53 protein-coding genes (2 of these 53 running past the window's edge) are annotated in these 56585 nt (G+C 61.9%); 35 read left to right on the top strand and 18 right to left on the bottom strand.

The genetic code is table 11. From position 1 onward, the window contains the following. Positions 1-784, bottom strand: partial view of a Gfo/Idh/MocA family protein gene (locus AB8A27_RS02165; RefSeq protein WP_441240479.1) — the 5' portion only. Its footprint begins 227 nt before the window's first position; only the first 784 of its 1011 coding nucleotides appear in the window; the start codon lies at positions 782-784; the stop codon falls past the left edge of the window. A gap of 247 nt (positions 785-1031) precedes the next feature. On the opposite strand from AB8A27_RS02165, the gene AB8A27_RS02160 reads away from it, so the two are divergent. From AB8A27_RS02160 to AB8A27_RS02145, 4 genes are all read left to right on the top strand, one after another. Then, complete coding sequence (locus tag AB8A27_RS02160) at positions 1032-2195, top strand: ABC transporter substrate-binding protein (protein WP_441240478.1); 1164 nt, start codon at positions 1032-1034, stop codon at positions 2193-2195. 78 nt (positions 2196-2273) lie between these two features. Then, complete coding sequence (locus tag AB8A27_RS02155; protein WP_441240477.1) at positions 2274-3350, top strand: ABC transporter ATP-binding protein; 1077 nt, start codon at positions 2274-2276, stop codon at positions 3348-3350. A gap of 8 nt (positions 3351-3358) precedes the next feature. Beyond that, positions 3359-4246, top strand: coding sequence for an ABC transporter permease (locus AB8A27_RS02150; protein WP_441240476.1), 888 nt, complete (start codon positions 3359-3361; stop codon positions 4244-4246). An 8-nt stretch (positions 4247-4254) separates the two neighbouring features. After that, on the top strand, positions 4255-5067 hold the full coding sequence (locus tag AB8A27_RS02145) for an ABC transporter permease (RefSeq protein WP_441240475.1): 813 nt from the start codon (positions 4255-4257) through the stop codon (positions 5065-5067). 93 nt (positions 5068-5160) lie between these two features. Here AB8A27_RS02145 and AB8A27_RS02140 read toward each other — a convergent pair whose 3' ends face one another. Beyond that, positions 5161-5982, bottom strand: coding sequence for an AraC family transcriptional regulator (locus AB8A27_RS02140; RefSeq protein WP_441240474.1), 822 nt, complete (start codon positions 5980-5982; stop codon positions 5161-5163). A 138-nt stretch (positions 5983-6120) separates the two neighbouring features. Between AB8A27_RS02140 and AB8A27_RS02135 the strand changes: the two genes are divergently transcribed. Continuing rightward, the gene (locus AB8A27_RS02135) at positions 6121-6816 is read left to right on the top strand and encodes an O-methyltransferase (RefSeq protein ID WP_441240473.1); all 696 of its coding nucleotides are present in this window, start codon (positions 6121-6123) and stop codon (positions 6814-6816) included. A gap of 641 nt (positions 6817-7457) precedes the next feature. Here AB8A27_RS02135 and AB8A27_RS02130 read toward each other — a convergent pair. Continuing rightward, entirely contained in the window at positions 7458-8234 is a 777-nt protein-coding gene (locus AB8A27_RS02130) for a DNA-binding transcriptional regulator (RefSeq protein WP_441240472.1), read from the bottom strand. Positions 8235-8590: 356 nt separating this feature from the next. Between AB8A27_RS02130 and AB8A27_RS02125 the strand changes: the two genes are divergently transcribed. The 6 genes from AB8A27_RS02125 to AB8A27_RS02100 all read left to right on the top strand — a co-directional run bounded on the left by AB8A27_RS02125 (position 8591) and on the right by AB8A27_RS02100 (position 15107). After that, positions 8591-9553, top strand: coding sequence for a DUF6282 family protein (locus AB8A27_RS02125; protein WP_441240471.1), 963 nt, complete (start codon positions 8591-8593; stop codon positions 9551-9553). Between the two features lie 58 nt (positions 9554-9611). Continuing rightward, positions 9612-10952, top strand: a complete 1341-nt coding sequence (locus AB8A27_RS02120) for an MFS transporter (RefSeq protein WP_441240470.1) — start codon at positions 9612-9614, stop codon at positions 10950-10952. Then, positions 10949-11989: an NAD(P)H-quinone oxidoreductase gene (locus AB8A27_RS02115; protein ID WP_441240469.1), complete on the top strand. Its 1041-nt coding sequence runs from the start codon at positions 10949-10951 to the stop codon at positions 11987-11989. The genes AB8A27_RS02120 and AB8A27_RS02115 overlap by 4 nt, the downstream gene beginning before the upstream one ends. Before the next feature lie 18 nt (positions 11990-12007). Beyond that, on the top strand, positions 12008-13054 hold the full coding sequence (locus AB8A27_RS02110) for an Ldh family oxidoreductase (RefSeq protein ID WP_441240468.1): 1047 nt from the start codon (positions 12008-12010) through the stop codon (positions 13052-13054). Between the two features lie 90 nt (positions 13055-13144). Further along, complete coding sequence (locus tag AB8A27_RS02105; RefSeq protein ID WP_441240467.1) at positions 13145-14047, top strand: 3-keto-5-aminohexanoate cleavage protein; 903 nt, start codon at positions 13145-13147, stop codon at positions 14045-14047. 13 nt (positions 14048-14060) lie between these two features. After that, a complete protein-coding gene (locus AB8A27_RS02100) occupies positions 14061-15107 on the top strand; it encodes a tRNA-dihydrouridine synthase (RefSeq protein WP_441240466.1) in 1047 nt (348 codons plus the stop codon). On the opposite strand, the gene AB8A27_RS02095 is transcribed toward AB8A27_RS02100, so the two are convergent. Beyond that, entirely contained in the window at positions 15104-15925 is an 822-nt protein-coding gene (locus tag AB8A27_RS02095) for an IclR family transcriptional regulator (protein ID WP_441240465.1), read from the bottom strand. The genes AB8A27_RS02100 and AB8A27_RS02095 overlap by 4 nt on opposite strands. Before the next feature lie 217 nt (positions 15926-16142). Here AB8A27_RS02095 and AB8A27_RS02090 point away from each other — a divergent pair, with 217 nt between their 5' ends. The 15 genes from AB8A27_RS02090 (at position 16143) to AB8A27_RS02020 (ending at position 31722) form a co-directional block, all read left to right on the top strand. Beyond that, the gene (locus AB8A27_RS02090; protein WP_441240464.1) at positions 16143-17084 is read left to right on the top strand and encodes a DUF6282 family protein; all 942 of its coding nucleotides are present in this window, start codon (positions 16143-16145) and stop codon (positions 17082-17084) included. Between the two features lie 79 nt (positions 17085-17163). Continuing rightward, on the top strand, positions 17164-18063 hold the full coding sequence (locus AB8A27_RS02085) for a hypothetical protein (RefSeq protein ID WP_441240463.1): 900 nt from the start codon (positions 17164-17166) through the stop codon (positions 18061-18063). A 39-nt stretch (positions 18064-18102) separates the two neighbouring features. Next, positions 18103-18867, top strand: a complete 765-nt coding sequence (locus tag AB8A27_RS02080) for an HpcH/HpaI aldolase family protein (protein ID WP_441240462.1) — start codon at positions 18103-18105, stop codon at positions 18865-18867. A gap of 68 nt (positions 18868-18935) precedes the next feature. Next, positions 18936-20087 (top strand): ABC transporter substrate-binding protein, encoded by a 1152-nt coding sequence (locus AB8A27_RS02075; protein ID WP_441240461.1) that lies wholly within the window; start codon positions 18936-18938, stop codon positions 20085-20087. Next, positions 20084-20809 carry an ABC transporter ATP-binding protein gene (locus tag AB8A27_RS02070; protein WP_441240460.1) on the top strand — a complete coding sequence of 242 codons (726 nt, stop codon included), beginning with the start codon at positions 20084-20086 and terminating at the stop codon, positions 20807-20809. The genes AB8A27_RS02075 and AB8A27_RS02070 overlap by 4 nt, the downstream gene beginning before the upstream one ends. After that, on the top strand, positions 20781-21764 hold the full coding sequence (locus AB8A27_RS02065) for a branched-chain amino acid ABC transporter permease (protein ID WP_441240459.1): 984 nt from the start codon (positions 20781-20783) through the stop codon (positions 21762-21764). Before AB8A27_RS02070 ends, AB8A27_RS02065 begins: the two co-directional genes overlap by 29 nt. A gap of 2 nt (positions 21765-21766) precedes the next feature. Further along, entirely contained in the window at positions 21767-22540 is a 774-nt protein-coding gene (locus AB8A27_RS02060; RefSeq protein WP_441240458.1) for an ABC transporter ATP-binding protein, read from the top strand. Continuing rightward, a complete protein-coding gene (locus AB8A27_RS02055) occupies positions 22533-23420 on the top strand; it encodes a branched-chain amino acid ABC transporter permease (RefSeq protein WP_092139405.1) in 888 nt (295 codons plus the stop codon). Before AB8A27_RS02060 ends, AB8A27_RS02055 begins: the two co-directional genes overlap by 8 nt. Positions 23421-23450: 30 nt before the next feature. Next, a complete protein-coding gene (locus AB8A27_RS02050; protein ID WP_441240457.1) occupies positions 23451-24149 on the top strand; it encodes an NAD(P)H-dependent oxidoreductase in 699 nt (232 codons plus the stop codon). After that, positions 24146-24916: an SDR family NAD(P)-dependent oxidoreductase gene (locus AB8A27_RS02045; protein ID WP_441240456.1), complete on the top strand. Its 771-nt coding sequence runs from the start codon at positions 24146-24148 to the stop codon at positions 24914-24916. The genes AB8A27_RS02050 and AB8A27_RS02045 overlap by 4 nt, the downstream gene beginning before the upstream one ends. 499 nt (positions 24917-25415) lie before the next feature. After that, a complete protein-coding gene (locus tag AB8A27_RS02040) occupies positions 25416-26942 on the top strand; it encodes a porin (RefSeq protein WP_441240455.1) in 1527 nt (508 codons plus the stop codon). 221 nt (positions 26943-27163) lie between these two features. Further along, the gene (locus AB8A27_RS02035; RefSeq protein WP_441240454.1) at positions 27164-28132 is read left to right on the top strand and encodes a Bug family tripartite tricarboxylate transporter substrate binding protein; all 969 of its coding nucleotides are present in this window, start codon (positions 27164-27166) and stop codon (positions 28130-28132) included. Between the two features lie 90 nt (positions 28133-28222). Beyond that, on the top strand, positions 28223-28984 hold the full coding sequence (locus AB8A27_RS02030) for an SDR family NAD(P)-dependent oxidoreductase (protein WP_441240453.1): 762 nt from the start codon (positions 28223-28225) through the stop codon (positions 28982-28984). 96 nt (positions 28985-29080) lie between these two features. Next, on the top strand, positions 29081-30496 hold the full coding sequence (locus tag AB8A27_RS02025) for an aldehyde dehydrogenase family protein (protein ID WP_441240452.1): 1416 nt from the start codon (positions 29081-29083) through the stop codon (positions 30494-30496). 398 nt (positions 30497-30894) lie between these two features. Then, positions 30895-31722, top strand: coding sequence for an NAD-dependent protein deacetylase (locus AB8A27_RS02020; protein WP_441240451.1), 828 nt, complete (start codon positions 30895-30897; stop codon positions 31720-31722). A gap of 16 nt (positions 31723-31738) precedes the next feature. Here the strand turns inward: AB8A27_RS02020 and AB8A27_RS02015 are convergent, their stop codons facing one another. After that, positions 31739-31960: a hypothetical protein gene (locus AB8A27_RS02015; RefSeq protein ID WP_441240450.1), complete on the bottom strand. Its 222-nt coding sequence runs from the start codon at positions 31958-31960 to the stop codon at positions 31739-31741. A gap of 320 nt (positions 31961-32280) precedes the next feature. On the opposite strand from AB8A27_RS02015, the gene AB8A27_RS02010 reads away from it, so the two are divergent. Beyond that, entirely contained in the window at positions 32281-33159 is an 879-nt protein-coding gene (locus AB8A27_RS02010) for a lysylphosphatidylglycerol synthase transmembrane domain-containing protein (RefSeq protein WP_441240449.1), read from the top strand. 1 nt (position 33160) lies between these two features. Here AB8A27_RS02010 and AB8A27_RS02005 read toward each other — a convergent pair whose 3' ends face one another. Continuing rightward, positions 33161-33853, bottom strand: coding sequence for a class I SAM-dependent methyltransferase (locus AB8A27_RS02005; protein WP_441240448.1), 693 nt, complete (start codon positions 33851-33853; stop codon positions 33161-33163). Between the two features lie 169 nt (positions 33854-34022). On the opposite strand from AB8A27_RS02005, the gene AB8A27_RS02000 reads away from it, so the two are divergent. Beyond that, positions 34023-35231: a DUF3419 family protein gene (locus AB8A27_RS02000; protein ID WP_092139387.1), complete on the top strand. Its 1209-nt coding sequence runs from the start codon at positions 34023-34025 to the stop codon at positions 35229-35231. A gap of 157 nt (positions 35232-35388) precedes the next feature. Here AB8A27_RS02000 and AB8A27_RS01995 read toward each other — a convergent pair whose 3' ends face one another. From AB8A27_RS01995 to AB8A27_RS01970, 6 genes are all read right to left on the bottom strand, one after another. Beyond that, positions 35389-36096 carry an ABC transporter ATP-binding protein gene (locus AB8A27_RS01995; RefSeq protein ID WP_441240447.1) on the bottom strand — a complete coding sequence of 236 codons (708 nt, stop codon included), beginning with the start codon at positions 36094-36096 and terminating at the stop codon, positions 35389-35391. Continuing rightward, entirely contained in the window at positions 36083-36826 is a 744-nt protein-coding gene (locus AB8A27_RS01990) for an ABC transporter ATP-binding protein (RefSeq protein WP_068733334.1), read from the bottom strand. The genes AB8A27_RS01995 and AB8A27_RS01990 overlap by 14 nt, the downstream gene beginning before the upstream one ends. Continuing rightward, the gene (locus tag AB8A27_RS01985) at positions 36823-37752 is read right to left on the bottom strand and encodes a branched-chain amino acid ABC transporter permease (RefSeq protein ID WP_441240446.1); all 930 of its coding nucleotides are present in this window, start codon (positions 37750-37752) and stop codon (positions 36823-36825) included. The genes AB8A27_RS01990 and AB8A27_RS01985 overlap by 4 nt, the downstream gene beginning before the upstream one ends. A gap of 1 nt (position 37753) precedes the next feature. Then, entirely contained in the window at positions 37754-38608 is an 855-nt protein-coding gene (locus tag AB8A27_RS01980; RefSeq protein ID WP_092139381.1) for a branched-chain amino acid ABC transporter permease, read from the bottom strand. A 128-nt stretch (positions 38609-38736) separates the two neighbouring features. Next, a complete protein-coding gene (locus AB8A27_RS01975; protein ID WP_092139379.1) occupies positions 38737-39960 on the bottom strand; it encodes an ABC transporter substrate-binding protein in 1224 nt (407 codons plus the stop codon). Between the two features lie 499 nt (positions 39961-40459). Next, positions 40460-40867, bottom strand: a complete 408-nt coding sequence (locus tag AB8A27_RS01970; protein ID WP_441240445.1) for a hypothetical protein — start codon at positions 40865-40867, stop codon at positions 40460-40462. Between the two features lie 228 nt (positions 40868-41095). On the opposite strand from AB8A27_RS01970, the gene AB8A27_RS01965 reads away from it, so the two are divergent. Continuing rightward, the gene (locus AB8A27_RS01965; RefSeq protein ID WP_441240444.1) at positions 41096-41485 is read left to right on the top strand and encodes a hypothetical protein; all 390 of its coding nucleotides are present in this window, start codon (positions 41096-41098) and stop codon (positions 41483-41485) included. 56 nt (positions 41486-41541) lie between these two features. Here AB8A27_RS01965 and AB8A27_RS01960 read toward each other — a convergent pair whose 3' ends face one another. From AB8A27_RS01960 to AB8A27_RS01945, 4 genes are all read right to left on the bottom strand, one after another. Next, entirely contained in the window at positions 41542-42831 is a 1290-nt protein-coding gene (locus tag AB8A27_RS01960; RefSeq protein ID WP_441240443.1) for an ArgE/DapE family deacylase, read from the bottom strand. Between the two features lie 27 nt (positions 42832-42858). Then, entirely contained in the window at positions 42859-44136 is a 1278-nt protein-coding gene (gene gabT / locus AB8A27_RS01955; RefSeq protein WP_441240442.1) for a 4-aminobutyrate--2-oxoglutarate transaminase, read from the bottom strand. A gap of 279 nt (positions 44137-44415) precedes the next feature. Beyond that, the gene (locus AB8A27_RS01950; protein WP_441240441.1) at positions 44416-45441 is read right to left on the bottom strand and encodes a histone deacetylase family protein; all 1026 of its coding nucleotides are present in this window, start codon (positions 45439-45441) and stop codon (positions 44416-44418) included. Next, complete coding sequence (locus AB8A27_RS01945) at positions 45438-46136, bottom strand: GntR family transcriptional regulator (RefSeq protein WP_320446849.1); 699 nt, start codon at positions 46134-46136, stop codon at positions 45438-45440. The genes AB8A27_RS01950 and AB8A27_RS01945 overlap by 4 nt, the downstream gene beginning before the upstream one ends. 138 nt (positions 46137-46274) lie before the next feature. Here AB8A27_RS01945 and AB8A27_RS01940 point away from each other — a divergent pair, with 138 nt between their 5' ends. The 6 genes from AB8A27_RS01940 to AB8A27_RS01915 all read left to right on the top strand — a co-directional run bounded on the left by AB8A27_RS01940 (position 46275) and on the right by AB8A27_RS01915 (position 53143). Beyond that, complete coding sequence (locus tag AB8A27_RS01940) at positions 46275-47048, top strand: class II aldolase/adducin family protein (RefSeq protein ID WP_441244802.1); 774 nt, start codon at positions 46275-46277, stop codon at positions 47046-47048. A 66-nt stretch (positions 47049-47114) separates the two neighbouring features. Further along, complete coding sequence (locus tag AB8A27_RS01935; protein ID WP_441240440.1) at positions 47115-48662, top strand: ABC transporter substrate-binding protein; 1548 nt, start codon at positions 47115-47117, stop codon at positions 48660-48662. An 84-nt stretch (positions 48663-48746) separates the two neighbouring features. Continuing rightward, positions 48747-49718, top strand: coding sequence for an ABC transporter permease (locus tag AB8A27_RS01930; RefSeq protein WP_441240439.1), 972 nt, complete (start codon positions 48747-48749; stop codon positions 49716-49718). After that, a complete protein-coding gene (locus tag AB8A27_RS01925) occupies positions 49715-50554 on the top strand; it encodes an ABC transporter permease (protein WP_441240438.1) in 840 nt (279 codons plus the stop codon). Before AB8A27_RS01930 ends, AB8A27_RS01925 begins: the two co-directional genes overlap by 4 nt. Then, positions 50554-52185, top strand: coding sequence for an ABC transporter ATP-binding protein (locus tag AB8A27_RS01920; protein WP_441240437.1), 1632 nt, complete (start codon positions 50554-50556; stop codon positions 52183-52185). The genes AB8A27_RS01925 and AB8A27_RS01920 overlap by 1 nt, the downstream gene beginning before the upstream one ends. Before the next feature lie 19 nt (positions 52186-52204). Beyond that, entirely contained in the window at positions 52205-53143 is a 939-nt protein-coding gene (locus tag AB8A27_RS01915; protein WP_441240436.1) for a 2-hydroxyacid dehydrogenase, read from the top strand. Between the two features lie 173 nt (positions 53144-53316). Here the strand turns inward: AB8A27_RS01915 and AB8A27_RS01910 are convergent, their stop codons facing one another. Both AB8A27_RS01910 and AB8A27_RS01905 read right to left on the bottom strand, forming a co-directional pair. After that, positions 53317-53895, bottom strand: a complete 579-nt coding sequence (locus AB8A27_RS01910; protein WP_441240435.1) for a sarcosine oxidase subunit gamma — start codon at positions 53893-53895, stop codon at positions 53317-53319. After that, positions 53888-56585 carry the 3' portion of a sarcosine oxidase subunit alpha family protein gene (locus AB8A27_RS01905; RefSeq protein ID WP_441240434.1) on the bottom strand. It continues 269 nt past the right edge of the window, so 2698 of the gene's 2967 nt are visible here — the last part of the coding sequence; its start codon lies beyond the right edge, outside the window — the gene reads right to left on this strand; the stop codon is at positions 53888-53890. Before AB8A27_RS01905 ends, AB8A27_RS01910 begins: the two co-directional genes overlap by 8 nt.

The raw sequence follows: 56585 nt of genomic DNA, 5'->3' as shown, positions 1-56585 counted from the left end.
GTTGAAACGTCTCGAGATAGGCCGAGCCGCGCGTGCCGGCGATTTCGATACGCTCCGGATAGCCAGGCCGCGCAACACTGGTGGCGTCGAGCACGCCGATAGCGCCGCTTTGGAAGCGGACCGCTGCCGCGGTCACGTCTTCGGTATCGATCGCCCGGAGCGGCGAGGTCGATGCAAAACCGGCGACATCCTTGTGCGGCCCCACGAAATGCAGAAGCAGATCGAGCGTATGGATGGCCTGGGTGAGCAACACGCCTCCGCCGTCGCGGGCCTTCATGCCGCGGCCCGGTTGACGAAAATAAGCATCGTCGCGCCACCATCGGATCGATGCACTCGCCGACAGGATATCGCCCAGATCTCCCTGATTCAGGATCGCCTTGAGGCGTAGCGATGCGGGACGAAAGCGATGCTGCAGGCACACGCCGCACCGCACGCCAGCAGCCTCCGCGACGGCCGCAAGTTCCTCACCCCTGGCAACCGATATCTCGACGGGCTTCTCGACCAGAATGTGCTTTCCTGCTGCGGCTGCAGCCTTTGCGGTCGCCAGATGCGTTCCGGGGGGCGTCAGTATCAGGACGAGATCGAGATCGGAGCGCGACAGCAAGTCCTCCTGGCTATCGAAAACCGGAACGCCCCACTGCTGTGAAAACGCTGACCGCCGGTCCGCTGACGGCGCAAATCCGCCGACGATTGTGATCCGTCCCTGCGCCTGCAGTTCAAGCAACGAAAGAATATGCGGCTTCACCGCCATTCCCAGCCCAATCAGGCCGACTCCAATTGGCATGCGTCTCTCCCGATGGCCGACCTTCTCAAGGCGCCAACTTGTCGGCTCTTGGGGGCGGTTATGAAGTCACAGATTGATAAGCGAACGAGCAAGGTGCGACATCGCGACATCGGCAAGTCCTGCTCATGATCGGCCGATTGCGATTTCCCAATGCTTGACAGATGTCTCCTAACTCGTCGATGCTGTGTTTACAAATAAATGACAACCGCGCGCGACGCGGGTGCATGTGCTCAGGGAGGAATCGGAAATGCGGATCTGTCCGAATGCATTACTGCGCCCGTTTGCGGGCGCCGCGGCTGTCCTCGCCGTGACGGCTTTCGCTGGTGAACCTCTGCGGGCCGCCGAGCCGATCGTTCTCTCGATCATCGATACCGGTGGAGATCTCGCATCTACCCAGGTCATCATCGAGAACTACAAAAAGGCCAATCCCGACAAGATCAAGGAGATCAAGATTCAGCGCGCGCCGGCGCCGGAATTGCCCGCCAAGATCAAGGCTCAACAGGATGCCGGACGGCTGGACATCAACCTTGTGCTGACCGGGCAGGACGGTGGTGCATTTCTCGCGGCCAACAACCAGTTGATCAAGATTCCCGATTTCGAGAAGCTGTTTCCTCGCGATGAGATGACGCCTGCCGGTAAGGCGCTCTACGACGAAGGCCGCGATTACATGGTGCCGTCGGTGGGCAACGCCGGCGGGCCCGTGTTCGTCTACAATCCCAGCAAGGTCCCCAACCCGCCGAAAACCGCCGAAGAATTGCTCGCCTGGGCGAAGGCAAATCCGGGTCGGCTGATGTATGCGCGGCCGGCGAATAGTGGACCGGGTCGGTCGATCGTGCTCGGCATGGCGCACATTCTAAATGACTCAAAGCCGCTTGATCCCGACAAAGGCTGGGACAAGACCTGGGCCTATCTGAAGGAGCTTGGGCAATACGTCGAATACTATCCGACGGGCACCGCGATCACATTGAAGGAATTCGCCCAAGGACAACGCTGGATCATCGCCGGCATCATGGAATGGGACATGAAGCCCCGTGCCCAGAGTGTCATTCCGCCGGACTCCAAGATCACCATCCTTCAGAACACGACCTTCGTGGTCGACGGACATTACTGGTGCATCCCCACGGGCGTGCCCAAAGAGCAGGTCGACGTCATTCTCGATCTCATGAAGTTCATGCGCCGGCCCGAGCAGCAGGTCCTTTCCTGGCCGGGCTTCATTGGGCCGACGATCACCGCGGCCACGATGGAAAAGGCACCCAAGGAGATCCAGGAACTGGTGAAGGAATTTTGGCGGCCCGAATACGACGAAGTCGGAACCAAGTGGAAAGTATCCCCGCCGCTCGGCGTGAAGGAATTGAGCTACGCGATGGATCGTTGGGACCGGGAAGTGGGTGCAAACCAGGTCAAGAAGTAACCAATTCGATGAGCGTGCGGGTCCGCATCTACGGACCCGCCGGTGGCTTTGTTGCTTCTTACTCAGAAACGGGACGACATGAACGGGCCGGGAGATACGTTGGACTCGCTGAAGCTTGGAATCACCAAGCGCTATGGCAACAAGACCGTGCTGGATAACCTCGAACTCGATATCCGAAAGGGTGAGTTCGTTACCTTCCTTGGACCGAGCGGATGCGGAAAATCGACGGCGTTGTCGATTGTCGCTGGTCTGATTGCAGCGACCGAGGGCGAGATCAGGCTCAACGGGGCGCGGGTCGATCATCTGCCGCCCGAAAAGCGTGCGTTCGGAATGGTGTTTCAGAACTACGCATTGTTTCCTCACATGACGGTCTTCGACAACGTCTCGTTCGGACTCACCTTGAAGCCGTTGTCCAAGGATGAGATCAAGAAGCGCACCGATGCGATGCTCAAACTGGTGCAGCTGACGGGCTATGAGGACCGCTATCCCGGCCAGCTCTCCGGTGGTCAGCAGCAACGCGTTGCGATTGCGCGGGCCCTCGTGTTGCATCCGCGCCTGATGCTGTTCGACGAACCGCTTTCAAACCTCGACGCTAAACTGAGAGTCGAGATGCGGGCGGAGATCAAGCAGATCCACGCCGCACTGGGATTGACATCGATCTACGTGACCCACGACCAGGCTGAAGCATTGTCGCTGTCGGACAGGATCGTGGTGCTGCGCAACGGCATTTTGATGCAGTCGGGTACACCGCAGGAAATCCACGACCGGCCGAAGAACGTCTTCGTGGCGGACTTCATGGGTTTCCGGAATTTCTTCAAGGTCAGGATTGTGTCAGTGTCCAACGGGATCGCCGAAGGTGTCGACGACGGAATCCGCATTCGGGCGCGGGCAGGGGGCGACGTGCGCGTGGATACCGATATGGTGATGGCGATCCGCCCGGACGATATCCGGGCAGGCGGTGAGTTGGTTGCCGATGCCGAAGATGTTCGTGGCCGTGTCGAAGTGGTCGAATATCTCGGCCGTGAACAGGAAGCCGCCATACGCATCAATGACAATACGCGGGTCTGGCTGCGCACCGCCGAGGCGATACGAAGCGAAGACACGATCGGCCTTCAGTTTCCGATCGACAAGGTTGTCCTGCTTCCCGCGGAATAGTCGAGAAAATGATGCGCGCAGTAGCCAATGATGAGAAGAGCGAGTTCGACGCGCTGGCATTCTTCTGTTTGCTGCCGTCCTTGCTCTACGTGCTCTGCATGTTCGTCTATCCGTTTCTGTATGGTGTCTATCTCAGCCTTCAGCCGCAAAAGCTCGACGGCTTCAGTTTTGCGAACTATCTCTCATTCTTCAACGATCCCTATCAGTACGGAACGATCTGGATCACCTTCAGTCTGGCGATCCCCACCACGATTGTCGTCCTCCTGCTGGCGCTGTGGCTGGCCTACGACATGCGGCGCGGCATTTTCATGGAGCGCACAGTCACCACGATCCTGATCATGCCTATTTCGCTTGGCGTGATCCTGCTGTCGGAAGGTATCTTGGGTTTCTATGGCTCGCAGGGCTGGTTCAATCAGGTCCTTCTCGGATTAGGGGTTATCAAAGAGCCCTTCATTCTGACCCATAACTACGCAGGCGTCATGCTGGCGTTGTTCATGCAGCAGTTCCCGTTCTGCTTTCTGATGCTGCTCGGATACATATCCGGCATCGATCCCAGCCTCGAGCGCTCGGCGCGGATGCTGGGTGCGACACCTTCGGTCGTCTTCCGGCGCGTGATGCTGCCGCTCATCGCGCCCGGTCTCGCCATTGCATTCGCGCTGGTGTTCGTCATGAGCTTTGCGGTCTTTCCGTCCGCCATCATGCTCGGGCAGCCGTCGGGCACCACGCGCACGATCTCCATTGCGGCCTATCAGAAGGCTTTCGAACAATATGACATGTCGGCTGCCTCCGCGATTGCGGTGGTTATGGGCCTGTGCCAGCTGGCGGCGCTGCTCGTCATCATCCTGTTCCGACGCCGGTTGTCGCCGGCAGCGACCATGGGCGTCGGAAAGAGATAGGGCGCACGATGAAAGCTAGGATGTGGAAGCTCTCGCTCTATCTGTTCATCGTGGGTTTCATCCTCAACATGCTTGGGATCGTATCGCATGTCGTGGTGAGCTCATTCGCGAAGCGATGGTTCGGTGGCTTGCTGCCTCCGGCCTATACGACGGACTGGTTCGCTTATGCGTGGAAGAACTTCGATCTGGGACAGGTGCTGGGTATCACGCTGCTGATCGTGGTCGTGGTCGTGGTCCTTGCACTGGCAATCGGATTTCCGGCGGCTTACATCCTGGCCCGGCGAAATTTCCGGTTCAAATCGGTCATCCTGTTGCTGTACTTCCTGCCGTTGGTGATCCCGCAGATGACCTACGGGATTCCGCTGGCAACCACCCTTTACCGATATGGCGTCGGCGGATCTGTCGTCGGCGTGATCCTGGCGGTGTTGGTGCCGATGGTGCCGCTGACCGTCTTCGTGTTGATGCCGTTTTTCGAGCAGATCAGCGTCAATCTTGAATGGAGCGGATCGGTACTTGGCGCAAGCCGGGCTCAGATTTTCAGGCGGATTTTGTTTCCCCTGATGATACCGGGAATACTCACCGCCGGCGTCCTTGTGCTGGTCAATACGATCTCTAATTTCGAACTCGCATTTCTTCTCGGCGGCGGTGGATCGCAGACGCTCGTCGTCGCGTTATTCTACAACATGTTCGCCGGTGGTGTTCGCCCCGTTTATTCCATCGATGCCATGGCCGTGATCTACATGGTGATGGTCATGACGCTGCTTCTGATCGCATTGCGGTTCGTGCGCCCGACACAGATGGTGTTCAAGCTCGACAAGTAAATTCACCTTTGAGGCTATGTGTGCCTGATCATCGCCAGCTAGGCTCATGGCGCAAGGCGGACAGGAACCACCTGCCAAGACATGGAGTCGGTCCTAGGTACTGACATGTCGGCCGGAGTGTCGCTCTGCCATGTATTTGCCTGGGGAAGTACCCAGCGTCTTGCGAAACATCGTCACGAAGCTGGGTACGCTCTCATAGCCGAGGTCAGCAGCGACCCGCTGGATCGAGGCGCCGCCGGCCAGCCATTGGACAGCGAGCACGACGCCAAGCTGCTGGCGCCACCGCGCAAAGCTCATCCCTGTCTCGCGGCTCATCAGTCGCACAAGTGTCCGTTCACTCAGGCCTGATCGCTTGGCCCAGCTTTCCAGCGTATTGCGGTCTGAGGGGGCGGCCATCATGGCGTCGGCCATGACACGCAGCCGTGGATCTGTCGGCATTGGCAGGTGCAGGTCTTCAACGGCGGCGGCCGCGATCTCGTCGAGGAGCACCGTGATCAACCGCGAGTTTGCGGCGCCTTCTTCGTAGAAAATCGGCAGGTTGGCGGCACGGAAGAGCAGTTCGCGCAACAACGGCGTGACCGACACGGTGCAACAGTCCTTGGGAAGGCGCGCGTCGACGTCGGGATCTACGAAGGCGCTATAGCCTTCGAGGGAGCCCGTCGCCTTGATGGCGTGGAGCGCGCCGCCAGGTATCCAGACGGCGCTGCGGGGCGGGACGATCCAGAGGCCGCTCTCCACCTGGCAGCTGAGCGCGCCATGCTGGACGAGCAGAATTTGTCCCTTGGCGTGCCGGTGCATGTCGAGCTCGATCTTGTCGATCTTCTTCGATGCAATGCCATAGGTGACGACCGGGCGCGCGACGTCGTCCGGTTCAATCCAATCGCTCGCAACGGAGGCGTCTGTCAGGATGGGCATCCGCCGATCTTACAGGCTGATTGGCGCAAATGAATAATAATCTGTCCAAGCTTCGTAATGACGCCGAAGGTGCCTCCATCTATCCCTCCACCAACCAAGCGAGGTCGATACGGAATCGACTGTAAGGAAGGGATTTTCATGGCTCTGATCACCAGTGGGCGCGTTTCCGAAACGCTCGACAAGCTTCATCGCGATGCCGACGCGGCGGATGGCGACTTCATGGCCAGCGTCATGGCCCAGTTCGAGGCGTCCGGCGAGACGCTGGAACAAGCGGCCGCGAAGCTGGTGGCCGAGGAGCAGGTGAGCTACCGGACCACATATCGCGGTCACGCCGAACATTTCCTGGCCGTTTCTCCGGCCTATGGTCGCTTCCTCTACGCGATCGCCCGCGCGCGGAGGGCGACCAGGATTGTCGAGTTCGGAACGTCGATGGGAATCTCGACGATCTATCTTGCGGCTGCACTTCGCGATAATCGCGGCGGCCAGTTGATTGGTTCGGAGCTTGAGGCCACCAAAGTGGCGCGGGCGCGCGCCAACCTCGAAGCGGCGGGCCTCGCCGATCTCGTGGAGATCCGCGAAGGCGACGCGCTGGAGACACTCAAGGATGTCGGCGGTGCGGTCGATGTTCTGCTGATCGATGGCGCGTTTTCTCTTTACTTGCAGGTGCTCAAGCTGATCGAGCCACGATTGGCACCCGGAGCTGTGATCCTGGGTGAGAACGCGTTTGCGCGGGACTATCTCGATTACGTCCGCAACCCCGTCAACGGCTACGTGTCTCAACCACTCGCTATCGACGAGGGGCGTGGTAACGAGTTCACCGTCCGGGTGGCCTGATTGCGGCAAGAGGATGTGCGGGGTAACGGTCGTGATGGTAGTTTGGTACAAGTAGCCAAATTGCCGACGATCGCAAATCCATAGATCGATTCTTGTTGCGCTCTTGAACCTGCGGTTTCGAGCACGGATCGATGGAACGCTGAGCAGTCCGATGACGAGCAGCCGGTCGGACTCCCGTTCGCATATTGGGTCATGGGCATCAGCGCGGTCCTGCGGGCACCTGTTTTTCAAATTGAATTCCGAGACGTTGCGGATACGTTGTATTTCACGCCATACCGGCCTGGAACTTCATCCGCTAACCGACGGGGAAACGGTGCAGATCATCTTCGCGCCGATCACTTTGACCGCTGATGCGCCTGGCCAGACTCCGACTGGCGATCGGAAGCTGTTGTCGGTTGTTTCGGCGCTGAGATGGGTTCAGCGCTATGTCGGACCTGAAACCCGCGCGTCTCCTCAATGGATTGACGTGGTCAGCAGGCTAACCGCGGCGAGCGAGGATTCGGTCAGCACTGTTGACGCAAGGAATGCACTTCACGATGCAATGGTCGCCCATGGTTGGGCCAAGCGGAGCATCCATTGATTTCGTTTCGGCAAGGGACCGCGTGTGTCAGCTGCCGACAGATCGCCTCTGTTGCGTTCATTTACCTGAGTGCCGCGGCGCTTCGAGAAATGTTCTCTGCCAGGGTCTGAAGCCTTGGCAAGAAGGTCTTGAGCAATTCACGTCGATCAATGGCAGAGATGAAATAAGTCATCCCAACTGTCGCAAGAACCTTGTCACCACTCATGATCGGGATGGCGATCGTCCCGGATGAGCGAGGGTCGACGGCGCGATCCCGCTCGGCATAACCCTGCTTCCGGATCGATCTCAGCATCGACAATGTCTGGGCGCGATCGCCGATGAGTTGATCTTCATCATCCGTTGATCGCGAAAGAAGGTCGAGCAACATCAGGCGCTCCCCGATGGGGCAGAATGCCAGATAGGCACGACCCAATGCTCGGCGCAGCAGGCTGAGATGCATGTTGATCGTTCCGTGGAACGGCGACACCGGACTGTCCGCAATGGTGCTGAAGCGTACGACCACGGATGTGTGGTCGAGAACGCCGATCGCCAATGGCCACTGATGCTGTGACGTAAAGGACAGCGCCCATGGCCGCGCGGCTTCGACCACCAGCGGATCACCGTGAAAGCCGTTGCTCAAGGATTTAACGCGTGAGGCGACTGCATAGCCACCTTGTCTGCGGTCGTTAGCCACATAGCCCATGGCGCACAGCGATTTCATCAGGCGCACGATGGTCGATTTCGGCAGGCCCGTCGCGAGATGAAGCATCTGGATCGAGGCGACGCGATGCCGGTTCAGCTCCTCCAGCAGGATGAGCGTGCGTGCTGCCGCTTCGACCTTCGGTGAACGTGGGGCCATGCCAAGATTCCACTCTGCGGAACGCTGGCGAATAGGTATGGCAAATGGCCCGGCCGGTTGCAATATCCGCCCAACAGAATGCGCCGGTGTCCGTTCAGGCCGCCGAAGCGCAACCGTGTCGTGGGAGGAAGTGCCGTGTCTTGCGGAGAGGTCAGGGCGCCAATGGCGCCGTCGCGCCGCACCAGTATCGCGTGGCTGTCAGTTCACCTGCCATGTCCGGAAAATGCCGGACGTTATCGCGATCTGTCGCACCCGCGCCGACCCGGGCGCGTCGGGCGATGAGCCGGCTGCGGACCCGCCATTCATCGGCATGTCTCCATTTTTCCAGAACCAGCATCCACTGAAGGGCAGCCATCATGGCCGAGAATTCCGTTTCATATCCTGACACCGTCGCGCTTCCGCCGCTCTCGCGCCCGAAGGAGGTCGAGGAGCTGCTGGTCGATGCGATCGATCTGCACTGCCACAGCGGGCCAGCCGCAATGCCGCGGATACTTGATCACTATGAGGAGATGCGGGACGCTGCCGTCGCAGGGTTTCGCGCGGTGCTGTACAAGGATCACTTCTATCCTGGCATGGCGCACGCCATCATCCTGGAAAAGCTGTTTCCGCAGCTCGGCGTTCACCTGTATTCGGGCGTGGCGCTGAACAATGCGTCTGGCGGCATCAATCCGCACGCGGTCGATCATGCGATCAAGCTCGGCGGCAAGATCGTCTGGATGCCGACGCTTTCGGCGGCGAACCATATCAACGTTCAAGCCAGCGGTCAGGCCAAGAACTTCCCGAAGACATCCCAGAAGATGCTGGATCCGATCCCGCTCACGGCGCTGGACGCCAATGGCAAGCTCACCGATGACACCAAAAAGGTCATCGATCTGATCGCGGAGGCCAACATCATCCTGGCTGGCGGCCACCTCCACGTCTCAGAGCAGCACGTCCTGTTCGAGGAGGCCAAGCGCCGCGGCGTCAGGAAGATGATGGTCAATCACCCGACCTATGTGGTCGGCTTTGCCGATAGCGATATTCGCCAGTTGGTCGCGCTCGGCGTCACGATGGAACATTCCATCTGCATGTTCATCGAAGGAAAGTCCAAGAAGTTCAGCGGGGAAGATCTGGCTCATCTCATCGAGATCGCCGGCGTGGAGCATACCATTCTGTCGTCCGATCTAGGCCTGCTCGGTTCGCAGCGTCCGGTGGATGGCTTCCGCAGCATCACCCAAATGTTGCTCGATCTGCAGATGCCACACGCCTCGATCAAGAAACTGATCAGCGAGAACGCGGCGGCATTTCTCGACCTGCCGGCGAAGCGCGCCGCCCTGTAGAATCCCAACCAACAAGAACGACCAGCGAAGGCCGGCAGATAAGATCGACGAGGAAGCCATGAATGTGAATCGCGAAAGCGAAGAAGCTCTGATGAATCGCGTCATGTGGCGGGTCATGCCGCTTGTGATGGCGATGATGATGCTGGCCGTGATCGATCGGTCGAATGTCGGCTACGCCAAACTGCAGATGGCCAGCAGCCTGGGCATGTCCGAGACCGTATACGGGCTGGCATCCTCGTTGTTCTTTATCGGTTATTCGTTCTTTGAAATCCCGAGCGCGCTGGCCGCGCACAGGTTCGGTGCGCGGCTCTGGTTTGCGCGTATCCTGCTGACATGGGGCATGCTGACGGTGCTGCTGGGTTTCAGCATGACTGGCTCGATGTTTGCGGCGGTGCGCTTCCTGGTCGGCGTGGCCGAGGCGGGGGCGTATCCGGGCATCATCTTCTACCTCACGCTCTGGTTTCCCAAGCGCTACCGCGTGCAGGCCGTGGCGCTTCTGACCATCGGCAGTCCGCTCGGCAATATGTTCGGCTCGCTGTTTGGCGGCATCCTGCTGGATTTCGATGGGATGCTTGGTCTCGCCGGCTGGCAGTGGGTCTTCATCGCCACCGGCGCGCCTGCGGCCCTGCTGTTCGTTCTGGTGATGCGCTATCTCCCCGACAATCCGCAGACGGCCGGTTTCCTGTCGTCCGAGGAGAAGGCGCGGCTGGCAGACGCACTCAGCCGCGATGAAATCGCCACCACCATGCACACCAGCCCGCTCCGCGTCCTGATCGATGCAAGGGTGTGGTGGTTTTCGTTCGTCTACACGCTGATCACGCTGTCGCTCTACGGAATCATCTATTGGTTGCCAACGGTCGTCAAAGGATTCGGCACGACCGGCACGCAGAACGGTGTGTTGAATGCACTGCCATGGGCTGTGGCTGCCGCGGTCCTGGTCTGGCTCCCGCGCCATCTGCGCGAGCACCGCACAGTCCTGATCGGCATGGCGGTGATCGCCCTATGCGGCATGGGGGCGTTCTTCACCTCGACCCTGCTGACCGAGAACTGGATGCGCTATGTGGCGCTCGCAGTCGGCACGCCCTGCGTTTCGCTGATGTTTCCATGCTTCTGGTATCTGCCGTCGCAAATCTTCAAGGGAGCGCATGCGGCGGCGGCGATTGCAGCCATCAGCACGATCGGCAGCCTCGGCGGCTTTGCTGCGCAGAATCTCATGCCGTGGGTCGCGGGCCTGTCGGGCAGTGCGCTGGCTGCGATGTCGGTGCCTGCTCTCAGCCTGGGTCTGCTGGCCGCCTGCGCATTCGCGATGTTGCTGACATGGCGCGTCCTGCCGAAGACGGATGGCGAGAGCGAGGTCACTGTTGCGGCGGCTGCCGCTCGTCGGCAGGCCGTGTCATGACGGTGCTGCCATCGGATATGCGGGCGGTCAGGATCGCCCGCTTTGGCGGTCCCGAGGTGCTGTCGCTTGGCGAAGAGGCGTTGCCGGCTTTGGCGCGCGGCGAAGTGCTGGTGCGTGTGGTGGCGGCCGGCGTGAACCGGCCGGACATCCAGCAGCGCCGCGGACTCTATCCGCCGCCGCCCGGTGCAACGGAGATTCCGGGCCTCGATATTGCCGGTATTGTGGTCGCGGTAGCGCCGGATGTGAACTGGCCGCGGGTCGGCAGCGCGGTCTGCGCCCTGGTCACAGGCGGCGGCTATGCGGAGTATTGCAACGTGCCTGCCGTGCAATGCATGTCGATCCCTCAGGGATACGACTTCGCACAGGCGGCGGTGCTTCCTGAAGTGCTGTTCACCTGCTGGAATAACGTCATTCTGCTCGGCAAGCTTGCGGAGGGTGAGAGCATCCTCGTCCAGGGCGGCACCAGCGGTGTCGGTATGGCCACCATCCAGATCGCAAAGCTGCTGCGATCCGCACGCGTCTTCGCCACTGCCGGGTCGGAAACGAAGCGCCAGATCTGCCGCGACCTCGGCGCGGAGATTGCGCTCGACTATCGCTGCGATTGGGTCAAGCCCTTGGTGGAGGCGACCAAAGGGCAGGGCATCAACGTCATCCTCGACTCCCAGGCCGGTCCTTACACCAATCTGGAGCTGGAACTGCTGGCCCTCGATGGCCGCCTTGTCCTGATCGCAAGCCATCTCGGCGAACGCGCCGACATCAATGTCCGGCAGATCGTACGCCGCCGGCTGACGCTGACGGGGTCGACGATACGGCCGCGTCCGCCGGAATATAAGGGCTGGATTGCCAAGGCACTGATGCGCGAGGTCTGGCCATTGCTCGAGGATCGGCGGATGCGCCTCAACATCTGCGCCGCATTTCCGCTGGAGGACATGGCCAAGGCGCACGCCCTGATGGATGCCAACGAGCAGATCGGCAAGGTCGTGCTGATTGTCGATCCGGCTTTGGCCTATGTGGTGCCGGACGGACAGTCGAACTAGAACGCGAAAGACGACGTGATGAGCGATCTCCGATCAATTCCAGTCGCGGCGGCCGAGCGTTTTCTCGCAAGCCTGTTCGCGCGTGCCGGTCTTTCGACGCCTGCCGCCGAACAGATGGCGAGCGCGCTGATCGATGCCGATGTGGCCGGCCTGCCATCGCATGGCCTGTCGCAGGCCGAGATGTATATTCGCCGGCTTCGCCTCGGCAGTGTGTCCTCCGCCGTGAAGCCGATCGTGGTTGAGAGTCGCGCGGCAATGGCCGTGCTGGATGCGCAGGGTATGTTCGGCCATCTGGCGGGTGACGCGGCCATGCAGATGGCCATTGAGCGTAGTAAGGAGACGGGCGTCGGCGTCGTGGCCGTTCGCAACAGTTTTCATTTTGGCGCGGCAGCCCGGTATACGCGCCAGGCAAGCGCCTGTGATTGCATCGGCATGGCCATGTGCAACACCAAGCCGATGATGCCGGCACCGGGCGGCCTCGAGAAACTGGTCGGCAACAATCCGCTCTCGATCGCGCTTCCCGTATCCGACGGGCCCGAATTCGTGCTGGATATGGCGCTGAGTGAAGCGGCACTCGGCAAGATCCGCGTCTATGAGCGGGAAGGGAAGCCGCTTCCGCCGACATGGGCTGTCGACCGGAACGGCCAGCCCACGACGGATGCCCAGGCCGCGATTGACGGCATGCTGTTGCCGTCAGGCGGCGCGAAGGGCTTCGGCCTGTCGCTGGCGATCAATCTGATGTGCAGCCTGCTGTCGCAGGGGCCAGGTGGTGACGAGGTTGCGCCGCTCTATGGCGATCTCTCGAAGCCGTTTCTGTGCTCGCTGCTGTTTCTGGCAATCGATATCGAGCACTTCCGGCCGGCCGAAGGTTTCCGCGATGAAGCGTCTGCCGAGCTCGCGAAAATTCGCGGGTCGCGCGCACAGGTGCCGCCACGTACGCCGGGTGAACGCAGCTGGACGAAGCGCCAGAACGACGGCGGCCGGATCGATATTCCGCGCGCATTGTCCGCGACGTTGAACGCGCTCGCAGAGGAAATGGGATCGCCGGAGCGTCTGCCGTTCTGACGGTACAGCGCTGCCAAAACGTATCACCGCAAAATAGCAACGAGTTCGGCCGTCATGTCGACGGCCGCAGAACGGACAGGAGCACGGGCGATGCAGGCGCCGCGTCAAAAGGTCTTCATCACTTGCGCCGTCACCGGCAATCTGACCACTCCGGAACAGACACCGCATCTGCCGATTACGCCGGCGGAGATCGCCGAGGCCTGTCTCGGAGCGGCCGAGGCCGGCGCCGCGATCGTACATATCCATGTGCGGGATCCTTCCACCGGGAAGCCCTCGATGGAGCTCGCTTATTATCGCGACGTCGTTGAACGGATCCGCGCGAAAAACACTCAGCTGATCCTCAACATCACCACGGGGCCCGGCGGCCGGTTCGTTCCATCCACGGACCAGCCGCGCGTCGCAGCGGCGGGAACGACGCTGATCGCACCTGAAAAACGTGTCGAGCACATTGCCGCGCTTCGCCCGGATATCTGTACCCTCGATCTCAATACCATGAATTCGGGCAGGGAAGTCGTCATCAATACGCCCGGTAATGTCAGGCGGATGGCGAAGGTGATCCGCGAAGCCGGGGTCAAGCCGGAGATCGAGCTGTTCGATTCCGGCGATATCGCGCTGATGAATGATCTGCTGAAGGACAACACACTCGACGGGCCCGTACTCTGCTCGTTCGTCATGGGTGTTCGCTATGGCTTCCAGCCAAGTCCCGAGACGGTGATTTACGCCCGCAACATGTTGCCGCCGGATGCCCAGTTCACCGCAATCGGCATCGGCAAGACGTCTTTCCACAATGTCGCGCAGTCCTATCTGTGCGGCGGACACGTTCGCGTCGGTCTGGAAGACGCCGTCTATTTGTCGCGTGGACAGCTCGCGCCATCTAATGCGGCCATGGTGGAGAAGGCCCGTCGCATCGTTGAGGAGCTCGGCGGAGCGATCGCATCGCCACACGAGGCGCGCGAGATCATTGGCCTTCCCACCCGCCTTGCGGAACACTGAGAGGACTGACGGGATGACGCGTCTTAACGTGACCGTCGGTCGGACGGCCCTCAAGAATCCGCTGATCGCGGGATCAGCCGAGCATCATATCGACCCTGAAGGTGTCCGCCGCGCGTTGCGCGCCGGCGTCGGCGCGGTGGTGGTCAAGTCCGTCAATGAATCCGAGCGTGGTCGTGATCAGCTGCAGCGAGCGGAATATATGTTGCTCGACAGCGAGTGGCGCGAAATGGCGTGGACGCCGAATGCGCCTGACACGGCATTCATCGCCTGTCGCTCCGGCCTGACGCCGCAGAGCTTCGATGCATGGCTCGATCAAACGGCCCGGCTCGATCGCGAAGCCAGACTGGTGGACGCCTGTGCGGTCGCGAGCCTGATCGTTGCGGATGTCGCGCGGACGATCGAAATGGCCAGACAGGTCGAGCAGGCTGGCGTACGCGTCCTCGAACTGAACATCGGCACACCCTATGCCAGCCAGGCCAAAGGCGTCGTGTCCACCGAGCTCGATCCCGAGCGAGTGTCCATGATCGTCTCGGCGGTACGGCAGGCGATCGGCATTCCGCTATGGGTCAAGATCACCGGACAGAGCGAGCGCGTGCCGGACCTGGCCGATGCCGCATTTCGCGCAGGCGGCGAAACCGTGGTGATGGCCGGGCGGTTGCTCGGCTTCATACCGGATGTCGAGACGATGCAGCCCTTTCTGGGAACGACGCTGGGCGTTGGTGGATACTGGAATCTGCCGCTCACGTGTCACTGGCTGGCGGTGTCGCGGCAACAGCTTGGCGGCGACAAGCCGCTGATCGCGACCAATGGCGCGCGTACGGGTCTTGATGTCGCACGCATGATGCTCGCCGGCGCTAGCGCGGTGGAGATGGCATCGGCCGTGATGCTGCGCGGCGCTGCCGTGCTGTCATCCGCACTGGATGAACTCGACGCTTACCTGCGCGGCAAGCAGATGACCGCTGCCGAACTGGTCGGCAGGGCTGCAGACCAGCGCAAGACATTCGCCGATATGCCCCTGCGCACCGACAACTGGAGAAAATACATTGCCGATCAGCATTAACGCGGGCGCGCAGTCCGCGCGCTGCGCTTGACGGGCGGTGGCTGATGCGCGCCGCGGCCATGGCCGAGCTTGTGCGAGATTTGGCGTGCCGCCTCGATGAGCTGGGCGACATCGGATGGCCGTGTCTTCTCCGGCAGGACCTGGATCGATGCCACGATGGCGATCGAGGCGATGCAGGCATCCTGGGCGTCGAAGATCGGCGCGGCCACCGCATTCATTCCGATCAAGCTTTGCTCGGGGGCCGTGGCAAATCCAAGACGCACGATATCCAGATATTCCTGCTCGAGCTTGCGGACGGACACGACGGTCTTGTCGGTGAAGCGCTGCAGGGGCTGCGCGAGGACGCGCGCCCTCATGGGGCTGGGGGCGAAAGCGAGCAGGACCTTTCCCTGCGCCGACGCATGGAAGGTCAATTCGCTGCCCGGCCGGACGCCAAGTTCAATCGCTGCCGTGCCCGACAGCTTGTGGAGGATCAACGCGCCGCGCGGCGTCATCTCGGAGAGCACGACGAAATGACCAAGCGCATCACGCAACTGCCGCATCGGTCCTTCCGCGAGCTGGATGAGATCCGCATCCGGTGCATGCCGGGCGAGCAGCCGGCCTTTCGGACCGATGCTGTAGCGCGAGGTGCTGGAATTCTGCGTGAGATAGCCGCGGTCGACCAGCGTCTGCAGATGCCGATGCACCGATCCCTTCGTCATGCCCAGACGGTCGGCGATCTGCGTCACGCCCAGCTCATCGTCGGAGAATGCAACGGCCTCCAGCACGTCGATAGCCAACTGCACGGAGTGGACGCCGCTTGATCCTGAATCGCTCATCGTTTCTCAACTTCATGTTCCCGAGTGCTGAACAACGTAGCGGAGTGGATTGCAAGTGCAATGTGATTGATGCGTGGAGGTTCGTGATCGCAATTCCGGAAACTATTGACACGACGTCGCGCCGGCCGGTATCCTAAAATGAAACGATGTTCCGCTCTCGCGAACATCAATGAAATCGACAGTCTTTGCGGACGGTCGGACAAAATGCGGTGAGGGAATGACAGAGAAAGCTGACCCCAAGGTCGAGGCGCGCATCGACGCGCTGCTGAAAGGCGCGATTGATCCGCATGTGCATAGCGGGCCGTCTATCGCGCCGCGTGGCATCGACCACGTCACGTTGCTTCAGCAGGCCTCCCAGGCTGGCTTCGCCGCGGTCGTCACCAAGGATCACGACTACAGCGGCGTCATGACGGCCGAGTTGATCCGGCAGCATTTTCCCGAGCTGAAGACGAAGATCTATTCCAGCATCGTGCTCAATAATGTGGTGGGCGGTCTCAACCCCTATGCGGTCGAGCACACCGCCGCGCTGGGCGGCAGGATCGTCTGGCTTCCCACGCTGGCCGCCGCAAACCATCTGCGATGGCAGGCGTCTGCTCAATGGGTGCACCCGGCCTCCACCGAGCGGATGCGACCGGTCACCGCGATTCCGGTATTGAACGACGACAAGTCGGTGCGCGACGACATGAAGGAAATTATCGACATCGTCGCGCGCAACGACATGGTGCTGGCCAGTGGCCACCTGCATGTCAGCGAGACCTGGGTGATCTTCGAAGAGGCGCAGCGCCGGGGCGTCAAGCGTCTGGTGTTCACCCATCCGGAGGACATCGTCGATGCGTCGTTGAATGACGTCAAAGGCATCGCAGCGATGGGAGCCTTCGTCGAACACTCGCTCTGCATGTTTCTCGACGGTTGCAAGTTCAAGAGCCGCGAGGCCGAGGACCTGCGGGACCAGATCGAGGCCGCGGGCGTGGAGCAGACGATGCTGTGCTCCGACCTCGGCCAGACCGGGACCTTCAGCCCGCTCGATGGCTTTCGCCGCGGCATCAGGCTCTGCATGGATCTGGGCTACGACGACGATCAGATCCGCAAGATGGTCTCCGGCAACACCGCGCGCGCGCTGGGTATCGAAGCGGACGTCGCTACGGCGCGGACCAGTTAGCTTTCCGGACAAGGCACAATCTCAGGCCGGCGCATCGTGAAACGCCGGTTCCCAGAATTGACATCAAGGGAGATTCCACATGTACGACACGACCGATCCGAGGGCCAAGCTTGCGCCCGCAGCTGCAAGCGCAGCGCCTGCGGGCCCTTTCGGCCAGGCGGAATATCTCCGCTTCTATGACGAGCCGCCGCAGGAGGATGGACCGTCAGGCAAGAGCTGGTATGGGCGCGGTCAGAACTTCTTGCTCGTGCATACGGAAGGAAAGGCAGGCGGCGTGCTGGCGCGCGAGGAGCAGCCGGACGAATATGCCGTCCTGTTGTCCGATCCCAAGGTGGTCGTGGAGATCACCACGGCGGACGGCACGCAGCGCGTCAATGGCCGGTCTCTGGCGTTTGTGCCGCCTGGACGGTCCAGCATCAAGATTATCGAAGCCGGCAAGATCGTTCGCATCTTCACCACGCGGTCGGAGGATCTCGCGGCGAAATGCGCCAATGCGGCTTCCTATGCGACGGCCAAGCCTTACGTCGCACCGCTGGAGCCGTGGCCGGCGCCGAAAGACGGCTTTCGTCTGCGCGTCTACAGTCTCGACGTGCCGCCGGAGCCGGGCCGCTTCGGTCGCATCTGGCGTTGCACCACCATCATGGTGAACTATCTCGACGGCTATAACGGCCCTCGCGATCCCAGCAAGCTGTCGCCGCACCATCACGACGACTTCGAGCAGTGCTCGCTCGCGGTGGAGGGTGAGTTCATTCATCATCTGCGCTGGCCCTGGACGATCAACAAGAAGAACTGGCGCAAGGACGATCATGAACTGTGCAAGACGCCGTCCATCGCCGTCATTCCGCCGCCCTCGATTCACACCACCGAGGCCCGTGGAAGTGACTTCAACCAGCTTGTCGACATCTTCTGTCCGCCGCGGCTCGACTTCTCGCAGAAGCCCGGCTGGATCCTGAACGCCGACGAATATCCGATGCCGTAACCGGCAGCCCACCCAGCAACGGCAACAGGATTATCAAAGATGACAACTGCTTCCACATTCCGGCAGCGTATGCTTGGCGGTCAGAAACTCGTCGGCACCTTTCTGAAGACACCGACCGGTCATGGCACCGAAATCCTCGGCGAGATCGGTTACGACTTCGTCGTGATCGATCAGGAACATGGGCCATTCGATCGTACCAGCAGCGACATCGCGTTGATGGCTGCACGGGCAACCGACACGCCGGCGCTGGTTCGGGTGCCGGGACCCGAGGCCATTCTCTCGGTGCTCGATTGCGGCGCGACCGGCGTTCTCGTCCCTCATGTCAAGAGCGCGGCCTATGCGCGCGAGGTGGCCGCGATGTTGCGCTATCGCGGCGGCAGCCGCGGCTTTGCGACCAGCACGCGCGCGGGTCGCTATTCCGGCATACCGATGTGGCGGCACATTGCGGATTCGGATGCCCGGATGGTGTTCGTAGCCCAGATCGAGGATCCGGTGGCGCTGGACGAGATTGACGCCATCGCAGCCGTGGACGGCGTCGACTCGCTGTTCATCGGGCGGGGTGACCTGACCGCGGCCTTTGGCGATGAATCGAAGGATCCGCCCGATGTGTTGCGCGCAGTCGAACGCATCTCGGAGGCCGCACGCAAGGCCAACAAGCCGATCAGCGTCTATGTCGGCAATGCGACCGAGGCCGCCTGGCTGAATTCGCTCGGTGCCAGCGTCTTCGTGCTCTCGTCGGATCAGGGCTTTCTGCGTCAGGCGGCGACCGCCGGCCTGCGCGATGTCCGGGACAAGGTTGGATGAGCGCACATTAGACCAATCAATCTGCAATCAGCGTTCAAGCTGAGAAAAAACAGACAGGGGACGGAAACATGAGACCACGCAAGGCGTCAATTTGCGCCACGCTGTTCGCGCTCACGCTGGCAATGCCGGCGTCTGCGCAGCAAACGATCAAGATCGGATCGTCGCTGGGTTTGACGGGCTACGGGTCGGCGACCGACGGTCACTGGCGCGACGGGATGCAGATCGCCGTTGAGGCGGTCAATGCGCAAGGCGGTGTCCTCGGCAAGAAGCTCGAACTGGTGATCGAGGACAACAAGTCGACGCCGCAGCAGGCGGTGGTCGTCTATCGCAAGATGATGACGGACGACAAGGTCGCAGCCTTCGACAGCGGCTGCATTTCGGCCGGCAACTTTGCCGCCGCGAGCTTCGTCTCCAGAGCCAAGCTGCCGATGTTCCTCTGCTCGATTTTGCCGCGCCAGCCGGACGAGCAGAAGTGGGCCTTCCAGTTCCTGCCGCCGCCCAAATTCGAGGTGGATGCGCGCTATCAGTACCTCAAGGACAAGACCGAGATCCGCAAGGTCGGCATTCTCTCCGATCCGAGCCCGTACAGCCTGTTGATGCGCGGTCTGGCGGAAAAGGGCGCCGAGGAATTCGGGCTCACCGTCGTGGCCAACGAGTCCTACCAGCAGGATGACGCCGACTTCAGCGTTCAGATCGGGCGCATCAATGCGGCTGGCGCCGGCGCGATCATCATGCTTGGGCAGGGCAATGCGGTGGTCACCGTCGCTAACAATATCCGCAGCCTCGGGCTGACCAAGATGCTGATGCTGGGCAGCATCAACGAACTCGATATCTTGCTCTCGGCGGGCAAGGTGCTTGGCGACCAGTATCTAGTTCCGTCGCCCCTCATCCAGGTGGCGGCTGATGATATCAGCGTCATCACGGACCCTGCAGCACGTGCGGCCGCGGAGCCGTTCGTCAAGGCGATGAAAGCCAAGTTCGGTAAGTCCGACAACGCGCAGGCGTCACGCGCCTGGGACTCCATCATGATGATGACCGCCGCCATGAAGAAGGCGAACTCGACCGACGGGATGGCCGTGCGCGATGCCTTCGAGAAACTCGGCCATTACGATGGTGCAGGCGCGTCCTACGACTTCAGCGCCGAGAACCATATTGGCATCACCAGGAATCCCTATGTGATCGCGTCCGTGAAGGACGGCGTTCTGGTTCTCAAGAAATGACGGCGGCGGACATCACCCCGCTGATCGCGGTGCGCGATCTCACGGCGCGCTATGGTCATATCGAAGCGCTGCGGTCGACTGCGCTCCATGTGGCCCCGGGCGAATTCGTCACCATTCTGGGGCCGAACGGGGCGGGCAAGACAACCTTGCTCCGCGCCATCACGCGGCTGATCGCCAGCACCGGCCAGATTGTTTTCAACGGCCGGGACGTTACCCATCTGCGCACCCATGAACTGGCCGGGCTCGGCATCATCATGGTGCAGGAAGGGCGCGGTTTGTTCGGTGACATGAGCGTGCGGGAGAACCTGCAACTGGGCGCCTACAAACTGTCCGGACCGCAGGCCCACACCGAGCGGCAGCTGGAGAAGGTGTTCTCCCTGTTTCCACGGCTGCGCGAACGCATCGACCAGACTGCTTCGTCGATGTCCGGCGGTGAGCAGCAGATGCTGGCCGTCGGCCGCGCATTGATGGCTGATCCGAAGCTGCTCATTCTCGACGAGCCGTCGCTTGGCCTGGCGCCGCGCGTCGCCTCCGAAATTCTGTCGACGCTCGGCGCTCTCAACAAAGAGGGCCTCGGCATTTTGCTGGTCGAGCAGAAAGCGCCGCTGGCGCTCAAGCTCGCCCAGCGTGTTTACATTCTTGCCTCTGGAAGCGTTCGGGCCGAGTTGCCGACACAGGAGATTGAATCGCATCATGACCTCGCTCGCTATTACTTCACCTAAGCCAGCTCCTCGTCTGGATCGTTTCTCCCTCGGCCTGCTCGGCGCCGGAGTGCTGCTATTCGTCGCCGTCCTCGTTTATGGCGGCTACCTGCTGACGGTGATGCAGCTCGCGATGATCTACGGCATCTTTTGCCTCGGATTGAATTTCTTCATGGGCTATACGGGGCAGGCATCCTTCGGCCAGAACGCCTTTGCCTGTATCGGCGGCTATGGCAGCGCCATTCTCTGCGTGCAGTACAATTGGGAGCCTGCGCTCGCCCTCATCGCTTCGATGGGCGTTGCGGGAATAGCTGCGCTCGTGATCGGCTATCCCACCCTGCGCCTGCGCGGCCACTATCTCGCGATGGCGACCTTCGCACTGGGCCTCATCACCTATGACATCTCGGTCCAGTGGACCAGTCTGACCCAGGGCTATATGGGCTATGCCGGTATCCCGCCGCTCGGCATCGGCGGCCTGACCGTCGAAGACGAAAGGTTGAAGTTGCTCTGTCTCGGCGGGCTGCTGCTGGTCGGTTTCTGGATCTCGCAGCGTCTGCGCGATTCCCGCTTTGGCCGCGGACTGCGCGCCATTTCAGGAAGCGAGAACGGCGCCGCTGCGCTCGGCATTCGTATCTCGCGCTTCAAGCTCATCGCCTTCGTCATCGCCGGACTGTATGCGTCGGCGGCCGGATCGCTGTTCGCGCATACGGTCGGCTTCATTAGTCCCGAAGTGTTCGGTCCGCAGATGGTCATTGTGACCTTCACGATGCTCTATGTCGGCGGCGTCGGCACGCTGATCGGTCCGGTCGTCGGCGCCATCGTTGCGTCTTTGCTGCCGGAAATCTTCCGCAGCACCGGCCGCTTCCAGGACATCGCCTATGCGCTGGTGCTGCTGCTGATGCTGATCTATGCGCCCAAGGGGCTCTCGGCCCTTGGAGCTCTGTTTCGCCCACGCAAAGACAAAGGGGAGGCGTGACGATGGCTCTCCTCAAGGTCAAAGGTCTGACCAAGCGTTTCGGCGGGCTGCTCGCCAATAACGAGATCGATCTCGAAGTCCCCCAGGGCAGCCTGTTCGCGGTCATCGGCCCGAACGGTGCGGGCAAGACCACATTCTTCAGCATGATCTCCGGCTTCCTGAATTCCACCTCGGGAAGAATCGCCTTCGATGGACGCGACACCACGCGCATGCGCCAGGATCAGATCGCCGCCATGGGGCTGATCCGGACGTTTCAGCTCGTGCAGTTGTTCAAAGGCATGTCCGTTGCCGAGAATGTCGAGGTTGGCTGCCACCTGGCCACCCGGGGCGGCGTCGCCGCTGCGCTGCTGCGGCCGTCCTGGTTTCGCCGGCAGGAAGCCGAGGTTCATGAACGGGCGCGCGAACTGCTCGATTTCGTCGGGCTCGGCGCGCAGGCCGATCTCGATGCCGAGCTGCTGCCCTATGGCCAGCAACGTCTGCTTGAAGTCGCGCGCGCACTGGCATCTAGGCCGCGACTTCTCTTGCTCGACGAGCCGGCCGCCGGGCTCAATACGCAGGAGACCGATGGGCTCGCGCATATCATCCAGAAGATCAATCGCCAGGGCACCACGGTGCTGCTGATCGAGCACGATGTCGGTCTGGTCACGCGGATCGCACACCGGATCGCCGTGCTCGATTTCGGCCGAAAAATTGCCGAAGGCACGCCGGACGAAATCAAGGTTCATCCCGAAGTCATTGCCGCCTATCTCGGCGTAGAGGAGGCAGCACATGCCTAGCGCAGTCGAACTCGTCCAGAGCCTCGTCAACGGCGTCGGTATCGGACTGATCTACGGATTGGTCGCGATCGGATTTTGCGTCATCTACAATGCCAGCGGCATCGTCAATTTCGCGCAGGGCGTGTTCGTCATGCTCGGCGGCATGTTCGCACATACGCTGCTGACGCAATTCGGACTGCCGATTTACGTCTCGGCGGTGCTCTCCACGATCCTGGTTGCGGGCATCGGCGTGCTGGTCCAGATTGCCATCATCAATCCGATGTGGCGTCGCAAGGCGCCGTTGTTCGCGATTATTCTCGCGACTCTGGCCATCCAGCTTCTGATCGAGCAGGTCGTCATACTCACTCTGGGCGATCAACCACGGACCTATCCGGAATTCACCTCCGGCGGACCGCTGAAGATCGGGCCGATCGCGATCGGCTATCAGCTGTTCTGGGTGCTCGGATGCGGGGCCTTGATGGTGTTCGCTCTGACGCAGTTCTTCAATCGCACGCGGATGGGGCGGGCGCTGCGAGCCTGTTCGCAGAATCGCGAGGCGGCAGCACTGCTGGGCATTCCCGTCGAGCGCATGCTGATCGTGTCCTTTGCACTCAGCGCCGCGCTTGGTGCAGCCGCCGGCATTCTCATCACGCCGACGCAATATACGGCCTACAGCGTCGGCGGCCCGTTCGGCATCAACGGCTTCATCGCGGCGATCATCGGGGGCTTCGGGAGTGCGCCAGCAGCGCTGGTCGGCGGCATCTTTCTCGGTGTCATCCAGTCCGGCGCCATCGTGTTCTTCGGCGCCGGCTTCAAGAACATCGTGGCACTGACGGTGCTGCTCATCGTCCTCCTGTTCTTCCCGAGTGGATTGTTCGCCGGCAGGGCGAAGAGCGCCTGATCCGAGGCAGATGCCGATGAGAGTATCGCGATGAATGTCTTGATGGTCTACGCACATCCCGAGCCAACGTCGTTCACTGGCGCCCTGAAGGATGCCGGTGTCGCGACGCTGCGGCAGGCTGGCCACACGGTAGTGGTGTCCGATCTCTATGCCGAGCAATTCGATCCAGTCGCCGGCCGGCACGACTTCAATGCCGTGGCGAACGCGGAGCGGTTTCACTATCAGACCGAGCAAGCCCATGCGTATGGGAACGATGGCTTTGCGGCCGACCTCGTGCGTGAGCAGAAACGCTTTCGCGACGCCGATCTTGTCGTCTGGCTCTACCCGATCTGGTGGGGCGGAATGCCCGCCATTCTGAAAGGCTGGTTCGACCGCGTACTCGCTTATGGGTTCGCCTATGCCGACGGCCGCCGCTTTGCCAGTGGCTTCTTTCCCGACAAGCGCGGGCTACTATGCCTCAGCACCGGCGGCACCCAGCAACGGTTTTCGGCTGGCGATGCCTATGGCGATATCCAGACCGTGCTGTGGCCGGCACAGCGCCTGATGATCGAGTATCTCGGCATGACAGCTCTTGAACCGTTCGTCGCTTACGCAGCGCCGCGTGTCGATGCCGAAGGCCGCGACTTGTATCTGCGGCAATGGATCATGCGATTGCAGCAGGCAGTCGAAGACACGGCGTCGCATGCCAGCATCACAGCAGTCACTCTCACCGCAGCAGGCAGATCATGAGCACCAGCGATCAAGGGCATTCCGACCGGGATTCGTTGCGCGACAAGGTCGTGCTGGTCACGGGCGGCTCGCGCGGGATGGGAGCTGCGATCGCACGGCGATTTGCCGGCGTGGGCAGTCGCGTGGCGATCGGCTACCGCCATGAATCTGCAGCGGCACATGCGGTACTCGGTGATATCGCCGCATTGGGAGCGCAAGGCATCGGCGTTGCCGGTGACATTTCCAATCCGGACGATGCGCGAGCAATGATCGCGCAGGTCATCGCCCGGTTCGGTCATCTCGATATCTTGGTGAATTGCGCCGGTATCGCGGAATATCGGCCGTTCGAGGCGATCGACTCCGAACTATTCCGCGCCACCTTCGATACCAATGTCCTTGGCACGATCGCGGTCATTCAGGCGGCGCTCCCGCATCTGGCCGCGCCGGGTGGACGCATCATCAACTTCTCCTCCGCGCTCGCTACCCGGCCAATCCCGACCACTTCGATCTATGCGGCCTCCAAGGCGGCGGTGGCTGCCCTGTCGCATGCGCTCGCCAAGGAATTCGGCCCGCGCGGGATCACAGTCAACACGATCGCGCCTGGTGTGATCGAAACTGACATGACGACGCAGATCCTGGCCGAGCGCGGCGCGGGGATCGCGGCGATGACGCCACTCGGACGCATCGGGCAGACCGACGACATCGCCGGTGTCGCGCTGTTTCTGGCGTCGCCGGACGCGAAATGGCTGACCGGGCGAACGATCATCGCCGATGGCGGGGTGAGCTGACAGGATGCGTCGAACTGTAGTCCGCATCCGCTGCGGGACCAAATGACGCAGGCTCGACAATAAGGGCGGCATTCATACGCCGACCATGTCGGACCGCGGCCGTATACACCTGATGATATCACCGCGCGTGCGCGAGCCGTGGCACGCGCTGCATTTGCAGAGCGACTCACTAAAAGCGATCGCTGGCACCGTTGCAGCGAGGCAATACGAGCTCCATTGGTGGCCTCGCGATCGTCGTTCTCGACGCGCAGCGCGCATGAGTTTTGATAGTTGTTCGCGAAGACGAAACGGCGCCCTTCATTTGTGCGTCAATGCAACGCGAATGACACACTCCGTTCATCATCGGTCGGGAATTCGCCGTCGTCGTTGACAGACTGATCATCTCATCAATATCTTATATCAAAACAGTGTTACGCGCTCGCGAACAATGAGTGCGAGCCGGCGATGCGCGGCCAAGTAAGATTTAACTGAGGAAACGAAGGCAATTCGGAGGGCTATAATGACGACGACTATCAAGACTCTTGTTCTCGGCTCGGCGGCAGGAATTCTCGCGATCGGCGCTGCACATGCAGCCGATCTGCCGGTGAAGGCCAAGGCGGTCGAATATGTGAAGATCTGTTCGCTTTACGGCGCGGGCTTCTATTACATCCCGGGCACCGACACCTGCATCAAGATCGGCGGTGCACTTCGCATCGATACCGCATTCAATGCCACGAGCAATTATGATGTGCCGTACTGGTTCGGCGGCGCTGGCGGCAACAATCTCTACACAAAAGATTACTTCAACACCAAGCCGCGCCTGACGCTGACCACGGATACGCGCACGGCGACCGAATATGGTCTGCTTCGCACATTCTCCAACATTCATTTCGACTTCGCGCAGGGACGTGAAAGCATCGCCGGCGGCTTCGTCGAGGTGGATTTCGCGTTCATCCAGTTCGCAGGTTTCACCTTCGGTAAGGCCGTCTCGCAGTTCGACCCGCAATGGGCGCTCGCCAAGCCGACCATTGCCTCCGGTTTCTTCGCGGGCTCCAACAACGCGACTGGCATCCCGCAGCTGGCCTATACGGCGTCGTTCGGAAACGGCGTCTCCGGCACCATCTCGCTCGAGAATGCATCGCCCTATCGCAATGCCGGCCTGTGGAACGTGAACACGTTCATCGTGGCGCCCGGTGCCTCGCAGTTCACCGGCGCATTCTACGGTTCGTCGTCGAACACGTTCCTCGGCAATGCCACCGGCGGCAACCATATGCCGGACGTTGTCGGCAACCTGCGCCTCGATCAGGCATGGGGCACGCTGCATTTCGCCGCAGCCCTGCATCAGGCGACAGCTCAATATTACACCAATGAACCCTCGGGCCACCCGGACGATGCCTATGGCTTCGCTGTGAGTGGTGCTGTCGAGTTCAAGAATCTGCCTACCGGCGCGGGCGACAGCCTCAAGCTGGAAGCTTCCTATGCCAAGGGCGCCGCGAAATACGTCTTCGCGGGCACCGTCGATACGCTGGGCGGCGGGCGGTTCGCCAAGTTCGATGGCAACACGGTTGGCTTCGGCTACGTTCTCGATGGCGTCTATGCGCCCGGCGGCCAGATCGTGCAGAGCTCGGCCTGGGAAGTCAGCGGTTTCTTCGAGCACTACTGGAACCCGGCGTGGCGCACCTCTCTGTTCGCCAACTACAGCCACATCTCTTACGGCGACGCGGGCAACGCTCTGTTGGCTGGAGCCTTCGCTTCGACGACGCGGGGGTTCGGCACCAGTTCGTCCTCGGCAGCGGCTTCGTCTGCTGGCGTTCTGTCCGGGACCACCAACAACTTCGACTTTGCCACCACGCAGGTCGGCACCAGAACAGCCTGGACGCCCGTTCAGAATCTGACGCTCTCGGCGGAATTCATCTACAGCCGCCTGGATCAAAACCTGGGTGGTACCTACACCGGCAACGTCGTCGGCAAGCCAGCCGGCACATCCTACGCCATCCGCGATCAGAACCTCTACAACGGCGCGGTTCAGATCCTGCGATCGTTCTGAGCCTGATCGACCACCGGATCGGTGTTGAAAACAAAGGCCCCCGGCAGGTCTGCCGGGGGACTGTTCACGCAAGCGCGTGAGCAAGCCGTGCCGTACAGCGGAACGGCGGCACATTCCGCAACTTCGATGGCGGTTTAATTGTAGGACATCGAACAGGGAAAGCGCTGCGGAAGACGGCGCCGAACAAGCGGGCACAGCCTGCGCATAAAATCGGAGGAAACATGCGTGCATTGATAGCTGGCCTGTGCGGTCTCGTGTTCGCTTTGACGCCCATTCACAGTGCTGTCGCGCAAGGATGGCCGGAGCGGACGGTCACCATGATCGTGCCGTTTCCCGCAGGATCCGCCGTCGACACGCTCGCGCGCGCCGTCGGTCAGGCGTTGAGCGAGGCGCTCGGCAAGCAGTTCATTGTCGACAATCGTGCGGGGGCAGGTGGCAGCATCGGTGGTGCCGCCGTGGCCAAGGCGAGCGCTGACGGCTACACGCTGCTGTTCGGCACGCCTGCGCCGATTGCGCTCAACAAGCTGATGTATAAAGGGATGACCTATGATTCCGAAAAGGATTTCACGCCGGTCGTTCTCGTCGCCAAGTCTCCGCTCATTGTGACGACGCGCGCCGAATTTCCGGCGAAGACATTCGAAGAGCTGATCGCTTATGCGAAGCAGAATCCCGACAAGGTCAATGTGGGACATCCCGGCAACGGCACGCTCGGACACATCACGTCGGAACTGGTGCAGAGGTCCGTCGGCGTCAAGATGACCAATGTGCCGTATCGCGGTACATCGCCGCTGATGACGGATTTGCTCGGCGGCCAGATTGATGTCGCCATCGATTTCATGCCGACCTATGTGCCGCTGGTCAGCTCCGGAAAAATTCAGGCGCTTGCCGTCACGACCAGCCAGCGCGCCGCGCAACTGCCTGCCGTGCCGACAGTGCAGGAGACGGGCTTCAAGGGCTTCGAGGCATCAGCGTGGTACGCCATGGTCGCGCCGACCGGAACGCCGCCCGAGATCGTCGCCAAGTTGAACAGCATCGTGAACAGCTTTCTCCAGAGTGAAAAGGGGAAGGCTATTCTCGCGCAGAACGCATTGCTGGGCGTCGGCGGATCGCCGGACGATCTCAAGGCATTCGTCGCGGCCGAACTCGCCAAGTGGCGGCCGGTGATCGAGGCGGCAAAAATCGCAATGTAGCAAGGAGCGGCAGGACGCGGTGTCGCGCTGTCCTGCTTGCGCTGAGTGCAGGCATGTCGCCTGACGATCGGGAGTGATGAAGTGACTGACGTGATCCGCATCGATGTTCCCGCGCTATCGACGCCCGCCGTGGCCCTCGTCACGGGCGGCAGCAGCGGGATCGGCAAGGCGACGGCGGCGCGCCTTGCCGCCGGCGGATCGGCCGTCGTGGTCGGCTACAACAGCCGCAAGGAACTGGCGGAAGATGTCGTGAGCGGGCTGCAGGGCACCGGGCATCTCGCTCTGCGCATCGCGATCGACGATCCATCCTCCATCGCCGAAGCCGCGGCGCGGGTGGAGAAGGAGTATGGCCGGCTCGATGTGCTGGTCAATTGTGGAGGCGCGACGACGCCTGTGCCCGCCAACGATCTCGACGCGCTGACCGACGAAATCTTCGACCGTACCGTGACCATCAACCTGCGGGGGCCTTTCGCGATGGTGCGCGCTTTCCGTCCGCTGCTGGAGCGCGGCAGCGGCGCTGCCATTGTGAACATTTCGTCCATTGCTGCCCGCACCGGGCTCGGAAGCAGCCTCGCTTATCTGTCCGCCAAGGCGGGCGTCGACGCGCTGACGATTGCGCTCGCGAAAGTGCTCGCGCCTAGAATCCGCGTGTTTTCCATCTCGCCGGCGGGCGTGGATACGGATTTCGTCGCCGGGCGGACGCGGGAACAGTTGCAGCGGGTCGCGGAGAAACTCCCGCTGGCCCGCATCACGACGCCGGACGATGTCGCAAGAGCGGTGATGGCCTGCATCGTCAACCTGACGAGCTCGACGGGGATCGTCGTGCCCGTGGACGAGGGCCGGCATCTCTAGACTGCGGCGACGGGAGTTGCAGCGAGACAGCGACGGCGGGGACACGAGCCCCGGACACAATGGCTACGCCTCGCATAGGCGTCACGGGTGGAGAAGATGGACAAGCTGAAGTTCTATATCGACGGCGCCTGGGTGGATCCGGTCACACCGTCAACCCTTGAAATTTTCAATCCAGCGACGGAGGAGGCCTTCGCGCGGATCAGCCTGGGCTCCCGCCAGGATGTGGACCGGGCCGCGCAAGCGGCCCGCCGCGCCTTCGCGACATATTCGGAAGTGAGCGTGCAAGACCGCCTCGTCTATCTTCAAAGGATCATCGAAGGTTTCAGGGCGCGTCTGCCGGAACTGGCGCGGATGATGACGCTGGAAATGGGATCGCCGATCACCTTTGCGACAGAACGCCAGGCGACTGTTGCGCTGTTCCATTTCGAGGAGGCTGCGCGCGTGCTTGCGGACTACAGGTTCGAGGAACCGATGGGAGGCGGGGTTGTTCGCCGCGAGCCGATCGGTGTCTGCGGCCTGATCACGCCGTGGAACTGGCCGTTGAATCAGGTGGCTTCGAAGGTCGCGCCAGCGCTGGCCGCCGGCTGCACGGTCATTCTCAAGCCGAGTGAGATCGCACCGCTGAGCTCCATGCTGTTCGCCGAGATCGTGCACAATGCCGGCCTTCCAGCGGGTGTGTTCAATGTGGTGAACGGCGATGGTCCGACGGTGGGCGAGGCAATCGCCGCCCATCCAGAGATCGACATGGTGTCATTCACCGGATCGACAGCCGCCGGCATCCGGGTGGCCAAGCTGGCGGCCGACTCGGTCAAGCGTGTTGCGCAGGAGCTGGGCGGCAAGTCCGCCAATATCATCCTTCCGGACGCCGATCTGAAAGCTGCTGTGATACAGGGCGTTCACGCCTGCTACACGAATGCGGGCCAGAACTGCCAGTCGCCCACGCGTATGCTGATTCCGCGCGCCCAGCGCGACGAAGCCTTCGCTGCCGCAAGCGAGGCCGTCGGCAGCATACGTCTCGGTGATCCGCTCGATCCGGCGTCCACCATGGGGCCGTTGGTGAGCCAGTCACAGTTCGGGAAAGTACAAGATTTGATCCAGTCCGGCATCGACGAGGGCGCGACCCTGGTAACGGGCGGAACGGGCCGGCCGGCTGGGCTCAATCGCGGATATTACGTTCGCCCCACGGTGTTCGGCGATGTGACGTCGCAAATGAGAATTGCGCGCGAGGAGGTGTTCGGTCCCGTGCTGTCGATCATGAGCTATGACAGCGAGGACGAGGCCATCGAGATCGCCAATGACACGCCGTTCGGGCTGGCGGGCTTCGTGCAATCGCGTGACCGCAACCGGGCGCGCACCGTCGCCAATCGCATCCGTGCAGGACGCGTTTACCTCAACGGCGCTGCATTCGACCGCAGCCTTCCGTTCGGAGGATACAAGCAGTCCGGTAACGGACGCGAGTTCGGGGTTTTCGGTTTTGAAGAATATCTCGAGGTCAAAGCGATCGTTGGGTAGCGAAGCCGGCTTCGCGCTCAAAACACGATAGCGGTTCGCCGCAAGGAGTCCGCCACGAGGCTGTCATAGCTCTCGCGGCGCCGCGGCCGCGCGCTTCCTCCAAGTTGGCGCGCGGCCGCGACCCTTCCTATCGGATTGCCCGCTCAGGTTTGTTCAGGGCCCGCAGGGGCGAATCCTGTCACTCCGGCCATGATTTCAAGAGCTTACGGCCCTTAGTGGCGCCTATCTCCCGATTTCCGTCTCAAACCAACCGGCGCATCCACTCGCCAGCGATATTCGACGCCATGGCGTGATCTCGCATGGTGGACTCGCCGAATTCCGTCCCCACATATGCAGTCCTGGATGCCGCGTTCGCGGCGGTTTGGCATGGTTTGCCGCCGAGAGATAAACGTCCCCGCATGACCCCACCCAATGCCCTTCGCGATTTCGTCGATCGCCACGAACGTCTTTTTGTCCTGACCGGCGCCGGTTGCAGCACCAATTCGGGCATTCCCGACTATCGCGACACTGACGGCAACTGGAAGCGCACGCAGCCTGTGACCTTTCAGGCCTTCATGGGCGAGGAACTGACGCGGCAGCGTTATTGGGCGCGCAGCCTGATCGGCTGGCGGCGATTTGGCCAGGCGCGGCCTAACGATGCGCATCACGCATTGGCGTGTCTCGAGCAGATCGGCAAATGCGAGGTTCTGCTCACGCAGAATGTCGATCGGTTGCATCAGGCCGCTGGCAGCAAGAAGGTCATCGACCTTCACGGCCGGCTCGATCTCGTGCGCTGCATGGGATGTGAACGCCGGATCCAGCGCGATGAATTCCAGCACGAGATGGGGCGCTTGAACGCAGGATGGCTGGACCTCGATGCGGCCGTTGCGCCCGATGGCGATGCCGATCTGGAGGGCGTCAACTTCGCATCCTTTGTCGTGCCGGCCTGTGAGATCTGTGGCGGCATCCTCAAGCCGGATGTCGTGTTCTTCGGCGAGAACGTGCCGCGCGAATTCGTCGATGCTGCGCTCGGCCACTTGCGGAAGGCCGATGCCATGCTGATCGCCGGTTCGTCTTTGATGGTCTATTCCGGCTTTCGCTTCGTGCAAGCGGCGGTGCGCGCGGAGATTCCCATCGCCGCGGTAAATCTCGGCCGCACGCGCGCCGACGAGTTTCTCAGCTTCAAGGTCGAAGAGCGCTGCGAGGATGCGCTCGCATTTCTGCTTCAGCGGGCGGATGCGCCCTGACGGCGAAAGCCTCGGTTTAGGCCGCCAGATCCCACAGTCGCGGACAGCCGCGCAGAACCACGGCGCGGCCCATGGGTGTCAGCGCCGGATCAGCGTCCGATAGCGCAACCAGTCCCATCGCAACCAGCTGATCGAGAACGTAACGGTTCAGCTTGGCCGGTGGCAGGATCGCGGGGCGAAGCATCCGCAATGTGTCCCACTGGTTTTCGGTCAGCTGATATTCGGTCTCGGTCGACATGGTGTCCTGCTTGGATGAATCAGTGCATTCAATGCGTATGACTTACGGACCCCGCATGACCTTGATGCGACATGGCGGGGGCGAAATCTGGAAATCACCGGATTGTTGGGCGACGCCAAAACGCTGCTTTTGCGCAGCTGTCACATGGACGTGCAACAGAACGCGCGAACACATGCGCGAATCACGGCGTGCTCAGACCTAATGAAAAGTAGACCGATGTGCCACCCGCATTGAAAAATATCATGCAGCTGATGCGTACGCGCCTCAGCTGGAGGTGGCTTGGCGCGCTCCTTAGCATAGCAATTGCTACGATCGCGTTTATGGCGCTGACCAAGGCGCTCAAGGGCGTGGATTTCGCCCATGTCCTATCTGCCATGCACATGGTACCGCCAGGCAGCATCGCGCTCTCGCTGGTGTTGGTGGCGATCTCCTATGGCAGCCTGACGCTGTATGACTGGCTGGCGCTTCAGATGATCGGGCGGGGGGACATTCCCTTCAGGATTGCAGCGCTGGCCAATTTCACCAGCTATCCCATTTCGCACGGAACCGGCGCCGTGCTGCTGGTGTCATCGGCGGTGCGCTACCGGATCTATGCACCGCATGGCATCGGCGCCGCCGGCGTCGCGCGCATCTGCTTTCTGACAGGTCTGACCTTCTGGCTCGGCAATCTCACCGCGCTGGCGCTCAGCACCCTGCACGAGCCAGGCGCCATCAGCCGGATCGATCAGCTTTCGCCCGAGATCAACCGCTTCATCGCGGTGGCAATTCTGGTGGGTATCATCACGTATGTGGGCTGGACGTGGAACGGTATCCGCACGCTTGGTGGCCGCAACTGGTCGGTGCCGGTGCCGAGCGGGCGCAACGTGTTCTTCCAGATCGGCATCGGCCTCGTCGATCTCGGAGCGGCGGCACTATCGATGTATGTGCTGATCCCCGAGACGATGGATGTCGGCGTCGCGCAGGTGATCGTCGTCTTCATCGCTGCCACGCTGTTGGGATTCGCCAGCCACGCACCCGCCGGCATCGGCGTGTTCGATGCGACGATCTTGGTCGGGCTCGGCGGCGAACATACCGAGCAGTTACTGGCTGTGCTGCTGCTGTTCCGGCTGTTCTATCACCTGATTCCGTTCGTGCTGTCGCTTGCACTGTTCGGAGCGGTCGAAGCCTATCGAAACGTAAACAGGCGCAAGCTCGCCTGAATTACCTCGGCAGTGTCAGCACCGCGGACTGTGCGTACCCGCGGAACGGGCGGCTGAAATCGAGATTGGCGTGGTGACGCTCGGCGAGCGCCTTCAGCACATCGAGAAGCTCACGGCGCGGCGTCACGTCGAACAGTGTCAGCCAGCGTAGCAGCAGCTTGCTGGCGATCTTTGGTAGCCGCTCCTGATGGCCGAAATCGACGATGTGTAGTCGCCCGCCGGGTTTGAGCTGCGATACGGCGTGATCGAGCACATCCTGCCAGCTCGGGATCATCGAGAGACTGTAGGAAATCATGACGTGATCGAATGACGGAACGGCAAAGATGCGTGCCGGATCGAAACTGGTCGCATCTCCATGGGCGACGCGGACGGTATTTGCGAGGTCGTTGCGGGCGATCGAGGCGATTGCGGTGGTCAGCATCTCGGTCGAAATATCGATACCGTGGAATTTTGCCTGGGGATATTTCCGCGCGGCCTGAACCAGATTGCGCCCGGTTCCGCAGCCGACTTCCAGTACCATTGCATCCGGCGCAGGCGCGAGTTCGGCGATGAGCTGATCGCGGCCGAGAAGATAGTACCGGCGCGTCGCGTCATAGATGAAGCGCTGCCAGCGATACATCCGGTTCATGCGATGCGTAGCTTCGTTCGACCACGCGGGCTGACCGCCGTCTTCGTATTCGGAGACAATCGTCATGGCGCACCTCATCGCTCGAGCATGAGCGATCCATTTCATCGCAACACGACAGCGGTGTGACAGTAGTTTCGTCGCGTGAAGCGCCCGAAATTTAGAATGACTGTCGCAAAACCGCAGTCTGCGCTTGATAAAAATTTCAGATTGTCGATTCGAAGGGTCCAAGAAGCCGATGAATACGCATCTGATCGCTGACGCCGTTCGCAATAGCCGTGGTCGCGAGGAAACGACGATTTGGGACAGGCTGTTTGCCTTCTGGTTCCGTCGGTTGGTCTACACCCAGATCTGGGAAGATCCCGAGGCGGACATGGCGGCGCTGAAACTGGCGCCCGGCTCGACGATCGTCACCATCTCCAGCGGCGGCTGTAATGCGCTGTCCTATCTGTCGGCGAAGCCCGAACATGTCTATGCGGTCGATCTCAACGAAGCGCATCTGTCGCTGCTCAAGCTCAAGCTTGCCGGCCTGCGCGCGCTGCCGAACTATCAGGACTTCTGGAAGTTCTTCGGCGAAGGTGCATCCGATAGCAATGTCGGCCTCTATCGCGAGCGGCTGCGCCCGCTGCTCGACGCAGAAGCGCGCGGCTATTGGGATGAGCGCGATATCCAGGGCCGCCCGCGCTACGGTTACTTCAGTGACGGCTTCTATCGTCACGGCGCGCTCGGTCGCTTCATCGGCTTTGCGCACACGCTCGCGAAACTCGCCCGGATCGATCTGAAGGCGCTGCTGCACGACGACGCCCAGTCGCCGGCGCGCAAGCGGGCGCTGGAGCGCCTGCACTGGCTGTTTCATTCGCGGCTGGCCCGCCTGATGACGAAAACACCGGCTCTGCTGTTCAGCCTCGGCATCCCGCCGCAGCAGCGCACGCTGCTGGGCGGCAACCAGCCACTCAACGAAGTGCTGCATCAACGTCTGCTCGCTCTGATCGACGTGCATCCGAACGCCAACAACTATTTCGCCTGGCAGGCGCTGAGTCGCAGCTATGTTGGTCCCGGCGATAAATGCCTGCCGTTGTACCTGCAGCAGAGCCGCTACGCCGACACCGCCAGTCGCGCCGCTCTGGTCACGCCGGTGCATGCCAATCTGCGCGTGTTCCTGGAGAGCCTTCCAGCCCGCCAGATCGACGCGGTCGTGCTGCTGGATTCGCAGGACTGGATGGCGCCGGATGAAATCCGTGCGCTGTGGGACGCGATCGACCGCGCTGGCAAGGACGGCATCCGCGTGATCTTCCGCACGGCCGGCGCTGAGTCACCGCTGGATGATCCGGAACATGCATCGTTGCGTGAGACGTGGCAGCGCGACGAGGCGCGCAGCGCCGAAGGTCTGGCTGCTGATCGCTCGGGCATCTATGGCGGGTTTCATCTGTATACGCGGAAAGCGTAAGGCTTTACTCGCAGGGCTTTGTAGTTGTCGTCCCCGCGAAGGCGGGGACCCATACACGCCGAAAATACAATTGGAATATGATAGCTGCGGTTCTGCCGCTTCTGCTTTGCCAACGGTGGTTATGGGTCCCCGCCTTCGCGGGGACGACACCCGAGAACTACACCCCCAGATAAATCTGCTGAATATACTTGTCTCCAGCAATCTCCGCGGACGTTCCTTCGCGGATCGTGCGGCCGTGTTCCAGCACATAGATCCGATCCGCGATCCGCAGTGTTGACGTCGCATCCTGTTCGACGATCAGGATGGCGGTGCCGTCTCTCCGGATTTGCTGGATCGAGTCGAAGATCAGTCCCTTCAGCCGCGGCGCGATGCCGACCGAGGGCTCATCCAGCAGCAGCAGTTCCGGACGTCCCATCAGTGCGCGGCCGATGGCCACCATCTGCTGCTCACCACCAGACAGCGTGCTCGACTGCTGCCATTGCCGTTCGCGCAGCACCGGGAATAGCGCGAAGACGCGCTCCAGATCTTTCTCGACGTCGGCGTTGTTCTTGCGGAGGTAGGCGCCGAGTTGCAGGTTCTTCAGCACCGACAATTCCGAGAACAGCTTGCGCCCTTCCGGACAGTGGCAGATGCCCCTGGCGACGACGTTATACGGCTCGATCGGATGCAGCGACGCGTCCTTGAAGTTCAGCGTGCCCTGCGAGGCGATACTGCGTGAGATGGCCTTCAGCAGCGTGGTCTTGCCGGCGCCGTTGGGGCCGAGCACGCCGATCAGTTCGCCCTTCTCGACCCTGATCGAGACGGATTCGATTGCCAGCGCCTTGCCGTAGCTGACCTTGAGATCGGTGACTTCAAGCAGAGGCATGGGCTTCCTCCGTCTTGCCGATATAGGCTTCGATCACCTTCTCGTTCTTCACGATTTCTTCCGGCGGGCCGACGGCGATGATCTCGCCGAAATTCATCGCGATCACGCGCGAGACCAGCGCCATGAACTCGCGCAGTTTGTGCTCGATCAGCAAAATAGTGAGGTTCTCCTCGCGATGTAGCCGCCGGATCAGTTGTGCCAGTTGTTCGATCTCGCTGCTGCCAAGCCCTGCGAAGGGCTCATCCAGCAGCAGCAGGTCGGGGCGGGTTGCCAGCGCGCGGGCGATTTCGAGTCGCCGCAGGTCGCCATAAGGCAGCGTCTCGACCGGCTCCTTGTCGCGTCCACCGAGACCGACCTGGGCGAGCAGATAGCTGGCGCGCGCTTCCTTGTCCTTGTCCTCGCTGGCGCGCGGCGACATGCAGGCGACCAGCACATTTTCCAGCAGATTCATGCCGACGAACGGCCGTGTCAGCTGGAAGGTGCGCGCCATGCCGCGATTGACCACCTTGTAGGGGGCCAGCTCGCGCACCAGTTCGCCGTTGAAATGGATCGTCCCCGTGGTCGGCTGCATGAAACCGGTCAGGATGTTGAACAGCGTCGTCTTGCCGGCACCGTTGGGACCAAGAATTCCTGTGAACTCGCCTTTCTTCAGCGTGAAGCTGGCGTTCTTGACGGCGGTGAGACCGCCGAAGCGTTTGGTCACGCCGTTGACTTCGAGAAGATCAGTCATCGCAGGCGCTCCGTCAGTCGGCGCCAGAGCGGCGCGATCAGTCCATTGGGCAGGAAGAACAGGATCAGCATCAACGTAAGTGTGTAGATCCACAGCCGGTATTCGCCGAAGCCGCGCAGCATCTCGGTGAGCAGCGTCAGCAGGATCGCTGCGACGGCGGCGCCATAGATCGAGCCGATGCCGCCCACATAGACCATGATGATCACCGTGATCGACACCACCACAGAGAACAGCGGCGGCGACACCTGCAGCTGGTAGTGTGCATAGAGCGCGCCCCCCAGACCGGCAAAGCCCGCCGAGATCATCAGCGACACGATCTTGTAGAAGGTGACGTTGATGCCGGCGGCCTGACAGGTCGCCTCGTCGCCGCGGATTGCGCGCAGCAGCAATCCCCAATGCGACTGCGCCAGCAGTGTCAGCACGATCACCGTCACCACCAGGATCGCAAGCACGAACCAGTAATAGTGCAGCGGCGTCTTCATCAGCGGGTCGAGGCCATAGATGCCTTCCTCGCCGCCGGTATATTCCCAGAAGATCAGGCACAGCCGCTGCAGGATGGCCGAGGCAGAGAGCATCGCCAGCGCGAAATAAGGCCCGCGCAGCCGCAGCGTCGGGAAGCCGACCAGCAGGCTGAAGGCGATGGCGATCACCACGCCGAGCGGCAGGCTGATCCACGGATTGGTCGACCAGATCGAGGACAGGAAGCCGGCGGTATAGGCGCCGGCGCCGATGAACAGCGAGTGGCCGAAGTTCTCGCGCCCGGTGAGGCCGGACATGAAGTCCCAGCTCGATGCCCAGATGCCGTAGATCACGCAAACCGTGAGTACGCCGGTGAGATAGTTGCTGGCGGCGAACATGGGCAGCAATGCGAGAAAGGCGACGACGAGGATGCCACCCGCGATGTCGATAGGTGCAATGCGTTTCATGTCAGAATGCCGCCCGTCGCCCGAGGAGTCCTGACGGGCGTATCATTAGCGTGACGACGACCGCGACCAGCGACACCAGCTCCGTCCATGATGTCGAAATCAGATAGGCGACGATGGTCTCGGAATAGCCGAGGATCAGCGACGCGATGATGCTGCCGGGGATCGAGCCGAGGCCGCCGACGATGACGATAGCGAAGGCCTTCACCATCGGCAGCAGGCCCATGGTCGGCTGCACCGTGAGGAAGGGCGACACCAATACGCCCGCGAGCGCCGCGGTGCCGGCGGAGATCGCCATCACGATGGAGAAGATGCGGTTGGTCGGGATGCCCATATATTGCGCGGCTTCCGGATCCTGCGACACCGCGAGGATGGCCGCGCCAAGCCGCGTGCGCTGGATGAACAGCCAGAGGCCGAGCAGCACGAGGACACCGGCGACAAGGGCGAGCAGGCGCTGGCCGGAAATATCGACGCCGCCGATCGAGAGCTTGTCAGCCACGAATGACGGCACGTTGCGATATTCGGAGCCGAAGGTGATGAACAGCGCCTGTTCCACCGCGAGCGAGACGGCGAGGGTAATCATCAGCACGGCGAGCTGGGACGAGCGCAGCGGACGCACCAGAAAACGTTCCATCACCACGCCGAAGCCTGCGACGATCAATACCGCCAGCGGTGCGGCGATAAAGAGCGGAAAGCCAAGCAGCGAGGTGAGGACATAGGCCGCATAGGCGCCGAGTGCGTAGAACGAGCCATGGGCGAGATTGAGGATGCGGGCGACGCCGAAGATCAGGGTGAAACCAACAGCCAGCATCGCATAGATGGCGCTGGAGACCGCGCCGTAGATCAGAATCTGAAGCATGAGAACCCGCTGTTGAAGACCGGACGGCGGAGGGCGAACTTCTTGGGGTTCGCTTCTCCCGTTTTCCGGCCGGCGAGGGATCGCCGGCCGCGCGGTTACGCTGCGGTCAGATGACCGCCATCAACAAATCAGTTGCTCATCCAGGGCGGCGCGATCATCGGGCCGGTTGCGGCTTCCTTCGGCCAGACCACGACGCGGGCGCCGTCCTTCTGCCACTGTACGAACAGCAGGTTCTGCAGGCCCGGGCCGGTCTTCACGTCGTGCACTTCGTCGAACACCAGCTTGCCGGCGATGCCGACGTGGTCGGTCTTCTCCAGCTCCTTGATGACGGCGTCGGGCTCGATGGAGTTGGCGCGCTTCACAGCATCGGCATAGACATAGACCGCGTCATAGGCGCCGATGCCGGTATAGACAGGCGCGGTGCCGAAGCGCTTCACGAATTCATCCCAGAACGGAATGGTCTTCGGGGTCAGCGGCGCGCGGATGGCGAACATGCCGACGGTTTCGGCATTGGCCTTGCCGCTGACGCGGGTGAAGAAGTCGGCGTCCTGGCTCTTCACGTCGATGCCGCCGATCGGAATCGGCACCTGAGCGTCATGCCACTGCTTGACGAAGATGTCCGAGGAGGCGTGCGACAGGATCACGATCAGATATTGCGCGCCGGAATTCTTCACCTTGGCGAACAGTGGCGAGAAATCCGATGTCGAGGTGTCGAAGAACTCGGCCAGCGTCACATCGGTGCCGCCCTCGGTCGCGCCCTTCTTCAGGATCGGCACGAGATCCTGCACCCATTTCGCGTTTTCGCCGACGATGGCGATCTTCTTCAGGCCCATTTCGCCTTTCAGCTTGCCGTTGATGAAGTCGACAAGCGCGCGGGCCTGATGCGCCGCGTTGATGGGGAAGGCGCGGAAGATGTATTTGTAGTTCTCGTAGTCCGACTTCACCTTGGCGGTGATCGCCGGCGATGCTGCGCCGACGCCAAGATAGATTGTCTTGGCGCTGGAGATGTGTGGCAGCTGGGCCAGCGTCACGCCTGACGTGTAGCCGCCGATCAGCACATTGACCTTGTCATCGGCGGTGAGCTTCTTGATTGCAGCAATGCCCTGTTCGGGATTCTCGGTCTCATCGGCGACAACCATTTCGAGCTTGCGGCCGAGCAATCCGCCCTTGGCATTGATCTCTTCGATGGCCAGTTTGGCGGCGCTCTGGGTGTCGCGGCCGACCTGCAACTGGACCGAAGTCGGAATACCGATCTTGATCGGCGCTTGCTGGGCAGATGCTGGAGCAGTGGAAGCAAGGGCGCCAGCAACAATCATACTCGCAGCCGCAAGCGGCCTCAGAAATGAGTCCATGGTGTCTCTCCCTAGAGGCATCTGGGTCGTTGCCCGATGCTTTTTTGTGTGATCACAGACTGCCAAGTGCGGCGAGAGCGAGTCAAGGAAGATTGCGCGCAGCAACACTGTGTCGCGGATTAAATTGCGAGCATTTCCAAAGTGTTTCTCTGCTGCGATGCGATGGCTGCTTGCATGGCATGTAACGATGCTGCGGCGCGGGTGGCGCATTGCAAGTTGCGAGCAGATGCAACATGCGCATTCTCAAGTGGCCGGGTTGGGAGGTGTCGTTGGGTACAGCTGAGGCTGCCAAGGGGTGGGACCGCCGACGCAGGTAATAACGGCGGTCCCGTGCCGTGCATTGAAATTCGGGGTTGGAAAGCGACTTCCGCACCCACTGCGCGACGCGATTGACGCTATCGCAGCCCGGTTTTGTCGCAACTTAAACCAAATCTTAACCTAACCGATTAGGCTTACCCGGGCGGTTTTTCGAGCATTTCTGGCGGAGGTGGAGAATAATTTACTCCGTAGCCCGGGCCAGCAGCGTAATGTCGTTGGCATTGGCGCAATAGTTCTCGTAATTCGCCGCCGCCGTCTTGGCTGCGAGGTCGGTCGCGCAGGCCCGTTTATTCGCGCAACCGGCGCAGGCGTGGCGCATCTCCATCATCAGCGGTGGCCGGATCTTCGCAATGGCGGCCTCGTCAAAACCGAGCGCGCGGAGCATCTGCGGCAATTCCTCCGCACCGTTCACGCCTCTGCGCACGATGGTGTCGAGATCGCTTGGCGCAAGGCCAAGCTCATGGGCCATGCGCTTGAACTCGCCGCTGTCGAGTGCACCGAGTTCGTTGAGCTGGCGGCGCTGGATCAACCAGTCGCCGATGCGTTCGATGAGATTGCTGACGACGGGATAGGGCTGGACGGATGTCATGGCGGTCTCCGCTGAAAATGTAGTCCAGCAGAGGGTCTGCCCAGCGGCGCGGAATCGCATTGCGCTGGATCAATCAGAGGCGGGAGCTATACGCGGTTAGCCTTACCGCCTGAAATCCCTGCGCCGCAGGCACTTTCGGCGAAACACAGGGCTGGATTCGGCGTTATCCATGCTTAGCTTAGAGACATTGTTAGTCCGGAAGCCGGGAACCGGCCTCAGGAGGCGTAAATGAGTTGCAAGCGTTTGAGTATGATTGCGGCCGGCGTCGGTCTGTTGGCGTGTTTCGGTACCGCGCAAGCGGACTCATACAAGCCCGGCGAGTTCTTGCTGCTCGACCTGCAGAAGGCCGTGCTGTCGCCGAAATTGCTTGGTCCGCCCGCATCATTCGAGCAGATACAAATTCAGGCCAAAGCCGATGCAAAGGCTGACGTGAAAACCGATCCGGTGAAGGCGGCGCCGGGCGTTGCGCGCGTGCAGCCTGCGAAGCCTGTGGCGCAGCGCGCCGCCGCGCAGAAGAAGGTTGTCCGCCGCGGTAATCCGCTGAACGCCAATGCGATGGATACGCGCGTGCAGGTCTGGCCATGCCGGACGGGCGGCATCTGCAACTGGCAGAAATGAAAAAGGCGGCGGATTGCTCCGCCGCCCATTCCATCTTCAGGCTGCAGCCTGAATGATCAGGCCTTGATCTCTTCCACACCGCACCATTCGGCGATGAATAGCGCCAGCGCCGTCGTCGTCTTCTTCAGCGAGGGCAGGTTGACGCCTTCGTCGAAGCCGTGGACGCCGCGCGAGATGCAGCCGTAGTTCAAGGTCGGCACATTGTCGAACAGCGCATAGACGCGGCTGTCGAGATAGGCGAGCGAGATTTCCGGCTTCGGCTTCTGGCCGAACACCGCTTCATGCGCGGCAGCCAGTGTGGCTTCGGCATCCGAGCCCGGCTTGAGTTCGTAGCCTTCGGCCTGGAAGCCGTTGAAAGTCACGGTCGGCGGGATGTTCGACAGGAACGGATCCTGATGGGCGAAGGCGGCGACGCAGTCGGTGATTTCCTTCTTTGCTGCTTCGGCGGTCTTGCCGGGTAGCAGCGAGATGCGGAAGTCCACTTTGCACCATGCCGGAACCGACGAGGCCCAGTCACCACCGGCGATCTTGCCGATGTTCAGGTTGACTGGCTTCTCGATGTTCTTGAAGTGCTCGTGCTGGTCCTTGGTCGCATTCCACCGGGCTTCGAGCTTGCGTAATTCACCGATGATCCGATAGGCGCCGTCGATGGCATTGGCGCCGGTGCCCATGCGCTGCACGTGAACGGGCACGCCGCGCACTTCCACCTGGAACCAGACCACGCCGATATTGGCGCGGGTGATGGTTTCAGCCGAGGGCTCCGACACCACCACCGCGTCGGCCTTGTAGCCGCGCAGATGCGTCATCAGCGCGCCGTCACCGGTGGATTCTTCTTCCACCACCGACTGCAGATAGACCGTTGCCGCCGGCTGCAGGCCGAGGCTCTTCAAGGCATCGAGGGCGAAGATGTTCGAGGCGCAGCCAGCCTTCATGTCGCCGGCGCCGCGGCCCTGCATCCAGTCGCCCTGGATGACGGGGTCATAGGGCGGGGTGGTCCACATGTCGTGCGGGCCTTCCGGCACCACGTCGACATGGCCCTGCATGATCAGCGAGCGGCCTTTTTCCTCGCGCGGATAATGCGTGCCGACCACGATCGGCGCAGTCGAGTGCAGCTCGTCCCATGCGCCAGCGCCGGGATGGTGCCCGAGCGCGGCGCGGTCCATCTCGAAGCGCTCCATCTTGTAGCCGCGCGCCTTCATGGCGCGAAACATGAAGTCCTGCATGGTGTGTTCGTTGCCACGGGTGGATTGGTGACGAACCATGTCCTGGGTGAACTTGACCTGGGCATCGAAGCCCTTGTCGACGGCAGCGATGATCTTGTCGCGAAGTGCGGGATCGAGAGCCATATGTTTTTCCTTTTCTTGTGAGAGGGCTCAGGCGGTCAGCGCGCGCTCGAGCTTTTCCATGCCTTCGTCCAGGATTTCGTCCTGGGCGGTGAGCGGCACGAGCACGCGGATGGTGTTGAAATTGACGCCGCAGGACAGCAGCACGAGGCCTTCCTCGGTGGCCTTCTGCGTCACCTTCTTGGTCATCTCGGCGTCCGGCGTGTCAGAGCCGCGTTCCTTGACGATATCGAAGGCGATCATGGCGCCGACATTGCGGATGCTGGCGATCGGCACGAGGTCGTTGCGCTGCTGCATCTTCTTCAGACGCGTGGTAATGCGCTCGCCGATATGGTTGGCGCGGTCGACCAGCTTCTCCTTCTCGAACACGTCGAGCACGGCCATCGCTGCGGCAATCGCCAGCGGGTTGCCGGCATAGGTGCCGCCGAGGCCGCCCGGATCGGCAGCGTCCATGATCTTGGCCTTGCCGATCACGCCCGACAGCGGGAAGCCGCCGGCGAGGCTCTTGGCGACCGTGATGAGGTCAGGCTTCACATCGTAATGTTCCATCGCGAACATCTTGCCGGTGCGGCCGTAGCCGGTCTGCACTTCGTCGGCGATGAAGACGATTCCATTCTCGTCGCAGATCTTGCGCAGCGCGCGCATCAGTTCCGGCGGAGCCTGGTGGAAGCCGCCTTCGCCCTGCACCGGCTCGACGATGATCGCGGCGACGCGGGCGGGGTCGATGTCGGCCTTGAACAGGAAGCTGAGATACTTGAGCGATTCCTCAACGGTGACGTCGAGCGGCGCGGCCGGGAACGGCACGTGCCAGACTTCCGGCATCGCGGCGCCGAAACCCTTCTTGTAGGGGAATACCTTGCCGGTCATGGTCATGGTCATGTGGGTGCGGCCATGGAAGCCGCCGGTGAAGGCGATGACGCCGGCACGGCCGGTGGCGGCGCGCGCCATCTTGATGGCGTTTTCGGTCGCTTCGGCGCCGGTGGTGAAGAAGGCGGTCTTCACGGGCCCGTCGACCGGCACCAGCTTGTTGAGGCGCTCGGCGAGGGTGACATAGGATTCATACAGCAGCACCTGGAAGCAGGTGTGCGTGAAGTTCTCCATCTGCGCCTTGACTGCGGCCATGATGTGCGGATGGCAGTGGCCGGTGTTGAGCACGGCGATGCCGCCGGCGAAGTCGACATAGCGCTTGCCTTCGACGTCCCAGACTTCGGCATTCAGCGCGCGCTGCGCCGAGATCGGAGTGGAGTGGCCGATGCCGCGGGGAACAGCGGCTTCGCGCCGTGCGAAGATTTCTGCGTTGGTCGACATTCGAGTTTGTCCTTCAGTTTTTTGGGTGTTGTTTGGGTACAGGATGAAGTTAAGCCGAGCGCTGTTGGCTCCCTCTCCCCGTTCTGCACGGGGAGAGGGGTGGGGTGAGGGGCGAGGCACGATCGGTGCTGTCATGGTGCTTTCCCGGCTCGGGACGATCCGGAAATTGTGTGATTGTTGCGAGTCTCGTGTCATGCCCCTCACCCGCCGCGAAGACGCGGCGACCTCTCCCCGCAAAGAGCGGGGAGAGGTTAGGGAGAGAGTACGGCGCGCTGTTCATCACCGCGCGGCTTCGAAACCGGCGAGGGTCGAGGTGAGGTTGGCGCCCAGGATGTCGGACAGATATCCGCCTTCCTGAACGAGGACGGTGGGCAGGCCCATGCGCGCAATGGCTGCACCGATCCGTTTGAAGCCCGGTGTGGTGACCTTCAGGGCCGCCAGCGGATCGTGTTCGGACGCATCGAGGCCGAGCGCAATCACGAGCGCGCCGGGCGCAAACGACTTGATGGTCTTCTCGGCGACAGCAAGCGCATCGATGAAACCGTCATCGCCGGTGCCGAGCGCAAGCGGGATGTTGAGATTGGTGCCGAGGCCGTTGCCTTCGCCCTTCTCGTCGGCATAGCCCCAGACGAAGGGGTAGTAGCCGACGGGATCCGCATGGATCGACACCGTCAGCACGTCCGGACGCGAATAGAAAATGCCCTGGGTGCCGTTGCCGTGATGCACGTCGACATCGAGGATCGCGACGCGCTCGTGCTTGGTGCGCAGATGCTCGGCGGCGATCGCCGAATTGTTCATGAAGCAAAAGCCGCCGGCCATATCTCTGTAAGCATGATGGCCGGGCGGGCGGCAGAGCGCATAGACGGCGTCCTCACCGTCCATCACCATCTGCGCCGCGGTGACCGCCACGTCGGTGGATGCGCAGGCACCAAGCCAGGTGCCGGGGCCGATCGGTGCTGCGGTATCGGCGGTGTGCCAGCCGAGCTTGCCGGTGATGTGGGTCGGGTAGCTGCCCGGTACGCGGTTCGGATGAATATTGGCGATCATCTCCGGGCCGTAGTCCGGCAGCTTGATCCATTCCTCCCATGCGCCTTCGAGGAAACGCAGATATTCCGGCGAGTGTACGCGGGCACGTGGGCCCTGGCCGAATTCGGTCGGCACGACGATCGTGTGTTTTCCGTCGGCGAGACCTTTCAGCAGCCGCTCGGCGCGCTCCGGCTGCTCGGTGGTTTTACGGACCTGACCGCGCACAAGGAAGAACTGCGGATCATGGCTCTTGTGCTTGTCGGAATACACTGCCTTCACGTAGCGGCTCCATTCGTTGAGGAGGGAAGTTCGCGGACCAGCTTGCCGACTTCGCGCCAGGCAGCGCCGATGTGATAGTCGATCCGCGCGGTGATGATGTCGGGGTGCCCCTGTTCGAGCACTTCGAGCAGTGCCTCATGAGTCTGCGCAATGCGATGCGGATCGTCATAGAGCCGGCCGATCAGGCCGATCGTCATGCGCAGTTCCGATGCGAGATCGTCGAACAGACGCAGCAGGCGCTTGCTGCCGGCGATCTCACAGATCATGCGATGGAATTTGTAGTCTTCCTCGATCTGCCGCGCATGATCGTCGATCGCGGCAGTCTCATGCATGACGTCGATCTGCCGGCGCAGCATGTCGCGATTGGCAGGCGTCATGTTCTTCGAGGCGAGCACGCCGGCATGACATTCGACGCAGATACGCAGGTCGTAGATCTCGTCGATATCCGTCGCTTCGAGTTTGCGGACGAAGAAGCCGCGGCGCGGATGCGAGACCAGCAGGCCCTGTTGCTCGAGCAGTCGTGCGGCTTCGCGGACGGGCGCGCGGCTGACGCCAAGCTCGCGGGCGATGCCGGCCTCGACGACTTTTGCGCCGGGCAGCAATTGTCCCTTGATGATAGCCTGGGTCAGGATACGGGCGACCTGCCCGACAAGATCAGTGTCGGCGAGGGCGGTCAGACCAACTGGAGGAGACATCAAACGCATGCGGGGGACCCGTTTCTTCCCCTGTACAAGAATTAATCGTCGATTGTCGACAGTTTAATCTTGCGAGCTGCCATGCGATTGTGTTTCCTGCCCGCACCTTAAAAAAAGCCGGGAACCGCGCCTGTGAATATGCATGCAAACATTACGCCGACCCTCGATGCCGCCAAGCAGGTCCGTATCGATCTTGCTGCGGCCTATCGTCTGATCCACCGCCTCGGCCTCGATGACAGCATTTACACGCATATTTCGGTGCGCGTCCCCGGCACGCAGGACCGCTTCCTGATCAATCCCTACGGTATGCGCTTCGAGGAAGTGACGGCTGGCAACCTCGTCACCGTCGACGTCGATGGTAAGGTTGTCGACGATCCGCTTGGCCTCGGCATCAATCCGGCCGGCTTCACCATTCACAGCGCGGTTCACGCCGCCCGCCACGATGCACAGTGCGTGCTGCATACGCATACCGTTGCCGGCGTCGCCGTGTCGTGCCTGAAGGACGGCCTGCAGCCGCTGAACCAGTGGTCGATGCAATTCACCGACCGCATCGCCTATCATGACTTCGAAGGCATCGCGCTGGATCTGTCGGAGCGCGAGCGCCTGGTCGCCGATCTCGGCGACAAGATGGTGCTGATCCTCCGCAATCACGGCCTGCTCACCTGCGGCCGCTCGGTTGGCGAAGCCTTCAAGCTGATGTTCAATATGGAGCGTTCGTGCCGCGCGCAGCTCGCGATCCTTTCCACCGGTGCAGAGATCATTCGCCCGTCCCACGCCATTGCCGCGCACACCGCCGGCCAGTATGACCGCGGTTACGACAAGGTGCATGGCACCGAAGGCGGCAAGCCGGACAGCGAGTGGGAGGCCTTCAAGCGCATGCTCGAGCGCACGGACGCCGATTACAAGAATTGATCCGGCTTTCGCCACACATCGTCAACTGATCTGGGTTACGTGCCAGCCGGCACTAAGGGGAAAGATATGTTGAAGAAATTTGTACTGGCCTTGGCACTGAGCGGCGTAAGCACAATGGCGCTCGCGCAGGAGCCGAAGATCGGCGGCACCATTAATGCGGTGATCCAGCCTGAACCGCCGGGCCTGATGCTCGCACTGGTTCAGAACGGCCCGACCCAGATGGTCTCGGGCAACATCTATGAAGGCCTGCTGCGCTACAGCAAGACGCTGGAGCCGCAGCCGGGTCTCGCCGAGAGCTGGACCATCAGCCCGGATGCCAAGACCTACACGTTCAAGCTCAAGCAGGGCGTGACCTGGCACGACGGCAAGCCGTTCACGGCGGCTGACGTGCTGTTCACCATCGAGACGCTGAAGGTGACCCACGCGCGTGCGCGCAACAACCTCGTGCAGCTCGACAAGGTCGAAGCACCCGACGATTACACGGTCGTCTTCACGCTGAAGCAGCCCTTCGGCCCCTTCATCGGCATCTTCGAGGTCGGCTCGATGCCGATCATCCCGAAGCACATCTATGAAGGCACCGACGTCAAGACCAATCCGGCGAACAACACGCCGATCGGTACCGGCCCGTTCATGTTCAAGGAATGGAAGAAGGGCTCGTTCATCCAGCTGGTGAAGAACCCGAACTACCACGTCAAGGGCAAGCCCTATATCGACGGCATCTACTGGCAGATCATTCCGGACGCCGCTGCGCGTTCGGTGGCCTACGAGACCGGCAAGGTCGACGTGCTGCCCGGCGGTTCGATCGAGAACTTCGACGTGCCGCGCGTCAGCAAGCTGCCGAACACCTGCGTCACCGGCGACGGCTGGGAGTTCTTCTCGCCGATGGCATGGATGTGGCTCAACAACCGCAGCCCCGTGCTCGCCAACAAGAAGGTGCGTCAGGCGATCATGTATGCGGTAGACCGCGAATTCGCCAAGGACGTGATCTGGAACGGTCTCGGCAAGGTGGCCACCGGCCCGTCGTCGTCGGCGATCAAGTTCTACACCGACAACGTGCCGAAATATCCGTACGATCCGGCCAAGGCCAAGGCGCTGCTGAAGGAAGCCGGTTACAAGGGCGAGAAGGTCCGCCTGATGCCGCTGCCCTATGGTGAAACCTGGTCGCGCTGGGGTGAAGCCGTGAAGCAGAACCTCGTCGACGTCGGCATGAATATCGAGACCATCGCCACCGACGTTCCTGGTTCGAACCAGAAGAACATGGAGTGGGATTACGATATCTCCTTCACTTATCTGTATCAGTACGGCGATCCGGCGCTTGGCGTTGGCCGTAACTACGTGACGAGCGCCATCCAGAAGGGCCAGCTCTTCAACAACCTGGAAGGCTATTCCAATCCCGAGGTCGACAAGCTGTTCGAAGAGGGCGCCGTCGCGACGCCGGATTCGAAGCGCAAGGAGATCTACGAGAAGGTCCAGAAGATCCTCGTCGAGGACGTGCCTGTGGCCTGGCAGCTTGAGCTGCAGTTCCCGACCATCTCGAACTGCAAGATCAAGAACCTGATCACCACAGGTATCGGTGTCAACGACGGCTTCCGCGACGCCTGGATCGACAAGTAAGCTTTCAGCCTGATGCCCGTGACGATCCCTGTGATCGTCACGGGTTTTCTTTGTGTACTCTGACCTGAATGCGATGGACCTCTGATGCTGTCATTCGTTGCCCAGAGGATCGTGAAGGGCGTATTCGTCCTGCTTGCGATCATCGTGATGAACTTCTTCCTGATCCGCATCGCGCCGGGCGATCCCGCTGCGGTGATGGCCGGTGAGGCCGGCGCCAGCGATGCGCAATTCGTCCAGCAGCTGCGCGAAAAGTTCTCGCTGGACAAGCCGCTGCCGGAGCAGCTGTTCATCTACGTGAAGGGCGTTGCTTCCCTCGATCTCGGTTTCTCGTTCCGCCAGCAGATGCCGGTGTCGAAGCTGATCGCCGAGCGTCTGCCGGCGACGCTGCTGCTGACGCTGACGGCCTTTGCCATATCGCTGATCCTTGGCATCACCTTCGGCACGCTGGCCGCGAGATTTGCGGGGACATGGGCGGACACCGCCATCACTGTCTCGGCGCTCTTGTTCTATGCCACGCCGATCTTCTGGGTCGCGCTGATGTCGATCCTGCTGTTCTCGGTCTATCTCGGCTGGCTGCCGAGCTTCGGCTACGAGACCGTCGGCGCGAATTATACGGGACTTGCCCACGTGAAGGATGTCGCCCTGCATCTGATCATGCCGGCGATGACCATCGGCCTGTTCTTCATGGCGACCTATACGCGCATGACGCGCGCCTCGATGCTCGAGGTCAAGCGGCTGGATTTCGTCAAGACCGCCCGCGCCAAGGGCCTGCGCGACAATATCATCCAGCGCCGCCACGTGCTGCGCAACGCGCTGCTGCCCGTGGTGACGCTGGCCGGCGTCCACTCCGGTACGCTGGTCGGCGGCGCCGTGCTCACCGAGACGGTGTTCGCATGGCCCGGCATTGGCCGGCTGCTCTATGAGGCACTCTTGCAACGCGATTATAACCTTCTGCTCGGCGTCTTCGTGGTCTGCTCGGCGATGGTTCTGATCTTCAACCTCGTCACCGACCTCGTTTATCGGCTGGTCGATCCACGCATCGAGTTTGCATCATGAAGAAGTTCTGGAAATTGATGCTGCGCAATCCCGGCGGCGTAATCGGTCTGGTAATTATTGCGTTTGCGATTTTCATCGCGCTGTTCGGGCAGATGATCTTCCCGACCTCACCCTGGCGCATGGTGCAGCGGCCGTTCCTGCCGCCCTTCACCAATCCGATGGTGACCCTCGGCACCGATGCGCTCGGCCGTGACGTGTTTGCCGGCCTTGTCCATGGCGCCCGCGTGTCGCTGCTGGTCGGTCTCGTCTCGACCACGGTGGCGCTGACCATCGGCGTGCCGCTCGGCGCCATCGCCGGCTATTTCGGCGGTAAGGTCGACGACGCCCTGATGCGCTTCACCGAATTCTTCCAGACCATTCCGAGCTTCCCGCTGGCCATTGTGCTGGTGGCGATCCTGCAGCCGTCGATCTATTCCATCGTTGGTTCCATCGCCATCGTCTCTTGGCCGCCGGTGGCGCGTCTGGTGCGTGGCGAGGTGCTGTCGCTGCGCACCCGCGAATATGTCCAGGCAGCCATCGTGACCGGCCAGAGCAACACCTGGATCATCTCGCGCGAGATTTTGCCGAACGCGCTGTCGCCGGTGATCGTGCTGGCGTCGCTGATGGTGGCGAATGCGATCCTGCTGGAATCTTCGCTGTCATTTCTCGGCCTCGGCGATCCCAACCTGATGTCCTGGGGCTACATGGTCGGCGCGGGCCGGACGGTGATCCGTCAGGCCTGGTGGATCACCGTCTTCCCCGGCGTTGCCATCCTGATCTCGGTGCTTGGCATGAACCTGATCGGCGAAGGCCTCAACGACGCGCTTAACCCGCGCTTGGCGAAGGATAGCCGCTGATGACCCAAGTGCTGTCCAAAACGCCCGCCGTTTCCATCAAGAACCTCAAGATCGCTCTGCCGAAGAGCGCCGAACGCCCCTATGCGGTCGATGGCGTGTCCATCGATCTCATTCCCGGCGAGATCGTCTGCGTCGTCGGCGAATCCGGCTCGGGCAAATCCATGTGCGCCCATGCGCTGATGGGTCTGCTGCCGGATACGGTGAAGACCGAGACCGGCGAGGTTCTGTTCGAGGGCCAGAATCTCCTGAAGCTCGATGAGAACGGTTGGCGCGAAGTGCGCGGCCGCGGCATCGCCATGGTGTTTCAGGAGCCGATGACGGCGCTCAATCCGCTGATGCGGATTGGCGACCAGATGATGGAAATGTTCGAGGCGCATAATCTTTTGACGCCGAAGGAGCGCCGCGCCAAGGCACTGAACCTCGCCAAGGAAGTCGGTCTGCCCGATCCGGAGCGTATCATCCGCGCCTATCCGCACCAGCTCTCCGGCGGCCAACGCCAGCGCGCGATGATCGCCATGGCACTTGCGCTGGAGCCTTCGGTGCTTGTCGCGGATGAACCGACGACTGCGCTCGATGTCACCACGCAGGCGCAGATCCTCAAGCTGATCCGCAACCTGCAGCGCAGCCGCAACATGGCCGTGATGTTCATCACCCATGACTTTGGCGTTGTCGCCGATATCGCCGACCGCGTCGTGGTATTGCGTCACGGCAAGATCGTCGAGGAAGGCTCGATCGACGCCGTCTTCAGAAATCCGCAGCACGATTACACCAAGGCGCTTCTCGCTGCCGTGCCGTCGATGCATCCGCCGGTGCGCGCACCGCTGGATGAAAATGCCAAGGCGGTTGAAGTCATCGGCCTCGACAAGACCTATGTGACCTCGGGCGGCTGGTTCAAGCCGGATCGCCGCGTGCAGGCGGCCAACGAAGTTACGTTCTCGATCATGCAGGGCGAGACCGTCGGTCTGGTCGGCGAGTCCGGTTCGGGCAAGTCGTCTGTCGCGCGTCTGGTGATGCGGCTGATCGAGGCCGATCGCGGCACTGTGCGTATCGGCGATGTCGATCTCACGGCACTCGAAGGCAAGGCGCTGCGCGAGCAGCGTCATCGCATCCAGATGATCTTCCAGGATCCGTTCGCCTCGCTCAATCCGCGCCGCCGCGTCGGCCAGATCATCACCGATGGCCCAATTGCTCGCGGCACCGATTCCAAGGTCGCGATGCAACGTGCGCGTGATCTGCTCGGGATGGTCGGCCTCGATGCCGGCGCGCTCGATCGCTATCCGCACGAATTCTCCGGTGGCCAGCGCCAGCGTATCGGCATTGCCCGCGCGCTCGCGCTGGATCCGGAAATCATCGTCGCCGACGAGGCGGTCTCCGCGCTCGACGTTTCGGTGCAGGCGCAGGTGCTGAAGCTGCTCGAAGATCTCAAGGCCCGCCTTGGTCTCTCGATGCTGTTCATCACCCACGATCTTCGCGTGGCCGCGCAGATCTGCGATCGTATCGCCGTGATGCAGCGCGGTGAGATCGTCGAGCTGAAACCAACGGCGCAACTGTTTGCGTCGCCGGAGCATCCCTACACCCGCGAATTGCTCGGCGCCGTCCCCGGCCAGAGTTCACCATCCCAGGCCGCCTGACCTTATGCCGACGTCTCCCGTGACTTGCGTTTTCCTGAGCAGGACCATCAACCTGCGCAAATACCTGACCAATGAAATCGCCCGGCTCGACGGCAAGGTGAGGTTTGTCGATCATCTCGACGGCAGCGATTCCGCCGCAGTCAGCATGGCCGTCGGCTGGCATCCGCATGCGGATGCGTTCGACCACTATCCGAACCTGAAAGCGGTGTGTTCGATCGGCGCCGGCGCTGACAGCATCCTGAATTGTCCGAGCTTGCGCGACGGCATCGATGTGGTGCGCGTGGTCGAGCCGGCACAGGCGCAGATGATGTCCGGCTTCGTGATCTGGAACGTGATCTATCATCAGCGCCAGTTCGGGACTTATCTGCAGAACCAGCGCGATCACGTATGGAAGCGCCTCGGTGGCGGACGCCGCCCGTCCGAGGTTCCGATCGGCATTCTCGGCTATGGCGCCATCGGCGCGCGTGTCGCGTCCGATCTCGCGATGCTCGGCTTTCCCGTCAGGGCCTGGAGCCGTTCGGCCAAGCCGACGACGCCGGGTGTGACCGGCTTCCACGGCACCGATGGGCTCGATGCGATGCTTGCGGGCTCCGAGGTGCTGGTGAACCTGCTGCCGCTGACCGAAGAAACCCGCGGCATCCTCAATGCGAGCCTGTTCGCGAAGATGCCGCGCGGCAGCTACCTCATTCAGGTCGGCCGCGGTGAGCACTCGGTCGAGCAGGACATCCTCGACGCGCTCGCCAGCGGACAGCTCTCCGGCGCGACCCTCGATGTCTTCCACACCGAACCGCTGCCCAAGGACCATCCGTTCTGGTCGCATCCGCGGATCGTGCTGACGCCCCATGACGCCTGCGAGGTCACCATGACCGCCATCGGCGATACTATTCTCGCGACTGCCGAAGCCGTGCAAGCCGGCGCGACGCCGAAGGATTCGGTGGATCGCCGCCGGGGATATTGAGCGCAGTTACACGATCGCCCTCAAGGTGTCGTCCCCGCGAAGGCGGGGACCCATAACCACGGTCGGCGCAGTAAAAACGGCAGAGTCACCACGGCAGCGCTTACCCATTTCTCCAGCGGCTATGGGTCCCCGCCTTCGCGGGGACGACGCGGGGAAATGTTCGCGTGAAGCAACTACTCCACCACCAGCCCCGTCATCGCCGCCGACGCCTCCAGCCAGTGGAGGAAACTGCCGGCCATGCTGCGCGCGACAGCGATGTGAATGGTCGGCGTCTCGTCGACCTTCCATAGCGTCACGCCCATATGCGCGATCTGCGTGACGGCAACGCTGCCGGCGGGGAATGCTGTCGCGCTGAGATCCACGGCGACGCCCTTGGCCAGCACGTCGAGCAGGGCCGGGCCAGATAGCCTGAGCAATCCGACGCCATCGGACTGATCGACCACCGAGGCGAGGCCTTCGAGCTGTTGCGCAAGCCGCTCCACGAAACGCGGTGTCCCCGCATCATGCGTCACCAGCCAGCGGCCGGGGCCGGTGCCAAGAAATGATGTCGCGTCGCTGCCGGAACCATGCGGCCCCAGCGGCAGATTGATGTCGAAGTGTTCCTTCACGGCAGCTGCGAGCGCGGCACCCTGGCCCTTGCGCGCCATGACCGTCGCAATGGCGATACCGCGACGTTCCCTGGCGATGACGCCGCGGCCATCGCCGATGGATCGCAAGCCGGCAAATGCGGAGATGTAAGCGAGATCAAGCACGCAGCCGCGCTCCTTCTGCATCGACGAAGACGGGATCGACGACTTCGAGCTCGTAGTCGCCAGAGCGCACCGGGTCCCAGGCGCGAATGATCTCGCCATGCCGCTCCGGCCCGCGTGCCAGCAGGCCGAGTCCGATCCAGTGATTGTGGCCCGGGCTGAAGGCCGTCGAGGTGATGAAGCCGGCATTGCTGTCCGGTGCAGGCGTCGCATCGCGCGCGAACAGCAGCGCGCCGTTGCGCAGGCGATGGCTGCGATCGACCGGCCGCAGGCCAACCAGCATGGGCCGGTTCGGATCGACCAGCGCTTCACGCGCCGCCATGGTGCGGCCGATATAATCCTTCTTCACCGACATCATCCGTCCGAGTCCGAGATCGCGCGCCACGGTCTGGCCGTTGAGTTCGGAGCCCGCCACATGGCCCTTTTCGATCCGCATCACGGACAGCGCTTCGGTGCCATAGGGCGTAACGCCGAACGGCTTGCCGGCTTGCATCAGCGCGTTGAACAGCGCCTCGCCATAGCCGGCGGGTGCGGCGATCTCGTAAGCGAGTTCGCCGGAGAACGAGACGCGAAACAGCCGCAGCGGGATGTTGCCCACATGGAATTCGGCACAGGCCAGATAGGGGAAGGCCTCGTTGGAGACGTCGAAGGCATCGCCGAGCATGGACTGCAGCAGATCGCGCGACTTCGGCCCCGCGACCGCGACTTGCGCCCATTGCTCGGTGACCGAGACCATCTGCACGTCGAGTTCGGGCCACAGCACCTGATGGCAGTATTCGAGATGCTGCATCACCTTGCCGGCATTCACGGTCGTTGTCGTCATTACCCAGTGATCGGCGGACAGACGCGCGGTGGTGCCGTCGTCCATGACGAAACCGTCCTCGCGCAGCATCACGCCGTAGCGCACCTTGCCGACGGGGAGTGTCGAGAAGGTGTTGATATAGACGCGGTCGAGGAATGTTCCGACATCGGACCCGCAGAGCGCGATCTTGCCGAGCGTCGAGACATCGCAGATGCCAACGCCGGCGCGCACGGCCTTCACCTCGCGGGTAACGCTCGTGAGCCAGTCGTTTTCGCCGGGCGCATTGAACCATTGCGCCCGCAGCCACTGGCCGGCTTCGACGAAGCTGGCGTTCAACGCTGCAGAAGCTGCGTGGCTCGCCGTCAGCCGTGTCGGCTTGAAATGCTTGGCCGTATGCAGGCCCGCAAAGGCGCCGATGGCCACCGGCACATGCGGAGGGCGTGCCCGCGTGGCGCCGGTCTCGGCGATGGTCTTCCTGATCTCGCCGGCGAGAATGGCGAGGCCATTGACGTTGGACGTCTTGCCCTGGTCCGTCGCCATGCCCAGTGTCGTGTAGCGCTTGAGCTGCTCGACGGAACGAAAGCCTTCCTGTGCGGCCAGCGCGACATCGGTGGCGGTGACGTCGTTCTGCAGATCGACGAAGGCCTTGCGGCGCGATCCCTTGAACAGCCACACCGGTGTGTTGCCGGATGCTTCGTCGCTTGCGATGATCGGCTTCTGTGTTTGCAGGCTGAGGCCGATATGCGAGGCCGCCTTCGTGCCGGCCAATGCACCGCTTTCCAGCGCTTGCGCCAGCGTCCATTGCGCTGCTGCGGCACCTGCGAGTTGCATGCCCGGGGGGAGATCGTTGCAGAGGAATGCCGACCTCTCCTCCGACCAGCTACCCTTGCCGCCGAGATGTGTGGCGATGCCAATGCTTGGCGACCAGCCGCCGGAGACGCCGAGCGTGTCGACCGCCACACTGCGTGTCTTGCCGGTGCCGTCGGTGATGGTGATGCCCGTGAGCCGGCGATAGCCTGACGTGTCCGAGACATGTGCTCCAAGAAATTGTGGTGTGTTGCCGGCGAGCTTGCGAATGTCAGGCGAGACCTCCGCCCGTGCATCGACCACCACGGCGATCTCCGCGCCGACCTTTTGCAGCTCGAACGCGCTGCGCCAACCGTCGTCCGATGTCGTGAAGATGGCGATCCGCTGGCCCGGCGTCACGCCGAAGCGATTGGCATAGGTCCGCAACGCCGAAGCCAGCATGATGCCGGGACGGTCGTTGCCTGGAAACACCAGCGGGCGCTCCTGCGCGCCGGCGGCAAGCACGCATTGCTTCGCGACGATCTTCCACAGCCGCTGGCGCGGCGCGAAAGGCGGGGGAACGGCCAGGTGATCGCTGACGCGTTCGATGGCGCCATATTCGCCGTCATAGGCGCCGAACACGGCGGTGCGCTTGAGGATGCGGACGTTTGGCAGCGCGCCGAGTTCGGCCTCGGCCAGTGTCGCCCATGAGGCGGCCGACACGCCGTCGATCTGCGAGGTGTCGCTGAGCAGGCGGCCGCCAAGCACGAAGTCCTCTTCCGCTACGATCACGCGTGCACCGGCGCGGCCCGCGGTCAGCGCTGCGGCGAGGCCTGCGGGACCCGCACCGATCACCAGCAGGTCGCAGAACGCGTGCGACTTCTCGTAAGTGTCGGGATCGTCGAGCCCGCTCAATGCGCCGAGGCCGGCGGAGGCGCGGATCGCCGGCTCGTAGAATTTCTCCCAGAAGGCCGCGGGCCACATGAAGGTCTTGTAGTAGAAGCCCGCATTGAGCAGCGGGCCGGCGAGTTGATGCACGGCGCGCAGATCGAATTGCGGCGACGGCCAGCAGTTCTGGCTCGATGCATTCAGGCCATTGAAGAGT

The sequence above is a fragment of the Tardiphaga sp. 768_D3_N2_1 genome (assembly GCF_052076105.1).
GTDB lineage: Bacteria > Pseudomonadota > Alphaproteobacteria > Rhizobiales > Xanthobacteraceae > Tardiphaga.
This window is presented reverse-complemented; position numbering and strand designations above follow the sequence as displayed.

Bases quoted from the DNA above. Each gene is read 5' to 3' on its own strand.
- AB8A27_RS01945 (WP_320446849.1), bottom strand. From the start codon at position 46,136: ATGTCTCCTCCAGTTGGTCTGACCGCCCTCGCCGACACTGATCTTGTC.
- AB8A27_RS02090 (WP_441240464.1), top strand. From the start codon at position 16,143: ATGACAGAGAAAGCTGACCCCAAGGTCGAGGCGCGCATCGACGCGCTG.
- AB8A27_RS01995 (WP_441240447.1), bottom strand. From the start codon at position 36,096: ATGCCTCTGCTTGAAGTCACCGATCTCAAGGTCAGCTACGGCAAGGCG.
- AB8A27_RS01970 (WP_441240445.1), bottom strand. From the start codon at position 40,867: ATGACATCCGTCCAGCCCTATCCCGTCGTCAGCAATCTCATCGAACGC.
- AB8A27_RS01960 (WP_441240443.1), bottom strand. From the start codon at position 42,831: ATGGCTCTCGATCCCGCACTTCGCGACAAGATCATCGCTGCCGTCGAC.
- AB8A27_RS02150 (WP_441240476.1), top strand. From the start codon at position 3,359: ATGATGCGCGCAGTAGCCAATGATGAGAAGAGCGAGTTCGACGCGCTG.
- AB8A27_RS02005 (WP_441240448.1), bottom strand. From the start codon at position 33,853: ATGACGATTGTCTCCGAATACGAAGACGGCGGTCAGCCCGCGTGGTCG.
- AB8A27_RS01965 (WP_441240444.1), top strand. From the start codon at position 41,096: ATGAGTTGCAAGCGTTTGAGTATGATTGCGGCCGGCGTCGGTCTGTTG.
- AB8A27_RS02025 (WP_441240452.1), top strand. From the start codon at position 29,081: ATGGACAAGCTGAAGTTCTATATCGACGGCGCCTGGGTGGATCCGGTC.
- AB8A27_RS02020 (WP_441240451.1), top strand. From the start codon at position 30,895: ATGACCCCACCCAATGCCCTTCGCGATTTCGTCGATCGCCACGAACGT.
- AB8A27_RS02130 (WP_441240472.1), bottom strand. From the start codon at position 8,234: ATGGCCCCACGTTCACCGAAGGTCGAAGCGGCAGCACGCACGCTCATC.
- AB8A27_RS01940 (WP_441244802.1), top strand. From the start codon at position 46,275: ATGCATGCAAACATTACGCCGACCCTCGATGCCGCCAAGCAGGTCCGT.
- AB8A27_RS02120 (WP_441240470.1), top strand. From the start codon at position 9,612: ATGAATGTGAATCGCGAAAGCGAAGAAGCTCTGATGAATCGCGTCATG.
- AB8A27_RS02110 (WP_441240468.1), top strand. From the start codon at position 12,008: ATGAGCGATCTCCGATCAATTCCAGTCGCGGCGGCCGAGCGTTTTCTC.
- AB8A27_RS02085 (WP_441240463.1), top strand. From the start codon at position 17,164: ATGTACGACACGACCGATCCGAGGGCCAAGCTTGCGCCCGCAGCTGCA.
- AB8A27_RS02075 (WP_441240461.1), top strand. From the start codon at position 18,936: ATGAGACCACGCAAGGCGTCAATTTGCGCCACGCTGTTCGCGCTCACG.
- AB8A27_RS01985 (WP_441240446.1), bottom strand. From the start codon at position 37,752: ATGAAACGCATTGCACCTATCGACATCGCGGGTGGCATCCTCGTCGTC.
- AB8A27_RS02000 (WP_092139387.1), top strand. From the start codon at position 34,023: ATGAATACGCATCTGATCGCTGACGCCGTTCGCAATAGCCGTGGTCGC.
- AB8A27_RS02080 (WP_441240462.1), top strand. From the start codon at position 18,103: ATGACAACTGCTTCCACATTCCGGCAGCGTATGCTTGGCGGTCAGAAA.
- AB8A27_RS01930 (WP_441240439.1), top strand. From the start codon at position 48,747: ATGCTGTCATTCGTTGCCCAGAGGATCGTGAAGGGCGTATTCGTCCTG.
- AB8A27_RS01980 (WP_092139381.1), bottom strand. From the start codon at position 38,608: ATGCTTCAGATTCTGATCTACGGCGCGGTCTCCAGCGCCATCTATGCG.
- AB8A27_RS01990 (WP_068733334.1), bottom strand. From the start codon at position 36,826: ATGACTGATCTTCTCGAAGTCAACGGCGTGACCAAACGCTTCGGCGGT.
- AB8A27_RS02010 (WP_441240449.1), top strand. From the start codon at position 32,281: ATGGCGCTGACCAAGGCGCTCAAGGGCGTGGATTTCGCCCATGTCCTA.
- AB8A27_RS01920 (WP_441240437.1), top strand. From the start codon at position 50,554: ATGACCCAAGTGCTGTCCAAAACGCCCGCCGTTTCCATCAAGAACCTC.
- AB8A27_RS02070 (WP_441240460.1), top strand. From the start codon at position 20,084: ATGACGGCGGCGGACATCACCCCGCTGATCGCGGTGCGCGATCTCACG.
- AB8A27_RS01925 (WP_441240438.1), top strand. From the start codon at position 49,715: ATGAAGAAGTTCTGGAAATTGATGCTGCGCAATCCCGGCGGCGTAATC.
- AB8A27_RS02145 (WP_441240475.1), top strand. From the start codon at position 4,255: ATGAAAGCTAGGATGTGGAAGCTCTCGCTCTATCTGTTCATCGTGGGT.
- AB8A27_RS02105 (WP_441240467.1), top strand. From the start codon at position 13,145: ATGCAGGCGCCGCGTCAAAAGGTCTTCATCACTTGCGCCGTCACCGGC.
- AB8A27_RS02125 (WP_441240471.1), top strand. From the start codon at position 8,591: ATGGCCGAGAATTCCGTTTCATATCCTGACACCGTCGCGCTTCCGCCG.
- AB8A27_RS02050 (WP_441240457.1), top strand. From the start codon at position 23,451: ATGAATGTCTTGATGGTCTACGCACATCCCGAGCCAACGTCGTTCACT.
- AB8A27_RS02140 (WP_441240474.1), bottom strand. From the start codon at position 5,982: ATGCCCATCCTGACAGACGCCTCCGTTGCGAGCGATTGGATTGAACCG.
- AB8A27_RS02095 (WP_441240465.1), bottom strand. From the start codon at position 15,925: ATGAGCGATTCAGGATCAAGCGGCGTCCACTCCGTGCAGTTGGCTATC.
- AB8A27_RS02155 (WP_441240477.1), top strand. From the start codon at position 2,274: ATGAACGGGCCGGGAGATACGTTGGACTCGCTGAAGCTTGGAATCACC.
- AB8A27_RS02115 (WP_441240469.1), top strand. From the start codon at position 10,949: ATGACGGTGCTGCCATCGGATATGCGGGCGGTCAGGATCGCCCGCTTT.
- AB8A27_RS02045 (WP_441240456.1), top strand. From the start codon at position 24,146: ATGAGCACCAGCGATCAAGGGCATTCCGACCGGGATTCGTTGCGCGAC.
- AB8A27_RS02055 (WP_092139405.1), top strand. From the start codon at position 22,533: ATGCCTAGCGCAGTCGAACTCGTCCAGAGCCTCGTCAACGGCGTCGGT.
- AB8A27_RS02135 (WP_441240473.1), top strand. From the start codon at position 6,121: ATGGCTCTGATCACCAGTGGGCGCGTTTCCGAAACGCTCGACAAGCTT.
- AB8A27_RS01935 (WP_441240440.1), top strand. From the start codon at position 47,115: ATGTTGAAGAAATTTGTACTGGCCTTGGCACTGAGCGGCGTAAGCACA.
- gabT (WP_441240442.1), bottom strand. From the start codon at position 44,136: ATGTCGACCAACGCAGAAATCTTCGCACGGCGCGAAGCCGCTGTTCCC.
- AB8A27_RS02060 (WP_441240458.1), top strand. From the start codon at position 21,767: ATGGCTCTCCTCAAGGTCAAAGGTCTGACCAAGCGTTTCGGCGGGCTG.
- AB8A27_RS02040 (WP_441240455.1), top strand. From the start codon at position 25,416: ATGACGACGACTATCAAGACTCTTGTTCTCGGCTCGGCGGCAGGAATT.
- AB8A27_RS02015 (WP_441240450.1), bottom strand. From the start codon at position 31,960: ATGTCGACCGAGACCGAATATCAGCTGACCGAAAACCAGTGGGACACA.
- AB8A27_RS02035 (WP_441240454.1), top strand. From the start codon at position 27,164: ATGCGTGCATTGATAGCTGGCCTGTGCGGTCTCGTGTTCGCTTTGACG.
- AB8A27_RS02100 (WP_441240466.1), top strand. From the start codon at position 14,061: ATGACGCGTCTTAACGTGACCGTCGGTCGGACGGCCCTCAAGAATCCG.
- AB8A27_RS01975 (WP_092139379.1), bottom strand. From the start codon at position 39,960: ATGGACTCATTTCTGAGGCCGCTTGCGGCTGCGAGTATGATTGTTGCT.
- AB8A27_RS02160 (WP_441240478.1), top strand. From the start codon at position 1,032: ATGCGGATCTGTCCGAATGCATTACTGCGCCCGTTTGCGGGCGCCGCG.
- AB8A27_RS02065 (WP_441240459.1), top strand. From the start codon at position 20,781: ATGACCTCGCTCGCTATTACTTCACCTAAGCCAGCTCCTCGTCTGGAT.